At 58.0% G+C, this 57671-nt stretch carries 55 protein-coding genes, 1 tRNA gene and 1 pseudogene (1 of these 57 only partly in view); 18 read left to right on the forward strand and 39 right to left on the reverse strand.

The window, feature by feature from the left end:
- Positions 1 to 935 precede the first annotated feature (935 nt).
- On the reverse strand, positions 936 to 1463 hold the full coding sequence (locus tag IEX75_RS04860) for a hypothetical protein (RefSeq protein ID WP_188793097.1): 528 nt from the start codon (positions 1461 to 1463) through the stop codon (positions 936 to 938).
- Positions 1464 to 2372: 909 nt separating this feature from the next.
- On the opposite strand from IEX75_RS04860, the gene IEX75_RS04865 reads away from it, so the two are divergent.
- Positions 2373 to 3194, forward strand: a complete 822-nt coding sequence (locus IEX75_RS04865; protein ID WP_188793098.1) for a hypothetical protein — start codon at positions 2373 to 2375, stop codon at positions 3192 to 3194.
- A gap of 996 nt (positions 3195 to 4190) precedes the next feature.
- Here IEX75_RS04865 and IEX75_RS04870 read toward each other — a convergent pair.
- The 16 genes from IEX75_RS04870 to IEX75_RS04945 all read right to left on the reverse strand — a co-directional run bounded on the left by IEX75_RS04870 (position 4191) and on the right by IEX75_RS04945 (position 17263).
- Positions 4191 to 4631, reverse strand: coding sequence for a hypothetical protein (locus IEX75_RS04870; RefSeq protein WP_188793099.1), 441 nt, complete (start codon positions 4629 to 4631; stop codon positions 4191 to 4193).
- Between the two features lie 66 nt (positions 4632 to 4697).
- Entirely contained in the window at positions 4698 to 6014 is a 1317-nt protein-coding gene (locus IEX75_RS04875) for a FliI/YscN family ATPase (protein WP_188793100.1), read from the reverse strand.
- Between the two features lie 11 nt (positions 6015 to 6025).
- A complete protein-coding gene (locus IEX75_RS04880) occupies positions 6026 to 8137 on the reverse strand; it encodes a flagellar biosynthesis protein FlhA (protein WP_188793101.1) in 2112 nt (703 codons plus the stop codon).
- Positions 8138 to 8146: 9 nt separating this feature from the next.
- A complete protein-coding gene (locus tag IEX75_RS04885) occupies positions 8147 to 8878 on the reverse strand; it encodes an EscU/YscU/HrcU family type III secretion system export apparatus switch protein (RefSeq protein WP_188793102.1) in 732 nt (243 codons plus the stop codon).
- Complete coding sequence (locus tag IEX75_RS04890; RefSeq protein WP_188793103.1) at positions 8875 to 9621, reverse strand: EscT/YscT/HrcT family type III secretion system export apparatus protein; 747 nt, start codon at positions 9619 to 9621, stop codon at positions 8875 to 8877. Before IEX75_RS04890 ends, IEX75_RS04885 begins: the two co-directional genes overlap by 4 nt.
- Positions 9618 to 9887 (reverse strand): EscS/YscS/HrcS family type III secretion system export apparatus protein, encoded by a 270-nt coding sequence (locus IEX75_RS04895; RefSeq protein ID WP_188793104.1) that lies wholly within the window; start codon positions 9885 to 9887, stop codon positions 9618 to 9620. Before IEX75_RS04895 ends, IEX75_RS04890 begins: the two co-directional genes overlap by 4 nt.
- The gene (locus IEX75_RS04900) at positions 9887 to 10582 is read right to left on the reverse strand and encodes an EscR/YscR/HrcR family type III secretion system export apparatus protein (protein WP_229720639.1); all 696 of its coding nucleotides are present in this window, start codon (positions 10580 to 10582) and stop codon (positions 9887 to 9889) included. The genes IEX75_RS04895 and IEX75_RS04900 overlap by 1 nt, the downstream gene beginning before the upstream one ends.
- Positions 10579 to 11526: a FliM/FliN family flagellar motor switch protein gene (locus IEX75_RS04905; protein ID WP_188793105.1), complete on the reverse strand. Its 948-nt coding sequence runs from the start codon at positions 11524 to 11526 to the stop codon at positions 10579 to 10581. Before IEX75_RS04905 ends, IEX75_RS04900 begins: the two co-directional genes overlap by 4 nt.
- A gap of 53 nt (positions 11527 to 11579) precedes the next feature.
- Entirely contained in the window at positions 11580 to 12269 is a 690-nt protein-coding gene (locus IEX75_RS04910; protein ID WP_188793106.1) for a FliH/SctL family protein, read from the reverse strand.
- The gene (locus IEX75_RS04915; RefSeq protein ID WP_188793107.1) at positions 12229 to 12798 is read right to left on the reverse strand and encodes a hypothetical protein; all 570 of its coding nucleotides are present in this window, start codon (positions 12796 to 12798) and stop codon (positions 12229 to 12231) included. The genes IEX75_RS04910 and IEX75_RS04915 overlap by 41 nt, the downstream gene beginning before the upstream one ends.
- Positions 12785 to 13726 (reverse strand): type III secretion system inner membrane ring lipoprotein SctJ, encoded by a 942-nt coding sequence (gene sctJ / locus IEX75_RS04920; protein ID WP_268236462.1) that lies wholly within the window; start codon positions 13724 to 13726, stop codon positions 12785 to 12787. Before sctJ ends, IEX75_RS04915 begins: the two co-directional genes overlap by 14 nt.
- Before the next feature lie 472 nt (positions 13727 to 14198).
- Positions 14199 to 14576, reverse strand: coding sequence for a hypothetical protein (locus IEX75_RS04925; RefSeq protein ID WP_188793109.1), 378 nt, complete (start codon positions 14574 to 14576; stop codon positions 14199 to 14201).
- A gap of 324 nt (positions 14577 to 14900) precedes the next feature.
- On the reverse strand, positions 14901 to 15266 hold the full coding sequence (locus tag IEX75_RS04930; protein ID WP_188793110.1) for a hypothetical protein: 366 nt from the start codon (positions 15264 to 15266) through the stop codon (positions 14901 to 14903).
- Between the two features lie 40 nt (positions 15267 to 15306).
- Positions 15307 to 15690 carry a hypothetical protein gene (locus IEX75_RS04935; RefSeq protein WP_188793111.1) on the reverse strand — a complete coding sequence of 128 codons (384 nt, stop codon included), beginning with the start codon at positions 15688 to 15690 and terminating at the stop codon, positions 15307 to 15309.
- Positions 15691 to 15747: 57 nt separating this feature from the next.
- The gene (locus IEX75_RS04940; protein ID WP_188793112.1) at positions 15748 to 16590 is read right to left on the reverse strand and encodes a hypothetical protein; all 843 of its coding nucleotides are present in this window, start codon (positions 16588 to 16590) and stop codon (positions 15748 to 15750) included.
- 244 nt (positions 16591 to 16834) lie between these two features.
- On the reverse strand, positions 16835 to 17263 hold the full coding sequence (locus tag IEX75_RS04945) for a tetratricopeptide repeat protein (protein WP_188793113.1): 429 nt from the start codon (positions 17261 to 17263) through the stop codon (positions 16835 to 16837).
- Here IEX75_RS04945 and IEX75_RS04950 point away from each other — a divergent pair.
- Positions 17262 to 17474 (forward strand): hypothetical protein, encoded by a 213-nt coding sequence (locus IEX75_RS04950; protein ID WP_188793114.1) that lies wholly within the window; start codon positions 17262 to 17264, stop codon positions 17472 to 17474. The genes IEX75_RS04945 and IEX75_RS04950 overlap by 2 nt on opposite strands.
- Before the next feature lie 190 nt (positions 17475 to 17664).
- On the opposite strand, the gene IEX75_RS04955 is transcribed toward IEX75_RS04950, so the two are convergent.
- The 3 genes from IEX75_RS04955 to IEX75_RS24410 form a co-directional block, all read right to left on the reverse strand.
- Positions 17665 to 18819, reverse strand: a complete 1155-nt coding sequence (locus tag IEX75_RS04955; protein ID WP_188793115.1) for an FHA domain-containing protein — start codon at positions 18817 to 18819, stop codon at positions 17665 to 17667.
- An 80-nt stretch (positions 18820 to 18899) separates the two neighbouring features.
- Positions 18900 to 20948 (reverse strand): type III secretion system outer membrane ring subunit SctC, encoded by a 2049-nt coding sequence (gene sctC, locus IEX75_RS04960; protein WP_188793116.1) that lies wholly within the window; start codon positions 20946 to 20948, stop codon positions 18900 to 18902.
- Positions 20945 to 21292, reverse strand: a complete 348-nt coding sequence (locus IEX75_RS24410; protein WP_425490505.1) for a ribbon-helix-helix domain-containing protein — start codon at positions 21290 to 21292, stop codon at positions 20945 to 20947. The genes sctC and IEX75_RS24410 overlap by 4 nt, the downstream gene beginning before the upstream one ends.
- 385 nt (positions 21293 to 21677) lie before the next feature.
- Here IEX75_RS24410 and IEX75_RS24415 point away from each other — a divergent pair.
- A pseudogene (locus IEX75_RS24415) lies at positions 21678 to 22260 on the forward strand (transposase); the annotation flags it as partial.
- An 870-nt stretch (positions 22261 to 23130) separates the two neighbouring features.
- Here IEX75_RS24415 and IEX75_RS04975 read toward each other — a convergent pair.
- Positions 23131 to 23204 (reverse strand) — tRNA-Gly (locus IEX75_RS04975).
- A 233-nt stretch (positions 23205 to 23437) separates the two neighbouring features.
- Here IEX75_RS04975 and IEX75_RS04980 point away from each other — a divergent pair.
- From IEX75_RS04980 to IEX75_RS05005, 6 genes are all read left to right on the forward strand, one after another.
- Entirely contained in the window at positions 23438 to 25471 is a 2034-nt protein-coding gene (locus IEX75_RS04980; RefSeq protein WP_188793118.1) for a DUF6600 domain-containing protein, read from the forward strand.
- A gap of 91 nt (positions 25472 to 25562) precedes the next feature.
- Complete coding sequence (gene thiS / locus IEX75_RS04985; protein ID WP_188793119.1) at positions 25563 to 25763, forward strand: sulfur carrier protein ThiS; 201 nt, start codon at positions 25563 to 25565, stop codon at positions 25761 to 25763.
- A gap of 22 nt (positions 25764 to 25785) precedes the next feature.
- Positions 25786 to 26586 carry a thiazole synthase gene (locus tag IEX75_RS04990; protein WP_188793120.1) on the forward strand — a complete coding sequence of 267 codons (801 nt, stop codon included), beginning with the start codon at positions 25786 to 25788 and terminating at the stop codon, positions 26584 to 26586.
- Positions 26587 to 26635: 49 nt separating this feature from the next.
- Positions 26636 to 27334, forward strand: coding sequence for a tRNA (guanosine(46)-N7)-methyltransferase TrmB (gene trmB, locus IEX75_RS04995; RefSeq protein ID WP_188793121.1), 699 nt, complete (start codon positions 26636 to 26638; stop codon positions 27332 to 27334).
- Positions 27335 to 27597: 263 nt separating this feature from the next.
- Positions 27598 to 29415 (forward strand): SLC13 family permease, encoded by a 1818-nt coding sequence (locus IEX75_RS05000; protein WP_188794327.1) that lies wholly within the window; start codon positions 27598 to 27600, stop codon positions 29413 to 29415.
- A 37-nt stretch (positions 29416 to 29452) separates the two neighbouring features.
- Positions 29453 to 30736, forward strand: coding sequence for a nucleotide sugar dehydrogenase (locus IEX75_RS05005; RefSeq protein ID WP_188793122.1), 1284 nt, complete (start codon positions 29453 to 29455; stop codon positions 30734 to 30736).
- A 66-nt stretch (positions 30737 to 30802) separates the two neighbouring features.
- Here the strand turns inward: IEX75_RS05005 and IEX75_RS05010 are convergent, their stop codons facing one another.
- Positions 30803 to 31147, reverse strand: coding sequence for a Rieske (2Fe-2S) protein (locus IEX75_RS05010; protein WP_188793123.1), 345 nt, complete (start codon positions 31145 to 31147; stop codon positions 30803 to 30805).
- 76 nt (positions 31148 to 31223) lie between these two features.
- Here IEX75_RS05010 and IEX75_RS05015 point away from each other — a divergent pair, with 76 nt between their 5' ends.
- From IEX75_RS05015 to IEX75_RS05030, 4 genes are all read left to right on the forward strand, one after another.
- Positions 31224 to 31499, forward strand: coding sequence for a hypothetical protein (locus IEX75_RS05015; RefSeq protein ID WP_188793124.1), 276 nt, complete (start codon positions 31224 to 31226; stop codon positions 31497 to 31499).
- A gap of 70 nt (positions 31500 to 31569) precedes the next feature.
- A complete protein-coding gene (locus tag IEX75_RS05020; protein WP_188793125.1) occupies positions 31570 to 32442 on the forward strand; it encodes a methylated-DNA--[protein]-cysteine S-methyltransferase in 873 nt (290 codons plus the stop codon).
- Positions 32443 to 32667: 225 nt separating this feature from the next.
- The gene (yedA, locus tag IEX75_RS05025; RefSeq protein ID WP_229720759.1) at positions 32668 to 33552 is read left to right on the forward strand and encodes a drug/metabolite exporter YedA; all 885 of its coding nucleotides are present in this window, start codon (positions 32668 to 32670) and stop codon (positions 33550 to 33552) included.
- Positions 33553 to 33662: 110 nt separating this feature from the next.
- Entirely contained in the window at positions 33663 to 35051 is a 1389-nt protein-coding gene (locus tag IEX75_RS05030) for a short-chain fatty acid transporter (protein WP_188794328.1), read from the forward strand.
- 83 nt (positions 35052 to 35134) lie between these two features.
- Here the strand turns inward: IEX75_RS05030 and IEX75_RS05035 are convergent, their stop codons facing one another.
- A complete protein-coding gene (locus tag IEX75_RS05035; protein ID WP_188793127.1) occupies positions 35135 to 36007 on the reverse strand; it encodes a LysR family transcriptional regulator in 873 nt (290 codons plus the stop codon).
- A gap of 84 nt (positions 36008 to 36091) precedes the next feature.
- Here IEX75_RS05035 and IEX75_RS05040 point away from each other — a divergent pair, with 84 nt between their 5' ends.
- A complete protein-coding gene (locus IEX75_RS05040) occupies positions 36092 to 37531 on the forward strand; it encodes an MFS transporter (RefSeq protein ID WP_188793128.1) in 1440 nt (479 codons plus the stop codon).
- Positions 37532 to 37571: 40 nt separating this feature from the next.
- Here the strand turns inward: IEX75_RS05040 and IEX75_RS05045 are convergent, their stop codons facing one another.
- From IEX75_RS05045 to IEX75_RS05060, 4 genes are all read right to left on the reverse strand, one after another.
- Positions 37572 to 38888, reverse strand: coding sequence for an ABC transporter permease (locus IEX75_RS05045; protein WP_188793129.1), 1317 nt, complete (start codon positions 38886 to 38888; stop codon positions 37572 to 37574).
- Between the two features lie 14 nt (positions 38889 to 38902).
- A complete protein-coding gene (locus IEX75_RS05050) occupies positions 38903 to 40072 on the reverse strand; it encodes an ABC transporter permease (RefSeq protein WP_188793130.1) in 1170 nt (389 codons plus the stop codon).
- A 10-nt stretch (positions 40073 to 40082) separates the two neighbouring features.
- The gene (locus IEX75_RS05055) at positions 40083 to 40769 is read right to left on the reverse strand and encodes an ABC transporter ATP-binding protein (protein ID WP_188793131.1); all 687 of its coding nucleotides are present in this window, start codon (positions 40767 to 40769) and stop codon (positions 40083 to 40085) included.
- A gap of 70 nt (positions 40770 to 40839) precedes the next feature.
- Positions 40840 to 42078 (reverse strand): efflux RND transporter periplasmic adaptor subunit, encoded by a 1239-nt coding sequence (locus IEX75_RS05060; protein ID WP_188793132.1) that lies wholly within the window; start codon positions 42076 to 42078, stop codon positions 40840 to 40842.
- Positions 42079 to 42356: 278 nt separating this feature from the next.
- Between IEX75_RS05060 and IEX75_RS05065 the strand changes: the two genes are divergently transcribed.
- The 3 genes from IEX75_RS05065 (at position 42357) to IEX75_RS05075 (ending at position 45055) form a co-directional block, all read left to right on the forward strand.
- Entirely contained in the window at positions 42357 to 43043 is a 687-nt protein-coding gene (locus IEX75_RS05065; RefSeq protein WP_188793133.1) for a fumarylacetoacetate hydrolase family protein, read from the forward strand.
- 79 nt (positions 43044 to 43122) lie between these two features.
- The gene (gene mscL, locus IEX75_RS05070; protein WP_188793134.1) at positions 43123 to 43524 is read left to right on the forward strand and encodes a large-conductance mechanosensitive channel protein MscL; all 402 of its coding nucleotides are present in this window, start codon (positions 43123 to 43125) and stop codon (positions 43522 to 43524) included.
- 85 nt (positions 43525 to 43609) lie between these two features.
- Positions 43610 to 45055, forward strand: a complete 1446-nt coding sequence (locus tag IEX75_RS05075; protein WP_188793135.1) for a M20/M25/M40 family metallo-hydrolase — start codon at positions 43610 to 43612, stop codon at positions 45053 to 45055.
- Between the two features lie 46 nt (positions 45056 to 45101).
- Here IEX75_RS05075 and IEX75_RS05080 read toward each other — a convergent pair whose 3' ends face one another.
- Positions 45102 to 45605 carry a MarR family winged helix-turn-helix transcriptional regulator gene (locus IEX75_RS05080; protein ID WP_188793136.1) on the reverse strand — a complete coding sequence of 168 codons (504 nt, stop codon included), beginning with the start codon at positions 45603 to 45605 and terminating at the stop codon, positions 45102 to 45104.
- 44 nt (positions 45606 to 45649) lie between these two features.
- Between IEX75_RS05080 and IEX75_RS05085 the strand changes: the two genes are divergently transcribed.
- Complete coding sequence (locus tag IEX75_RS05085) at positions 45650 to 46162, forward strand: O-acetyl-ADP-ribose deacetylase (protein WP_188793137.1); 513 nt, start codon at positions 45650 to 45652, stop codon at positions 46160 to 46162.
- A gap of 2 nt (positions 46163 to 46164) precedes the next feature.
- Here IEX75_RS05085 and IEX75_RS05090 read toward each other — a convergent pair whose 3' ends face one another.
- The 11 genes from IEX75_RS05090 to IEX75_RS05140 form a co-directional block, all read right to left on the reverse strand.
- A complete protein-coding gene (locus IEX75_RS05090) occupies positions 46165 to 47901 on the reverse strand; it encodes a BatD family protein (RefSeq protein WP_229720640.1) in 1737 nt (578 codons plus the stop codon).
- On the reverse strand, positions 47898 to 49865 hold the full coding sequence (locus IEX75_RS05095; protein ID WP_188793138.1) for a VWA domain-containing protein: 1968 nt from the start codon (positions 49863 to 49865) through the stop codon (positions 47898 to 47900). Before IEX75_RS05095 ends, IEX75_RS05090 begins: the two co-directional genes overlap by 4 nt.
- Positions 49862 to 50839 (reverse strand): VWA domain-containing protein, encoded by a 978-nt coding sequence (locus IEX75_RS05100; protein WP_188793139.1) that lies wholly within the window; start codon positions 50837 to 50839, stop codon positions 49862 to 49864. The genes IEX75_RS05095 and IEX75_RS05100 overlap by 4 nt, the downstream gene beginning before the upstream one ends.
- Positions 50832 to 51329: a DUF4381 domain-containing protein gene (locus tag IEX75_RS05105; protein WP_188793140.1), complete on the reverse strand. Its 498-nt coding sequence runs from the start codon at positions 51327 to 51329 to the stop codon at positions 50832 to 50834. The genes IEX75_RS05100 and IEX75_RS05105 overlap by 8 nt, the downstream gene beginning before the upstream one ends.
- The gene (locus tag IEX75_RS05110) at positions 51326 to 52258 is read right to left on the reverse strand and encodes a DUF58 domain-containing protein (RefSeq protein ID WP_188793141.1); all 933 of its coding nucleotides are present in this window, start codon (positions 52256 to 52258) and stop codon (positions 51326 to 51328) included. Before IEX75_RS05110 ends, IEX75_RS05105 begins: the two co-directional genes overlap by 4 nt.
- Positions 52255 to 53250: an AAA family ATPase gene (locus IEX75_RS05115; RefSeq protein ID WP_188793142.1), complete on the reverse strand. Its 996-nt coding sequence runs from the start codon at positions 53248 to 53250 to the stop codon at positions 52255 to 52257. Before IEX75_RS05115 ends, IEX75_RS05110 begins: the two co-directional genes overlap by 4 nt.
- 129 nt (positions 53251 to 53379) lie before the next feature.
- Positions 53380 to 55545, reverse strand: coding sequence for a type IV pilus secretin PilQ (locus tag IEX75_RS05120; protein WP_188793143.1), 2166 nt, complete (start codon positions 55543 to 55545; stop codon positions 53380 to 53382).
- 55 nt (positions 55546 to 55600) lie between these two features.
- Entirely contained in the window at positions 55601 to 56134 is a 534-nt protein-coding gene (locus IEX75_RS05125; protein WP_188793144.1) for a pilus assembly protein PilP, read from the reverse strand.
- Positions 56131 to 56796 (reverse strand): type IV pilus inner membrane component PilO, encoded by a 666-nt coding sequence (locus tag IEX75_RS05130; protein ID WP_423373322.1) that lies wholly within the window; start codon positions 56794 to 56796, stop codon positions 56131 to 56133. Before IEX75_RS05130 ends, IEX75_RS05125 begins: the two co-directional genes overlap by 4 nt.
- On the reverse strand, positions 56793 to 57497 hold the full coding sequence (locus IEX75_RS05135; protein WP_188793146.1) for a PilN domain-containing protein: 705 nt from the start codon (positions 57495 to 57497) through the stop codon (positions 56793 to 56795). Before IEX75_RS05135 ends, IEX75_RS05130 begins: the two co-directional genes overlap by 4 nt.
- A protein-coding gene (locus tag IEX75_RS05140) for a pilus assembly protein PilM (protein ID WP_188793147.1) crosses the window boundary here: on the reverse strand, positions 57497 to 57671 show its end. Its footprint extends 884 nt past the window's final position; only the last 175 of its 1059 coding nucleotides appear in the window; its start codon lies off the right edge, out of view — the gene reads right to left on this strand; the stop codon is at positions 57497 to 57499. The genes IEX75_RS05135 and IEX75_RS05140 overlap by 1 nt, the downstream gene beginning before the upstream one ends.

The raw sequence follows: 57671 nt of genomic DNA on the forward strand, positions 1-57671 counted from the left end.
GTCGGACCTGTGCTACCCGTAGATCCAGTCGGACCCGTGCTACCCGTAGACCCAGTCGGGCCTGAGCTACCCGTAGATCCAGTCGGACCTGTGCTACCCGTAGATCCAGTCGGACCTACGCCACCCGTAGCTCCCGGCGCACCATCCTTACCATCCTTACCCGGCGGCCCCTGCACAACGGCCGGAGCTGGAGAAGAGGTACTCGGCGTTATATTTTCCTTTATTTGCTTTATTTTATTAACTACTTTATTCGTAATTACACCCTTGCCAAAGCCAAGCCCCCAGCCCGTTAAAAACTCAGGCACCCCTCCTCTGCCTCGGTCATCCGGGTTAGTAGATGCACCGCTTGATCCTCCTGAATTGTCTCCTGGTGCATAAGTGAATTCCACTCCTGAATTACCTGATATTCCTTTATTTCCGGAGCTCGGACTGAAAACTTGTATATCAGAAACGTGCTGAATATCTATCTCTTGTTGTGCTGGATCTGGTAAATCAGTCCGTCCTTGTCCGGCTTCATTTCGTTCCTGTCCGACCACGGTGTCCGTATTGCCTGACGCCCCTGAATTGCCTGAGCTCGGGCTGTGAAATTGTATATTGTGAACGTCATTTATTTTGATTGCCATATCACAACCTCATTACGTTTACATGATTTTTTTAAATTATCAAATAGATGAAATGATTTATACCAATACTTTTTAGTGATTACAAAACTTTCTCAAAAAATTAACTGCGAGTCACTATTAGCGATAACTTAGTAAATTGCGCTTAGAGCGCGAATTTATGTTGCCATGACCGACATTCTTACTGGTGATATATAGATATAAGCACGAAAGCTTGTTGGTCGCAGTAACTTCATTAGCGGGGCTGTGCTTCTCCTTTGGCCCTCACGGATTTGCCTGAAACAACCCTACCTCCACTTTTCAATTGATTTCACCTCAGAGATCAACCTTCCAAGCCGGATTATTAGCCCCATATCCAGCTTCGGCGGAGCTCCAAGGCCCTTCTCCCATTGTCGATCGGAGCGCTACATAAGTTCGACCGTTACCCGCGACCACCCTGTCGCCGGCTTGATATTCTTTATTTTCTTTCCATATAGGAGAGCTTCCCTCGGCAGCTGATGTTGGACCTGGACGATTAATTTTCTTTATAAGGTCACGGGCATCATGGGTGAAAATATCGGACTTATCCAGAATTGCCTGTCGATATGGATAATTAATGCTGCTATAGTCATTGTTATTAGATGCCTTAGGAAAATTTTTCTCATTAGTAAAATATGCCCCTGAATTACGATGCTTATCGTCAAAGGGGGAGACTTGCTGTACTGAATTTCCTGAAGTACCTGAATTTCCCGATGATGGGCTGTAAATTTGACTATTATTAATTCTGCTAATATTGTTATTATTAATTTCATCGTTATTATAAAAATTATTATTATAATAAATATTAATATTTATTTGCTCCATGAATCAATCCTATTGCATTTTAACGACTTTAAGAAGAAAGTACATTTTTTAATCTTTTTCGAGATTCACATGTTTAGCAAGCCGGGGAAGCGCTGGCCATTTTGCCTGATAGCCACCAACCAAGCCGTTGTGACGGGAGCATTTAGCTTTTCCAGCCACTCGTTTGGAAACCAAGTCTCCATCCGGTAGGATTGAAACCGGATGCTTTTGTTGTCGATGAAATTCGCTAGATAAGCATCTGTGTAGTACTAGAAGCTGTTTTCGTTCCAATATCCTTAAGTAGATGCCCCACTACCTTTTCTCCCGCTAATTTTTCCAGTGGCAAATTCGCTCAGTGCTTGCATGATCGATCTGCCTTCATCTCCACTCTTCTGCTGCTCCTCTCTCGCAACCGGCTCTGGAGCTGGAAAGGCAGGGGATGTTGTTGGAACGATTGGCGACGTATTGCCTGACGCTCCATAATTGCCTGATGCTCCGCTATTGTCAGACGTTGGAGAATTATTGTTAGTATGATTACCACTACCCTCGATGATGGTATTGTTACTACCCGTTACATTCATGCCTTGAATTACCATAGGTCACCACTTTATATTTTTCATGTACTTTTAATAGTTGAATAAAATGACTATACAAATGGCACTTTGAGTGCAAATTGAAGTTATCAATGTCGATATGCTTACGTGGTGATATGTATATATCGGAGATCGCAGCGAGAGCAGCGTCAGCCCTATGCCATGACGAACAGAAGAACTTCAACTTGAAGCGGATGCACGTCAAATTGAGGCAGATCGATAAATATATATCACCACGTAAACATGCCGATCATGACAACATGAGTTTGTAACCAAAGAAGGGATGATATCTATACATTTCTTCACAGAATATATAGAAACATAGCAAGGACCATCCATGTCAACAATATCCATCAATGTATACGGAAATAACAATACCATTATAGAAGGCAATGCTAATAATACGGCATATAATTCTCCATCGTCGGCCAATTCAGTGATGTCAGGCAATTCGGTGTTACATCCAAAAAACCCTGATGGCGAGGATGGTAATTTCAAAGATAATCTATCCATCAAAACATATTCGGCTATCAATAAATATATTGATTCTATTATTCTAAAATCCAAGTCACCTTTTGATCAGTCATCTGCTTATAACATTAATCGCTCAACTATTTTGTCTAGTTTAAATGATGCAATTAGTGACACTAGCATCAATGGCAGCAACATCGATGCAGAGGATGGCATTGGTCGACTTAGGGAATGGGCAGCGGCACATGGTCTCTCGAACACTAATCTCTTAGTTACTGCGTTAAATAATGATAGCAATATCGATGCAATTAGCCGGCTCAGGGAACAGATGGCAGTGCGGGAGCTTTCGAATGAACGCAGAGAAATACAGCCTGGTATTTCGCCCTCTCAACCCATCCAGCCACCCGACTATGCTCCCTATAACTCCAACACTCCTCGCACAATTCGTATCGATGGGAAGGATGGAAATAATGAAGATCTTCCCAGTTATATCACTCGTAATGGTGAATCGAGCGTAGAAGTTTATCAGCCAAGCTGGCATCTTGACGACAGCGGCAACAAAATATACAGACCGCAAAACGCGTTTCAGCCTCCGGAAATCACGGGATTCAAGATTTCCTCGGGAGTAATGACGGAGGATCATATGGTCTACAAATATGAAAAAATTCCGTCTGAGGGAAATGCATAAATTAAGTAGCTATTTAGCCATGCTACGTAAAAAGGGCCAAATCTCAGCCAATGCCAGTTGCTTAGCGTTCGTGGTCCTGGCGTAGGTTGGGGTGCGAACCCTGATATATCCCCACGTTTTTCGAGCTGTTCAAGGATGGGCTTTTTCGCTGCCAATACTTAGCATTTTTACCTCGGCGTCATTCCGGCGAAGGCCGGAATCCATGGTGAATGCGAAGCATGGATTCCGGCCTTCGCCGGAATGACGCCGAGGTAATTTAATAGATATTGGCTAGCTTGCTGATTTTGTTCAGATCATCAAGCAGAAAACGTGGGGATAGCTCAGGGTTCGCACCCCAACCGACGAGTACAAGGCAAGATCAAGCGTTGCCGCAAACCGAGCCTGTCCGCCTAACCCGCTGCTTGGATAGGGGGTGAGGCTGGTTTGCCGACTTTTGCTGGTTATAAAAGTGTGATCAAGAGACAGGCGAATGCGGAGGCGATAGCGTTTCCGGTGCCACGCTAGGACAAGCAACAAGTTGGCTAGGCAAGCGTCGATTGCACCTTACGCTCGTCGCCCCGGAGCACGCGCTGTCTCTTGGTTACAAATCTGATGCTGCGACACGCTCTCTCCTGAGAGCTGGCGTGAAGGGGGCATCTCGCGCAGAGCCTGCGTAGGTTGGGTTAGCGCAGCGTAACCCAACATTTCGCCGGGATTCGTTGGGTTACGCTGCGCTAACCCAACCTACGACGACCAGGCAAGACCAAGCATTACCGTTGACCCGGCCTCTCACCTTAAACCCGTGCTATGGAGAGAGGGATAAGGCTTGTCAGGTTCAAGATATTAGAAAGCCCAGCTATCCATGCCGCCGATTTCCTCCTAATACCTTGAACGCAGACCCATGCTGCCATGGGTAAACCATGTATGCGGTGGTATATATGCGTATATCCAAAAGCTACTTCGCCGACGCCGTACACGTATCCCGCACGCCGTACCTATCGACGCACGGCGAACAGCTCAATCCTGATCATCTATCCTGTCTATTTCCTTGATTTTGACCTGACGCAGCATCTTTTTATATAAATCGACGCGAATTTCCAAATGCTCGAGCTGCTTCCTTTCCGTGCTCAAAATCGATCGCAACCCACTGCATTCCTCGGCCAGCATCTCCTTGCGCACTTCCGTTCGGCGGATTTCAAGGTCGATCACACGAAGTTGCCCTTGGTAAATAGCGATGCCATGCAGGTTGTCGGTCACTTTATCGAGGCACGCCGCCTGAATCAGCTTTGTTTCATGGCGGAGCTGGTCCAGTTGTTCATCCATTGCTTGCTCCTTGCGCTCGGCCGCACGCAGATCACGCGCCAGGCGTGCCATCTTTGCCGAGGCTACCTGATGCCTGACCTTGGCGATCTTTAGAAGGTCATTCTTTGCGGCATCTTCGGTTTTTCTTTGGCCCATGGCTCGTTACTCCAGACTGGCATGTTGGGCTACGTTGCGCTAACCCAACCTACGCAACCATCGGTCTCACGATGGCGGATCACCGGTTATGCCTCTTAGCAAGGCCATGGTTTCATCCCATGCGCTGAAATCGTCGGATGACTGGCGAAGCAATTGATTGATCGATGGCCTTTGATTCACGGCCTCGTCAAGTTCGCGGTCGATGCCTTCCTTATATTCGCCAAGCCTTATCAATAATTCGGACTTTTTATACTCCGCCATCCACTTTCGAACGAGCCCTGCCATGGCTATGTGCTGTCGATCACACACACCTTGCATGACGCGGCTTTTACTGGCGAGGATGTCGATAGCGGGATATTGGCCCGAGGCGGCTATCTCAGAGGAGAGAACGATATGTCCGTCCAGCAACGACCGCGCCTCTTCGCAAACCGGGTCTCCCCCGTCTTCGTCTTCGGCCAATACAGTATAAAAAGCGGTAATCGAACCGAATTCGTCGCATCCGGAGCGCTCCAGCAAACCAGGCAGTGCGGAAAACACGCTCGGTGGAAAGCCTCGCCGAGCAGGAGGTTCTCCCGCTGCCAAGCCCACCTCGCGAAGCGCTCGGGCGAATCGTGTCAGCGAATCCAATAACAGCAGCACGCGCTTGCCTTGTGCACGAAAACCTTCGGCAATAGCAGAAGCGGTATGCGCCGCCTTGATGCGCTCCGCGGCAGGCCGGTCGGATGTCGCTACCACGACTACCGAATGCTCGAACGCCTTGGCACCCAATCCTCTTTCGATGAATTCCTGCACTTCCCTGCCGCGCTCGCCAATCAATGCGACCACGACGGCATCGACATCGGCAAAACTGGCAAGCATGCTCAACAGCGATGTCTTACCGACACCCGCCGGCGCAAAAATGCCTACGCGTTGTCCCACGCCACTGGTAAGAAGCGCATCGATGGCCCTGACACCGGTGATAAAAGGCTGATGGATCACGGGACGGGACAGCGGCGACGGAATGGCGCCAATGACCGAGAATGTTCGGGGCACCGAGAGCGGACGCTGGTCCAGGGGCCTGCAAAATCCATCCACCACCCGACCCATCAGGGCGTCGGAAGCCGGGATGAGCAAACTCGAACCGGTCGCTTCCACGATCGTCGTTGGCGAAAGCCCGATCATCGGGCCCAGTGGCATCACGATGGCCTGGCCATTGTCCAAACCAACCACTTCGCCTAGCAATTCAAAGTTTCCCGGGGCTGAATACATGCGGCACAAATCGCCGATGCGTAAATGAACGCCTATCACTTTTATCAGGGTACCCACGATGGATACGATTTTCCCCCCTTTTTGCACGGGGGAAGTAGGCAACGCATAGCCATGGCTGTCTGGCGTGGATGTCATGCTGCTGTCGATCAGTCAACGTTGCGGCCGATGACAGCCACGCGCTCTATCTCTACCCTGCCTGCGGGAATCTCCTCGATCGCGATGACTGTTCGTTGCTCGCCCATGCTCTTGAGAAACTTGGACACATGCTTGCGCAGCGACGACGACGTCAACAGAACCGCCGAACTCGGCGCGCCCTGCAAGACCTCCTTGAGCTTGCCCTGGAGAACCTGGACATCCCGATATCCAAGCATGAGACAAGGCTCGCCCTCGTTATCCGTGCGCAGCGCGTTGGTAAGCAACGTTCCCCAGGATTCGTCCAAAACGATAACCTGAAGCTTGTTCGTATTGGCGTCCACGTAGCTAAAGATAGATAGCGGCACGATTGCAATGCGAGCGGCCTCCAACAGTCTATGGTTGGATCGGTCACCCGTCGGCATTTTTACCACCGCCTCGCATATCCCGCGAAGATTGCGTATCGATATGGATTCCTCCAGTAGAGCGGCGAGCAGCTTTCCAAAAGCAATGGGTGTTATCGCCGCCAACAACGCGTTCACCAGTTCCGGAAACACCAGCTTTAAACGGGTGAGGAGGAACTGCGCCTCTTGTGTTCCCATGAAATCCGCAGCGTGCCGGTAGCAGACAGCGTAAATTTGTGCCGATAACACCTCTGCCGGCGTGGCTATCTGAGCACCGTTGTCACGGGCAGCGTTGACATCGGCGTAATCGAGCCAGTAGGCCTCGGTACTGCCCGGGAAAAAGCCGGGGCGATCATGGGAGCTTCCCGCAAGTGCCTCCGGTTCGCCGTGCGCAAGACATGCGCCAGCGAAAAGCTGCCCCGATACGGCATTCACATCATTCACTTCGATGGTGAAACTTTCTTCTGGAAATCCCGTTTCACCGACCATGGACAAGCCGGGAAAAGGCAATCCCAAATTCTGCATCAGATAACGCCGGGCATTGCCCAATTCATTGTTGAGGTCGGCAGGAACGATGGCATAGAACGCCTGGCGGCCAATACGTACGCGCAAAGGCATCGTGGTACCGAACTCGACGGTGTCGAGCAGATTGGGTAAATACGTAGAGCCGTCGCGGGCCATGTTGGACATGGGAGCCTGTTTGGAGCGGGCCACGGTTCGCTCACGTTGACGTCTGGTCATACCTATACCGAGCAAGGCCAGTGCAATGACGATGAATTGGATATGTGGAAACCCAGGCACGGCGGCCAATATGATTGCCGCCGCAGCGGCCATCAACACCGATCTTGGATGCGTGGTCACCTGGTCGTAGATTCGGCGCCCCAAGTTGTCGCCGTTGTCACCCTCTCCACCCGCATCGCCACGTGTGATGATCAGGCCCGCGGCAATGGCCACCATCAGCGAGGGAATTTGGGATACCAGGCCATCACCTACCGTGAGTATCACGTACGTATTGACGGCTTGCCCGAAAGAGAACCCCTTTTGCAGCACACCTACCGCGATACCACCCACGATATTGATCGCCGCCACGATGAGGCCGATCATGGCATCGCCCTTCACGAACTTCATGGCGCCATCCAGCGCACCATGCAGCTGGATTTCACGCTGAAGAATGTCGCGCCGCGCTTTCGCCTGCTCGCCGTTGATCGATCCGGCACGAAGGTCCGCATCGATGCTCATCTGCTTGCCCGGAATGGCATCGAGGGTGAAACGCGCGGCAACCTCGGCAACGCGATCGCTGCCCTTGGCCACCACCACCATTTGCACGGCGCAAAGCAGCAGGAAGATAACGAGCCCCACCACGACGTTGCTGCCAACGACCAGCATGCCAAAGGCCTGCACCATGTCCCCCGCGTGGGCGTGCAAAAGAACACCCTTGGTCGTCGCCACCGACAGCCCAAGACGAAACAGCGTGGTGAGCAACAGTAACGAGGGAAACGACGACATGTCGAGGATGGATTTGATGTAGATCGCGACGGCGATCAGCAACAAAGAAAAAGCGAAATTCAGCGCAATCGCCAGATCCAGCACAAACGCCGGCATGGGCAAGACGATGAGGCAGAGGATCGCCAATAAAACAAGCGCCGCCGCAACATCCACGTACTTTTCGATAAAGGTCGTGATGTCCCATTTTTTCAAGATATCGAATTGCGCCGTGTTCACGCCCTACCCTCACCTCATGTCGCGTTGCATGCTTTTACGTATGGCTTTGACCTGCGGATCGCCTTCGCGATCCTTGTATTCGCGCTTGACCTCGTCCTTGGACATCTTGTTTCTTCGCTTCCATAACCGCAGCTGGATCGCCAAATCCAGGGCACCCAGGCAAGCGCAGCCAAGGACTGCGTAACCTACCGCCTTCCAGCCCGTCGCCAAGCCGCCCAACAGCACGTCCTGCCAGCGCACCGATGAAGGCAGCGAAGCGAGTGCGGGAAGCAGCGATCGCCCGACCAACAGAAAAATAGACAGCACTATCGCCAAGCTGGTCGTCGCCAATGCCGTTGCGGACAAACGTTGCAAGCCGAAAAGCTGCTTCAAACCCGATAGGGGATTGACACGGTTGAAGTCGAACCAGGAACGTTTGCTGGCCATTCTTCCGCGACTTTGCGCAAAGCCCAGCAACAGCGCCATGATGATTCCGATAACGGCTGGCACGGCCATGCCAGCCGTTGCCACAACGAGAAAATGCATGCGTGAGCCGAGCTCATCCTGCAAAACGCGCAGCGACAGCAGGTGATCGGTATAGGACATGAGGAAAGCTACGGCCCGCCCCGCCAACGCTGGTAAAGCCAGCCACCAGATGACCATGCTCATCGCAACGGAAAAGGGGTGGCTACGGGGCAAGTCGCCTTTTTCCGCCGCCTGCTTGAGCTTGGTTTCGGTCGGTTGCTCGGTTTTATCGCTCACGTCACCCTCAATAACAACGCAATAAGATGCCGCATGTTGTCCATTTGGTTATCTATCGTAACCACCAGCATCAGGCACACCAGAAACGCCTTGATCGCCAATGACATGCTCATCGGACTGAGTTCGGATGCATAGCGGCCCAGCAGTGCCACGCACAGGTCGGAAAACATCAGCATGGCCAGGATCGGCGTGGCGATTTGCAAGGCCATGCCGATAAGACTGTTGGCCCCGTCGGTAAGCAAATCATGGATAAAGCCATCGAGCGATGCACCTGATGGCCACAACGTTGTGATGGGCCACGCTACATAGGTCGCCATGATCGTGGAAGGGAAAAAGAGCCCGCCTCCGGCCGTCATCAAGATAAGAATGAGCAGCTGCGTATACAGCGTTTCGATCGGTCCTGCGGTATGACCAAGGCTGGGGTTGAACAGCGCGCCGATGGTGTAGCCGGCCTGTTGATCCAGCACTGCCCCGGCCGTGCTCATCACGATAAACACACGGCTGACCATGAAGCCGAGCGCGGCACCCAGCAAGGCCTCCTTCACCACCAGGGGAAAGAGCGCCGCCAAGGGCAAGCCCGCCACGCCCGATGCTTGTTCAACACATAAACCGATGGCCATTGGAAAGGGCACGAGAAACGCCTTCCCCGCGGAGGACTTGAACGTCGGTATGGCGCTCACCAGCACCGACGTTCTTACCATCGCCAGCAGCAGTCCCGTCATGAATTCGAATGGATCGCTCATGACGGGCTGGCCCCCATGTAAGGAACAATACGGTAGAGCGCATCGAAGAATCCGACGAGCGCATCCGTCAGCCACCTCGACATCATCACCAGCACCAGGCACACCACGGCGAGCTTGATCACGTATCCAATGGTCTGGTCCTGCACTTGAATCGCCGATTGGATGATTCCCACGAACACGCCCACGAGCGCCGCAGCCATCAGCGGCGGCGCTGTGCTGTACATAATGATCCGGAACGCCTGATGGATGATTTCGCTTTCCGACATCAGCGTGGGTACGAAGCAATCAAGCCGTGCATGAGTTGCGATAGCCCCATCGTCAACACGAAAATCAGCAGCTTCAGGGGAATGGACACAGTGGAAGGTGGAAACATGGTCATGCCCATCGCCATCAGGAGATTCGCCACGATCAGGTCGATGACCGCAAAACCAATGGCGATGAACATGCCGATTTTGAAAGCCGCGCCAATTTCCGAAATGGCGAAGGCCGACACCAGGACGAGCCAGGGCTCGCTGTCCTGCGATGCTGCGGGGGCATCGGTATCATTGTCGGCATCGAGATGCATGTCCGATATCAATTTGCTGAGTGAAGCCAGCTCGTCCGGCGCCACATGCTTGCGCATGAATTGCTCCAGCGGCCGCCTGCCTGCTTCGATCAGTTCGGTCATCGCCGGCCGCTGTTTGCCTTCCATCACGGCCATGAAATCCACATGCTGCGAGATCTGCTGCCAGACCGGCGCCATCACCAGCAGGGTCGCTGCGAGCGCCAGGCCGCTGATCGCCATGCCGGAAGGCGCCTGCTGTATGCCCAGGGCATTTCTGAGCAGCACCAGCACTATCGAGATCTTGGTGAATGAGGTGGTCATGACTACCAGCAACGGCAGCAGCCCGATCAACACCATCAACAGCATGAAGGCGAACAGATCGGGCAACTCGCCCATCGATGACGCGGCCGCCGTCATACCGGCGGCCCGCCACACTCGCTGATCAGAATGGCCAGCTGGCCATCGACACTCACGATTTCCCCGCGGGCGAACATGTGTCCATGGCAGCACAAGGTGACATCCTTGCCTGAAATGGGCCGCTCCACCGCAAACACGCCGCCTTCATGCAGCGCCTGAAGTTCGGCCAGCGTCAGCATGCGCCGATCGAGCACGACGTCGACGATAAACGCCACGTCGTCAAGAGGAACAGGTTCGCCGTCATGATGGTGCTCGACCGTTGCGAACGCGGATCGATCCGATGCTGGTTTGGAGTCTTCCATAAATGCCTCTTCGTTCTTCCACTTGATGTGATATCGAAAGCCCTTCGACAAAGGTCCCACGTGGAGCCTTGCACCCGACCAAGGCGCATGTAGCACCGCGCCTCGCCCTAACTTGCGAAGCTCCTGCAGGGGAAGCGCCCGGCTTTCATAAAGCGCGACGACCATAACTCTCAGCCAGTCCGGATACCTTGCCTGCCTGGGCTCCAACAACGCGATGTCGTTCCACCGGATATGCCCAAGTACGGTTCCTGTCACCGCCAGGTGTCCCGAATTTCCGTCTTCGCGTGTCACCAGGAAGGCGAGCGCGTTTCTCGGGAACGGCGCATTCAGCTGACCATCCTGCAAAGAGAGATTGACACCGAGATGCTGCTCAAGCCGCTCTATCCACGGCGAGATAAGCCAGTCGATCCAGCTACCGATCGCCTTGTCGCTCTTGGCAACCCGCATGACCACATCCGACGAATACTCGGGGAACATCGCACCCATATCGAGACCGACTTGCAGATCGCCATAACTGCACGAGTAGATGCAGACCATGCAATAGCCATCCAGGGGTTGTTCCAGATGAAAGGCGAAGCGTGATGCTTCCTCGGCAAAATTCTCAACAAGGACGATTCTTTCCGCGCCTGCGAAACGGTTCATGGCGTCCACGACGTAACGAGTTAAAGCCAACCCTGGCAACCATGTTGAATGCGTCATGGTGCACCAGTCTCGGCGGATGCCGCGTTGTCACGAAGCTCTGCAAGAATGGCTTCACCGATGGCGCGGGCCTGGCGGTCGAAATCAATGTTCAGAATGCCGGTTTCCGTCTCGACCCTGCACTCATCTTGCAACAGATGGTTATCGGCGATGACCTCGCATCCCAACCTGCCATGCTCCCGGTTGAAGCGAACGATGACGTCGTCCACCAGGGAGAAGTGCATGGGATGAACATGTATCCGCAGTACCGGACTTTCGCGCGCCGCCAGCAGGCATTGGTGGATACGCATCATCAGCAGGCCACTTGCCGGGATTTCGCCAAGCGCTTCGCGAACCGCCTTTTCGATCCCCGTGCTTAGATGCTGTTCGGCATTCCGCCACACTTTCAAATGCGCTGCCAGCGCGGCGATGACCTGTTTTCTAGCTTCTTCGAAGCCTGCGGCATATCCCTTTTGGCGTGCACTTTTCTTGGCTTTGTGCAGCGAATGCGCCAACCTTTGGCGTGTTTCTCGCTGCTCGCCCAACAGCCGCTGTTGAAGCGCAACCAGATCCTGCAGAGTGGCTGCTTCCTCGCTCGACAACACGCCGTTGCCCAGTATCGACCAATCACCTACTTTTCCAATAAGCACTACCTGTATCTCCGTTTCAAATACCGATGATGATGTTTCCGATAGGTTGGCAGGCATCTCGTTTCAACCGGCGCGCAAGACGTATCGCCTGGGCAAGATTGCGATCCGTGGATGCCATCCTGCGCAACATCTGGCGCGATGCGGCCACCGATATGCCACGTACGAACACATACATGACGGCCAAGCCAACTTCACTCAGATGCTTGGGCGCAAACACCTCATCACCTGCATAGAGGCTCTCGCCTTCGTAGAGCAGGGATCGCTTGAACCACTCAAACCCCATGCTCGCCACCAGCTGTTGTCGCAAGGCACCTGCCACGACGATGGGTCGTAATATGCCACTGCAGGCCATGACGCCTGCACATAAAAGACTATGCATAAACAGTTTTTCTTCGCACATGGACCACAGTGCGACGGCCCTGCCTGATTCCGTCGCAGGCGGGTCCAGGGGCCTCAGCAGCTGCGTACTGGCGAGGCGGCCGTAGCGGCCTTCGCGCAGGCCACCCGAAAAAGGCAGGCGATCCGTCGATATGCAGCTCGCCGGCGACAGCACAGCGCGTACTAGCGCATAACTATGGCTGCGCATTCGACCCGCCCTCGCTGTCGGTGGCACTCTTGGCTTTCCCGCGCCCCATCAAGCCGGACAATCCTTTGCTGGCGTAGCCAGGTCCGGAACTTGCACCCGTCGTGTACGCGGACTGGCCGCTTCCAAAGCGGTCTTTCAACTTCTTGAACAGTGCGCACAATGCATTCCACTGCGAACGACTGCCCCTGCCCATCGTGCGAAGCATCACCAGTAGCAATGCCAACGCCACCAACCAGGGCAGCCCCGTCAACAGGACGACGCGTATCCACTCCGACGCGCGATAGCGCAGTCCGGCATGCGTTTCCACTTCTTGCAATGTCGCGGTGGGCGGCACCGGGTACACGGGCACCATCAGCAACGAGATATCGTCCGGCGAGCCCCCTGGGATACTTCCGGCAATAAGCGCCTTGATTTGAGGCTTGAGCAAATCGATGCGCTGGTCGCTGCGATAACGAATCACTGCCGCCGCCGATGGCGGGGTAGGCGTTGCCTGCTTGGGATCCTTTTCGGGGATAGCCACGTTGACATAGGCCGACAAAACACCTTCGATCTTTTCGATCGACTGACTCAGTTCCTGGGACAGGGCATATTGGTAGCGGATTCTCGTTTCGGCCTCACTGGGCAACAAACCACCGCCGGGAAAAACATCGCCGAGGGTCGGATGTTTGTTGCGCGGCCGGTCGTAAGCCTGAATGATCTGGTCGGCGTACACACGCTCATTTCCGTTGACCTGGATATCCCAGCTGCCGTCCTTGGCGCGCATTTTTTTTGCCTTGATGCCTTGCTGCCCGAGCAGCACGATGAGGTCGTTAGCTTGGTTTTCATCCAGGCCTTCCCGAAAGGAACCCTCACAGCCCGCCAATAAAACGATAAACACGGCAACTAAAAAATGCTTTATTACGACGCGTCGGCCCGTTCCAACACTCATTATGGTTGGCACCTAAAATTAGATGGTAAGTAATTCAAGCGTCTTGATCGCTATAGCTCTTATCTATTCAAAACGCCTAACTGGTAGAGAGCAGGTCGGCATGTAACGCTGGTGACACACCACGGTCAACCAAGTCTTGCCTGCGACAGGCAGCCAACTACTCGATCAGCGCACCCATGCATCTCGGCCTGTCACAAGCCGTGTAAGCCAATACTCCAAACTTAATTTTTTGCGCGGGACTCCACACTCACCATCCAAGCGAAAGCTCGCATGATGGATACCTGGCCTCTTCGAGCGGGACATGCTTAAGTTCAGAGCATTGCCTATGGCTCTTCGCCATGAACCAGCGAAGGACTAGCTTGGCGGCTTCTCTTGTGAGCTGGATACAAACGGTCGTGGAAAAAACATCAAATCAATGCCGGCTCCTATAACAGCAACCAACCCGTTCTTGACCGTATCCAGGCCATACACATCATTGATTCATCCGTGAAATTTCATTCATGCAAGTCTCGCACTTTTTCAAAAATGCGGCGGCCATGGAGACAGCTTCCCCATGTTGATGAATCATCCACTCAAGCTTTGGCGTATCGCCGGCCTTTTCGCCAAACTTGGGATTTGATACAAGATCCATCACAGCGACGTGCCTTGCCTCTGCATGGCTCTGCAGTATGTTTAAAAAATCCAACGAGTGGCTCAAAGCATCATAGTTTATATGAAGATTATCGGTGCGGCTTCCACCATCACTATTAAATTCAATGGACGGAATGTTATTAGCCGAAATGTTGTTAAATGTTATAGACACCGTTAGATATTTCCATTCAATCTTTGAAGCATAGTTATCTATCAACATCCCCTGCCAGCAGCAATGCTCCAAACACAAGGTTTAAGCACGTATCACTTCGAATTAAATAGACCCACCCATTAAGGCACTAATTCGGCCGTTATTTCGCGTGGAGTAACAAGCTTCTGCCCTGCGCAAAAATAGCATCAGGCAGGCTTAGCGCCTTATCGGTGGCGATGGGGTTCGGAGCATGGCTGCTGGCGGGGGAACGCCTGTTTCAGTTTTGCACGGTGAATTCGCAGGCGGCGTAGCTTAGAGCCGAAGAGGCTCAACTCAATGCTATTTGATACAAACAAAGCACCGATGTCATAGTACTACGCAGCCATTACTACGTCATCGACGCATCTGCTCTATTTCATCGGTAGCACGATGACTTGCCTTCGAAAGCACCTCGCCGATCGACAGATTTTTTGCGGCTGATGCTGTTTTTTCGATCGACGCATCATGCATGCCTGAATCACCGACACTTTTTTCGCTTGCCTTTTTTTCAAGGCGAGAATTTGATACCGAATCAATTAGCTCCTCCAGATTTTCGTATTGCCTCTCTGCACCGCGACTATTCTCAAATTTAACGGCAATCTGATCAAGATTATCAGCTTTAATGTTTTCGCGATCAGCAGTGCGTGAAATAGCTACAGTCGTGTCCGAACCGACATATTCGGCGTTTTTGAAAGACATGTTCGTTGACGTAACAGACATATCATATACTCCTATTTATCATCGTAAAAAAATGGAACTATTATCGACCAATGGTTTGAATCGCGTTATCAGCGGTCGAATGCAACGACTGCTCAACGTTTTGAATGGCTTTCGAAACCTCCTCTAAAAGATGCATGACAACTTGAAGCTTTGAAGCAGCGCCGGGGTCACCGGCTGCCGCGGCATCCGCCAACGCTTCCGCTTCCTCAAGCAGTTCGGACTGCATGGCGATCAATTTTTCCAGGATCGCCCACCTATTCACTGAACTCGTATGTGAATTCAAGGCTACGTTGATGCTGTTGAGAACATTGTTCAAGCGCCCGGCAAACTGATCCAGATAAGTATCACTCCAAACATCAATGGGCTTAACCTGGTCTGCAGGATTGGTAATGGCTGGAATATCTATTCCGGTTGATAAGGTCATTGGCTATTCCTGATGATTTAAATTTAAAAATCGTGATAACTCACATCACGACATCTATTACGTTGCCTGCTTTTTTTCTGTCCCGCCGAGAGCGGAATCATTGGCCTGGAACCAGGCATTGGCGTAGGCTTGCTCAGCCTTCATGTAGGCTTCTTTTGCTTGTTGCTCGTTCTTTAAAGCACCCACCACCTTTTGACTTATGTTTCTTACGTCCGCTGTCTTGGACTTAAAATTTTTGGCTGCTTCTGACATTTGCTTTTCAACGCCTTTCAAATCCCCCTCTATTTTGCTTCTCTTCGAAGGGTCTTTTTCATTCTCAAGACTACGCTTAAGTTCATCCCTTTTCTTACTCAGATCACCAATTTCCTTGGCACCTTTTTGCATCTCATCGTTGGCAACGCCCTGTTTTTTTTCAAGATCGCGGCTTTCTTTAATGGCGCCTTCCCAAGCCTGAAATTTGTCGTTGATGTCACGGAGAGTGGGTACTTGATTCGTTGATCCAACACCCACTTGTTGCGAATCATTCCCAGTCTGTTGGGTACCGCCGTCTACCTTCAGATCGCTTTCTAGACCGTCCAGGAGATCGTTAGCGCGTTTTTGCGACGGCGTATACTCGGGCGTGCTGCCCGGTGGCTTGATATCCGTACGCGTCTGAGCGCGGACCTGAACATCATTATTTATTGGCGCCTGCAGTGAGAGCGTCCTCGACGTGAAATTCCAGTTGGAGCCAGCGCCTCCCATCGCCTTTTGGTCAGGATCATCCACAAAGGGAGATGTTCTCGACTCAACCGGCGGTTGCGAACCGTTGCCTTGAACAGGACTGCCTTCGCCCAATGGCGCTGCGGTGTCGGTACTATAGACGCCATGCATTGAATTACTATGGATAGTTGTACCGTTCATTAGATGTCTTTATTAAAGTTGATTATCAATAAAACAATTTATTTATGTCCACATGAACCATGTCTATTGATCTGATGGGTGTCGAACCTCAGCTGCCTTCGGCTCGGAAGGCGATCATCATGTGGATTGCGGCCAAGTTTGCCCGTGTGGGATGCGCTTCTTCGCAAGATTCGTCAAAATAAATGAGAGTACTGCGCCATTTTCTCAGCCATGCCTGCCGAGGTTTGACACTAATCATGTCTATCTATTGGCCTGATGCCCTTTCATCATCGAGGTATCGCTTATGTAACCCGGAGAGCTCGGGCAAGGCCAATAGCGCCTGTGCCGATTCGATGATGCTGTTATCGCTACCTTCTTTATCCATTTCCATAGCTTTGTGGAGCGCTTCGATACTTTTTTTATAATCACGGCACTTCAATTGGCAAAGCCCATAGATGAAATAGACATTTTTATCCTCCCCCCCAAGTTCCATGGCTTTCTCGAACTCACCGCACGCGTACGCATGGCGAGCCGTATTGAAAAAAATCAACCCGAGGCCGAGGTGGGGAAACGCACGCAAAGGATACGCATGACTCAAGTGCTGAAAGGCTCGCTCGGAGTGGGAAAAAAAACCGCTATTGCGCGCCACATGCGCGAGCTTTCTCAATATTGTCAGATCGTCTTCTGTTATCATGGATGCCATCGCAATGCTCTTAAATATTCATGGTGCTGTTGACGCCCGCGACACCCTGGTCGCAAGCCTTGCCGCCGCAACTGGCAATCAACTCAATGCCCATGGGATCGTCCGGAACGCGTTAGACACACAAATTGCCTTATCGCTGAAGTTCAACGCTGATTTGCCTCAAGTGGTCGGCGCCAAGGCCATTAACGAATTCGATCGTTAGAGCTATTCCACTGGCCAATTCTTCATGCCGTCCCGCAGCACTTTCCGAGCTGGCGTTTTTTGCTGCCTCTCTCTGAGATTTCTCCAGAGTCTCCAGCTTTTTGACTAGGCCGACATAGAAGCTCTCGACTTCCTCTGGTGTGGATGGGATTCGAATACCCCGCACACTTCCGCCATTTTGAGAAGCGAACCTATTTGCATTCACCTTTCATATTCTCCGATATATGCATATTGAATATCGTCCTGTCTTCACTGGAAATAAGCTTGACACGGCATAAATCTATAAAGTCCAGATGACCTTCCTTGAGCTGTGCGCCGGTAAAAAACCGATCCCCGCGCTGGTTGACCACAAATGATTGTCCCGACGAAGCCGACACGATACTGAAATCAAATCTATTCAAAGGCACAGAGATCTGGGAAGCGTCCGATCGTTTCATTTGCAGGCTTATCACTTTCACCTCAGGCAGTTCTTGCAATACCTTAGCCTCGACGGCTGCCACGTTCCATCCCGCCAGATCTTTGATGGCATCCTCGGACCAGATATCCACTTCGATTTCTCCTGGGCCTGTTACTTTCACTTGCGGATTCCTGTAGTACGTCTCCATCGTCGAGGACACATTTAATGCCAAAACATCCATCGGCAGGACATTCATAATTACCGCACCGAAATTTGCCTTCAATGCGAGTTGACGCAGCGCGCCCAACTCCTGCTGGTCTTTGACGTAGCCCTTGTAAGTCGTAACGCCGGTTACCGTATCCAATTGGTGGCTGACATCGGGATAGAGCTTGGCTATTTCCTCGGTAGCGTCCTCCAGATATTCCGTAGCCAGTTCCGGACGGCTGAGCAAGACCGCCACGATGGCTGCGCTGCTCACCGTCACGCCCAATGCCGCCGCGATATACCGTTGCTGCAGCATGGAGCGCGCAACAGCCAGGCGATAACGCCATGGGTGCGCGTGGTGGAGAAAGCGCATCCTGGCTTGGTGCTCGTCCTCTTGTGTATGGATCTTGGTGGTAACTCGGCCCCGCTCGTCCAAGCGAGCAACCGTGGCCATGTCGAAGGCCAGGCTGCCTATGGCGAAAGCGCTTCCCGGCATGAGCACCGCCGAGGCAGCTGGCTTGAGCGTGTAGTCGAACACGCTGACATTGTCCGCCAAGGCGGTCAGGTACCAAACACCTTCATCGGTTGCCCATGCCAGACGTGCATGCAGTTCTTGCATGTCCTCGTCGAGCAGCAGGATGTCGGCGTGCTCGCCTTGACCTATTGACCAGTTCTTTTCGGCAAGCAGCGACACGATCGCCCCCGCGTGCTTGCCCGATAGAATTCGCAGCGCTACGTTGTCCATCGCTCACCACCACAGCGATAGACGCACGCGTGGCTGCGGCAGCAAATGCTTGAGATGGCTGATCACTTTGTCTGCGCCGTTCATCTGCCACCCGTTTTGTCCATGATCGTCTTGATATCAGAGTTGCTCTTGGGCGCAGGTTTCTTTTTTGGAGCGTCCTTGGTCTTGGGTGTGGCAGTCTGGTTTTTTTGCGCTGTACCCGCGGCGCTCTCCGTTTTGGCATCCGTGTCGTCACGATGGGGTATGGGTGGTAGCGGCTTCACTGGCAGCACTTCCGGTGGTTGGGTATCGATACTCCGCGTCGGGGTGAACCACACATTCATGAATCCCGCCGACTGGTATGAACCGGTCTCCGCGCGCGCATTGTTGGTTGGCGGCTTATTGACGCCTTGCGTCGCGGGAGCCTTGGCTGGTGGTACGAAAGTAGCGAGCACTGGCGTGTCGTTGAGGTTTTCATTCACGACTCTCGGCGTGATCAGATAGAGCCGCTCCATTTGTACGTGGGATTTCCGCGTGCGCCGAAAGAGTGCCCCTACGCCAGGCACGTTGCTGAGGCCGGGCACACCTGACATGTCGTCGTTGTTGTTCTCGAATTGGAATCCACCGACCAACAGACTCTGGCCATCCTCGACTACGGCCTGCGTGGCCAGATATTTCCGACTTGAACCCGGGACATTGTCGACGCTTGTATTCAGGAAATTCCCGTCCACAATTTCCAGCGTGAGCTTCACTTTGGGAGGACGGCCTTCCACTGGCATAACCAGCGGCGTAGCCCGGAACGACAATCCCGTCGATACCGGCACGAGGTTCGCATAGCGATCGCCCGTGGTTCTGACATAGAGCGACTGCTCGCTGCCCATGAACGCTTCTTCGTTATCCAGCGTCATGACTTTTGGCCGCGAGAGAATGCGTGCCTTGCCCTTCGTTTGCAGCAAAGCGACCCGTGCTCTCAGCTCGCGCAGAGAATTTCCCACCAGCGCCTGATAAGTCAGCCCGTTGCCTCCCGTCACGATTTCACCGTTGTCGCCACGCAACGATAGGTCCACACCGAGGTCGCGTGCGTCGCCGCTATCGAGATCGATGATGGCAACATCGAGTTGCACCAGGCGTTGCGGCCGGTCCAATTGTTCGATGAGCTGCGCATAGATGGGCATCATGGCGGGTGTGTCGAATATCACGACCGAGTTGGTACGTACGTCGGCCTGAATATGCACGCTACGGTCGATGCTGCCCTCGGCTGGATTTCCCTGCGGCTGCTGTCTTGCCAAAAGAGCGAGCAACGCCTGGATGCGCAGGCCTGCGTCGCCATCCGGCGACGATGAATCTCCTAATGGAGCCAATGCCTGGACGATCGCCGCCGTGTCCAGCACGGAAGCGGGATCTTTTTTAGGTGTCGCGTACGCCCCCTGCAATAGATTACGTAACAGGGTGGCAACACCCGGCACTGTATAGAGGTCTGTCCTGTCGCCACGCACGCGCCTTTCCGAATCCTGCGCCTGGGCGTAGTGCAATGGAAAGACGCGTATTTCCATCACCGAATTACTGCTTCCCCCGCTCGCTGGCGGTCTTGCCAACGCTCCGATCATCGACATGTTTCGCTGGCTCAGGCCTAACGCGACACGCTCGCGTTCGCTGTCAAGCGCCTTGGCAACCAGATCCACGTAACGGCTAGGGCCTGAGACAAGCACACTGCCGCCGGAAAACTTCACCGGGAAGCGAGGTTCGATCAGTTCGAGATCTCCGAGTGCACGCATGGCTTGCGCACCGCTCATGGGTGCGATCGCGATAACTTCCGAACGATTGTCCGAACTGGATCCAACGTACATAGTCGAGCCGTCGTAGTACCACGTCAGACCATAGGCGGCTTCCAGTTCGGAAAATATCGATCTCGCCGATTTATTGAACTCGCCATACACATTCCCCCGCACGTCCGGTTGAACAACGACAGGAAACGGCTGGGTCGCGAGAATATCCTTCAAGACTTGTCCTAAAGGCTTTCCTTTCGCCGTATAGGCCACCATGCCATCTCGCCACGGGACCTGCGCCGCGCTTAAGCAGGCCGGCGTCACCAGCGCCATCCCTACGATGCAACGGGCCACCCACCGCAGCCGATGTTTAGTGCCGCTCATTCCATAAGCTCCGTGACCACAGCCATCGCATCCTCGTGGCACATCTCCAAAAGCTGAGCCGTGCACACAACCCGGATGAGCGAACTGAAGTTCTTGACCCCTCCCAAATTGAGCTGAACGTCGCGATCAAGCGAGGACAGCAAGACATTTACCGTCGTCCCGTTACTTTGCGCGATGCATTTCAAGATAGACCAGTAGATACGCTCTAGACGTACACAAGTTGACAAACCATCAAGGCGAATCGACTTTGGCCTGGGTTGCGCCAAACGCATATCCATGCCGTTTAGAAGTACGAAATTCGACTTCACAACCTTTAGTTCTCGGAACCGAAACCTTCCATCCATGTGATGCACCGTAGTACCTAACTTTGTAATTCCTGCTCTACATGAGACCACTTATCAAGACTTTCTTTGGGCGATGGTAGGTATGGAATCTGGATTGTCGGCACTACATAGTTACCGTCCGATGGACGTCTATTTCGGATACGCACTAGCAAGCCGTTAAGAAGATTCATGACTGAACATCATCGATGACTCAAACCTATGGAAGATTTCACGTTGCGTGAAGCGGCCCTTTTCCTTCTTAGAACTTGTTCACGGTCTCTTGCCAATCCACGATACTGCGCAGATGAAACGCAAACGCTACGCAAGTGACATTGTCGACGTTCCTTAAAGTGAATCCATGCATAACCAGAAGTCCTCGGGCGAACTAGTCCCAAGAAGACCTACGATGCATAAGAGCAAGCTCACTGAGCGCGAGATTGTCGCGACGTTGAGGCAAGTCGAAGGCAGTCGACAGGTCAAGCATGTGTGCCGAGAGCTGGGCATTTCAAAAACGACGTACCATGCCTGAAAATCCGAGTACGGCGGCATGAAAGCGACGAATGCACAGCGGCTGCGGGATATCGAAACGGGACATGCCAAGCTCAAGCGGATGCATGCCGAGCTGGCGATGGAAAATCACTCGCCGAAAGATCTCATGGCACGGTGGTTGGACTATCGCGATCCACAGTGCGCTACCAACGCCGGCCTGACTGCGATGAATAGGCAAATTGCGTCGCTGGCTGAATGACGGAGTGGCTTCCGGAACGTGGCCTTGGCAAGCTGTTGCAGCTGATTCGTTGCCGTAGTCTGATGTGGAACCGCAGCAGGATATGGCACCTGTACTGCTTGATGCAGCTTAATCATCGCCGACGTGGCAAGCGGCGAATCCCCAACCCGCATCCGCTGCCGCTGATCTCCCGCGGGCAGATCAACACAGTTGGTCGATATGCGCAGTGGGATGGCACCGTTTTCTTACATTCAACGTCATTGTGACAGCCTCGACGGTCTGACACCCAACGAATTTAGCCTTCAAAACGAACCGGCGACTTCTGATTTAGTTTGGCACTGAAATACGGCGAGTCAATACAGTGACTTTCAAATCAACGCCACTAGACCCCTGCCTTCCCAAACTCTTATTTTTGTCTGTCACTTAGTAAATTTTTCTTATTTACATGATCATCAATGCCAGCAGGTGCTTATTTTGCGTTATCGCGCGCTTTATACAGGTAATACACGATTATTTTATATCGCTCATGATCAGACATTGCAGGCCTTTTCTTCATAAAACTTGAGTAATTAATCACTATTTTTTTAATGGTGGTACATCTCCTAAATCCGCTGCCCGAGCTTTGCCCCGATCGTTCAGTTGGATCGACCGCTTTTGCTTGCGATGCAGGCGTAGATGGATACCCCCGCCAGAAGCGTGCGCGCTTCGCCCCGCAGACTTCGCACTTGGCGCCAGCTGTTTGCAGGAGAGGCACCGAATGACATGCGCTTTTTGTTTTTCTGCCCAGTAGTAGCGACAGTGCCAGCGTTTGCTGCCCGTCGTCATAACCACCAATGCGAGACCGTCCGCGTAGCGAGTGCATAGGGCTTGCCGATGGGTTTGGCGTGCCGGGCAGCCGCATCAAAGAGAGCCATGCTTCGGTTCCTGAAGATGAATCAGGAGCCGACGATGTGCTCTTCAATCGCGCTGCCCTAGCAACCATCCGATATCAGCATCATCCGCAAATGGCCTTAAATATGGCGGTATGCGATGGAGTTCAGTGAACACTGCCGGAATATCGCAACTTTGAAAAATCCGTTGAATCAACGGACTACGGCGACTCTTAGGGGCCGACTCCTCGGATGGGGAGTGGTGGAGCGGGTGAAGGGAATCGAACCCTCGTCAGTAGCTTGGGAAGCTACAGCTCTACCATTGAGCTACACCCGCAACTCGGGCGATGGTAACCGGCGGATGCGGCTTTGGGAATCCTGGGTACGCCCTCAACTTTTCGTCCATGCCATGTTGCGACTAAGCGGCCAGTACGGCGGCTGGTTAAACCGCAGGCAACGAACGATGAGGCCCTAAGCCAACGCTCATGATCCGTGCGCAACATGATCAGCACATACAGGGAATGGTGTCGGGGCGCGACCGGTTTCGCGTGCACCAACATGGAGTGATTTATGCGTGGACCTGATGGTGTTGTATCACTGGCGCGCGGATGGCGCGCCTTCCTGGCTGTTTGCCTGCTGCTATGCACCGGCTTGGCCCTTGCCCAAACCGACGACAGCCAAACTGATGCCACTGCCGACCCGCCGGCGCGCGTGGCCCGGCTTTCCTACGCTTCAGGCGATCTGGGCTTAATGCCGGCAGGCAGTACCGAATGGGCTGCCGCCGATGTGAACCGGCCGTTGACCAACGGCGACAAGCTATCCAGCGGCCCCGACGCCCGCGCCGAGCTGGAGCTGGGCGGTGCAGCGCTGCGCATCAGCAATCAGACCGATATCGGCGTGTTGAACCTCAGCGACCAGATCGGCCAGTTCGAACTGACGCAAGGCACACTGAGCATCACGGTGCGCAACGTCGACCAGGGCGCAGACTACGAAATCGACACGCCAACCCTCGCCCTGGTGATCAACCAGCCCGGTACATTCCGGGTCGACGTGGGCGCCAATGGCAACGGCACCACCGTCACCGTGTTTGACGGCGGCGGCATCGTCTACGGCGAGAACAACGCTCAACGCGAAGTGTTCAGTGGACGCAGCTATCAGTTCGGCGACTCCACGTTGAGCGACATGACAGTCAGTGACATCCAGGGCCGTGACGAATTCGATGCCTGGTCCAACGACCGCGACGCGCAATACGCCAGTAGCAACAGCACCCAATACGTGTCTCCCGACGTCGTCGGCTCGCAGGATTTGAATCAGTATGGCGACTGGCAACAGGACGATGACTACGGCGCCGTGTGGTATCCCACCACGGTGGCGGCCGGGTGGGCGCCGTACAGCCTTGGCCATTGGGTTTGGATCGCCCCGTGGGGTTGGACATGGGTGGATGCCATGCCCTGGGGCTTTGCGCCCTATCACTATGGCCGCTGGGTCTATCTGCACCGCCGCTGGGGATGGATCCCATGTGCTCCACGCGTAAGACCCATCTATGCGCCTGCGCTCGTTGCCTTTGTCGGCATCGGCAGGGGTGGCCCGGTCGGCTGGTTCCCGCTGGGACCGCACGAGGTCTACAACCCGTGGTATCGCGCGTCGCGCAACTACTACACCAACGTCAACCTCACCAACATCCGGATTACGCGCAACATCAATCAGGAAACGGTGATCAACAATATCCACAACCAATATGGTTTCTATCACGAGGGTCGCCCGGTTACCGGCGTGAACTACGCCAACCGCGATATGCCGCACGCCTTCACGGCCATCTCCGCGCAAGCGTTTGCCAGCGCACGCAACGTGCAAGCCAGTCAGGTACGTGTCGATCCGCAGCAATTTGCCCACGCGTCGGTGATGGCAGCAGCGCCGGTGGAGCGTCCCTCCTCGGCCAGCTTCGGCCAGCCGCGCGTGGCGAGTACCCGTCCTTTGCCGTCGGCAGCGTTCAATCGACCGGTCGTGGCAGTGCGCGCGCCCGCCGCTAACGTGGTGGCGGTCGGAGAAATTCACGCGGCTGCGCGCTCCAACGTCCGGGTACTGAACGTGCAGCCGCAAAGCTCACCGCGTGTCGTATCGGGGCAGACCTTCCCGCGCTACGGGGCGCCCGCACAGACGCAAGCGGCACCACGCCCGGTCGAGGAACCTGCACGACCGCAAGCCGCACCACGCCCTGCCGCACCTGCACTGCCACAAGTGCCTCATTTCGCACCGGCTCAGCAGGTCCAACAAACGCCTCGTTACGAGCCTCAGCCATCGGCAGTGCAGCAAGCGCCGCGCTACGCACCGCAACCGTCCATGCAGCAAGAGCAAGAACGACAGGCGATCGAGCAGGAGCGTTTCAACGCCGCGCAACGCGCCCATCAATACGTGCCGGAGCAGCAAGCGCCACGCGAGGTGCAGCCCAACCCGTCGTATATGCCCCAGCAGTATCACTATCAGCCACCGGCGCAATACGCGCGCCCGGAAATGGGGCGTCCGGCGGAGCAACAGCCTCATCCGCAAAGTGCCCCGCATCCTCAGCATGCACCGCCACCGGCCCGCAACGACCAGCAGCACTAGCACCACGCTTTCGAGCAGGGTGCGCCGCGCGATTGCGGCGCACCCCGCGTGGTCTAGGGATAAAGCACAGGCCCGGCGCTACAATGGGCGGATGCAGATCACCCTCAATGGCCACCCGCACGACTGCGGCGACAATCTCTCCGTCACCCAACTGCTGCACGAGGCCGGTTATGCCGGCCGCCGGGTAGCGGTGGAGGTGAATCACGAGATCGTGCCGCGCAGCCAGCACGACGCCTATGCCCTGCGCAGTGGCGACAAGGTGGAAATCGTCCACGCCATCGGCGGCGGCTGAGTTCGCCCCCGGCAGTCCACGCATGAACATCAAGACTCACGACACCACCGATACCTTGGTCATTGCCGGCACGAGTTATCGCTCGCGCCTGCTCACCGGCACCGGCAAATACAAGGACTTGGACGAAACCCGTCGCGCTACGTTGGCGGCCGGTGCCGAAATCGTCACGGCCGCCATCCGCCGCGTGAACCTGGGCCAAGATCCCAACGCCCCGAACCTGCTCGACGCATTGCCGCCCGGCGAGTTCACCCTGTTACCCAACACCGCCGGCTGTTACAACGCGGTGGATGCAGTGCGCACGTGCCGACTGGCGCGAGAGCTGCTGGACGGCCATAAACTGGTGAAGCTGGAAGTGCTGGGCGACGAGCGCACGCTTTTCCCCGATGTGGTGGAAACCCTCAAGGCGGCCGAGCAATTGGTCGCCGACGGTTTCGATGTCATGGTCTACACCAGCGACGATCCCATCCTGGCCAAGAAGCTGGAGCAGATTGGTTGCGTGGCGGTGATGCCGCTGGCCGCACCAATCGGCTCAGGGCTAGGCATCCAGAACAAGTACAACCTGCTGGAAATCATCGAGAACGCAAAGGTGCCGATCATTGTCGACGCCGGTGTGGGTACGGCCTCTGATGCCGCCATGGCGATGGAATTGGGTTGCGATGGGGTGCTGATGAATACCGCCATCGCCGGGGCGAAAGATCCGGTGCTGATGGCGCATGCGATGAAGCTGGCCATCGAGGCCGGACGCGCGGCGTTCCGCGCCGGGAGGATTCCGCGCAAGCGGTTTGCGTCAGCGTCGAGCCCGATCGACGGGACGATTGGTTGAGGCTTTGCTTCCTCTCTCTCCCGGCGGAGAGGGAGAGTAACCCCATCGCATGACTGAAGATCACGACACCTCCAACCACCTGCGCCGCATCCGCAGCTTCGTCCTGCGCGAAGGCCGCATGACGCCTGCCCAGCAGCGCGCGTTCGAAACACATTGGGCGCATTTCGGCATCGATTACACCGGCAAGGCGCAGGATTTCGACGCACATTTCGGCCGCCACGCGCCACGCGTGCTGGAAATCGGCTTCGGCAACGGCGAAGCTCTGGCCTGGGCAAGCGAACACGACCTGGCTCGCGATTACCTCGGCGTGGAAGTGCATGGCCCCGGCGTGGGACGGCTGATGAACGCCCTGGCTGCGCGCGGCGCCACCAACGTGCGCATCTACAAGCATGATGCGGTGGAAGTGTTGGAGCACGAGATCGCTCCCGGCACGCTGGCCGAAGTGCGACTCTGGTTTCCCGATCCCTGGCACAAGAAACGCCACAACAAGCGGCGCATCGTGCAATCCGAGTTCGTGGCCCTGCTTGCCTCGCGCATGGCGCCGAACGGGCTGCTACATCTGGCCACCGACTGGGAGCCTTATGCGCAGCACATGCTGGAGGTGATGGAGGCCGCGCCCGACTGGCGCAACAGCCTCGGACCGGACCAGTTTGCCGAGAAGCCCGCATGGCGGATCGAGACGCACTTCGAGCGGCGCGGATTGAAGCTGGGACATGGCGTGCGGGATCTGCTCTACCGCAGGCGCTAATGCCCGCGTAGGTTGGGGTGCAAACCCCAACATGGGCATATGCATGGTGATGTTGGGGTTTGCACCCCAACCTACGCCACTCGGAAGGGCAACGTCATGCCCGCAATGTGGCAACGATTCACCAGCAAATATGTAAGCAGACTTATACTCCCGCGTTAAACAGGGATGAGTCATCGCGTGAAGCTACTGTTGCCCCACCGCATCCAGCCCTTCCAGGCGCCCGTCAGGGACGATCGACAGTGGCGCTGACCCTTACCCCTGAAATGATCCTGGTGCTGGGGCTGGTGTGCTTCACCATGCTCATGCTGGTGCTGGAATGGATCCGTGCCGACATGGTGGCGCTGCTGGTGGTGGTGGTGATCGGACTGACCGGCCTCATCCCTTCCGATCGCGTCTTCAACGGCTTCGCCGGTAACGCCGTGATCGCCATCATCGCGATCATGATCATGGGCGCAGGACTGGATCGCGCCGGTGTGCTTGGCCTCACTGCGCAGTTCGTGATGCGCATGGCACGCGGCAAGGAGTCTCGGCTGGGCCTGGTGATCAACTCGGTGACCAGCCTCTTCAGCGCGGTGATTCCCAGCCAGGCGCTGGCCGCGCTGATGATTCCCGTGACCAGCCGTCTCTCCGCGCGTACCGGCGTGCCGATCTCGCGCCTGTTGTTGCCGATGGCGTTCTGCATTCTCACCGCCACCAACACCACCCTGATCGCCAACTCGCCGCTGATCGTGCTCAACGACCTGATCGCCAGCGCCAACGCCAACCTCCCGCCCGGTGCGCAGACGGTGCCGAAATTCGGGCTCTTCAGCGTGACGCCGGTGGGTCTCGCGCTGGCGGTGGCCGGCGTGCTGTTCTTCTACCTCTATACCAACAAGCTGCTGCCGGAACGCGAGGACGAACGGCAGAAGGTGACCCCCGGCCGTACCGAAAGCTACTTCGCCGAAACCTACGGCATCGTCGGCGAAACCGCCGAGCTGACGGTCACCGCCGAAAGCCCACTGGTCGGCATGAGCATCGGCGAAGTGGAACAGCTGCACGGCGCGCCGCTGATCCTGGCGATCAAGAGCGGCAATGACGCGCGCATGGCGCCACCGGCCGATCAGGTGATCTGGGTGGGTTCCGTGCTTGGCGTACTGGGGCCACGTGAGGAATTGAACCGCTTTGCCAACAACCAGCTGTGCCGCCTGTCACCACGCATGCGCCAGTTGGGCGAGTTGTTCAATCCGACCCGCGCCGGCATTTCCGAAGCGGTGATTCCGCCCAGCTCGCGCTTCCTCAAGCAATCAGTCGGCGAACTGCGCCTGCGCAAGCGCTACGGCATTTCCGTGCTGGCGGTGACGCGTGGTGATCAGGTCTACCGCGATGATCTACGCGCGGTAAGCCTGCGTACCGGCGATACGCTGGTGCTGCATTCAAGCTGGAAAGCACTGCAGGAGGTCTCTGAGGACAAGGATCTGGTGGTCGTCACTGACGTCCCGCGCGAAGAACAACGGCCCAACAAGATCTGGCAGGCCGTCGGCTTCTTCCTGTTGGCAAAGGGCCTGGCGCTATTCACCAACCTCGACCTTTCCATCGCGATGATGACGGGTGCCATCGGCATGCTGCTCTCTGGCGTGCTGAACATGGACGAGGCTTATCGCGCGGTGAACTGGAAGACCATCTTCGTCACCGCCTGCCTGATTCCCCTGGGCTGGTCGATGGATTCCACCGGCACTGCCGCGTGGGTGGCGCAGGAAGTGTTGCTGCATCTGGGCCATGCATCGCCATGGATCCTGCAGCTCTCACTGGCGCTCCTCACCTTGCTGTTCTCGCAAGTGATGTCGAACGTAGGTGCCACGGTGATGATGGTGCCGGTGGCAATCAGCGTTGCAGTGGCCACGGGCGGCAATCCTTCTGCCTATGCGTTGATTGTCGCGGTGTCTTCATCCAACACCTTCCTGCTCAGTTCCGGTCACCCTGCCCTGATGATGGTTACCGGTCCGGGTGATTACAGCGCGCGGGATTTCCTGCGTGCAGGCGTGCCGCTGACGTTTATCGTGCTGGTGATCACGCTGGTCGCCATCAATCTTATGTACCGTTGATAAGATTTATTCTGGCCAAGCTACCCGGCAAACATCTGTGACAACACCTCCTCACGACCCACGCCTTGCCGTGATCGGACTCGGCTACGTCGGCCTGCCGCTCGCTGTAGAATTCGGACGGCTATTGGACACCCTCGGTTACGACATTGATGCCGCGCGCGTGGATGCGCTGCAACGAGGCGCGGATGGCAACCAGGAAACAACAGCCGAGGAACTGGCCGCTGCGACGAAACTGCGTTTCAGTACTGACGTGGATGCGTTGAGTGATTGCAACGTGTTCATCATCACCGTGCCGACACCGGTGGATGAGCATAAGCGTCCCGACTTCACACCGCTTATTCGCGCCAGCCAGATGATTGGCAGCGTGTTGAAGCCGGACGATGTAGTGATCTACGAATCCACCGTCTATCCAGGCGCCACGGAAGAAATCTGCGTGCCGGAACTGGAGCGCACTTCCGGCTTGCGTTTCAATCATGATTTCACCGTGGGCTACAGCCCCGAGCGCATCAATCCCGGCGACAAGCTGCGGCGTCTTACCACCATCCCCAAAATCACTTCCGGCTCCACGCCTGAAGCGGCAAATTTCGTCGATGCGCTGTACGCACGCATCATCACTGCCGGTACGCACAAGGCGCCGAGTTTGAAAGTGGCGGAAGCTGCCAAGGTGATCGAGAACACACAACGCGATGCCAACATTGCCTTGATCAACGAATTCGCGTTGATCTTCCATCGCCTGGGCATCGATACGCAGGATGTGCTCGATGCGGCGCGTACCAAATGGAACTTCCTGCCGTTTCAGCCAGGCCTTGTCGGTGGCCATTGCATCGGCGTCGATCCGTATTACCTGATCCAGAAAGCGCAATCGACCGGCTATTACCCCGATATCCTGCTTGCCTGCCGCCGCATCAATGACGCAATGGGTCAGCACGTGGCCGCGGAAGTAATCAAGCTGATGGTGGGCCAAGGCCATGCGATCCGCGGCAGCCGCGTACTGGTGCTGGGTCTCACCTTCAAGGAAAACTGCCCGGATCTGCGCAACACGCGCGTGGTTGATCTGGTGCATGAACTGGAAAGCTTCGGCGCCGCCGTCGACGTGCATGATCCCTGGGCGGATACGGAAGAAGCACACAAGCACTACGGCATGCGCTTGCTACCCACGGTGGATGCGACAGGAAGCTATGCAGCCGTGGTACTTGCGGTGGCGCATCAGCAATTCAAAGCGGGTGGCGCGTATGACGTACGCGCGCTGACGATGCCCAATGGTGTGGTGTACGACATCAAGGGCGTGCTACCGAAAGAGCTGGTGGACGCACGACTGTAGGTTGGGGTGCAAACCCCAACATTGCCATCCATATGGGCACCATGAAGTTGGGGTTTGCACCCCAACCTACGCACCTAACAGGACTTCGCCCTGCTCCACTCGCACCGGCACCACCCGCAGGCTTTCTCCCTTGCAGGGGCCGCTCACGCATTCACCCGTGTCTACCCCAAAGCAAGCACCATGTGCGGCGCATACCAGCATACCCTTCGACAACAGGAACTTGCCGGGCGCCCAATCCAAACGACGGCCGGCGTGCGGACAGATGTTCAGCCAGGCATTCACGTGTTCGCCACGCCGCAACAGGATGATGCTTTCCTCGCCATCCGGCAGCACCACATCCAGCGCCATCGCCTCGCCTTCGGGCATATCGTGCAGCCGGCACAGGCGGCGGGGTGGGGTTGCTGTTTCCATCGGCACTTGCCTTATGGGCCCTATGGCCTCATCGTTACGCGCGTAAGTCCTTGATTTTACCACACGGATTTTTAACATGCGCGTCGTCCTACCGCTTCTGCACCGCCGTCGTCACCCGCTCGCCCAGGCGTTGTCCGTGGTGCTGGGCCTGATTGTGGTCGGCGTGCTGATGGTGTTCGGCCTGGTCGTGGCTGGCGTGCTGACCGTTGGCGGTGCGCTATGGCTGGTGTGGAGACAGTGGAAGCGCGCCCGCGTTGGGATGCCTGGCGCTGCCAAGCAGGCGCGTCAGCCGGAAGTGCTGGAAGGCGAATATGTCGTCATCCGCAGCTCTCGCCCGGTCACTCATCACTGAGCAAAATTCGGATAGCTGCCATCGGGTAGCGCACCTAAGCTGACGGCAACGTTCCTTTTTGGATACTGCCATGCGCAACTCCCTCGCCACCCTTGAAGCTCCGCTGGAACACGTCCGCGCGCTGATCGAGCGCGCGACGGAAGCTCCCTCGCTCACCGCATTGGCGGATGCCGCTAAGCTCAGCCCGAGCCATCTGCAACGGGCATTCCGCCGCCGCTATGGCATGAGCCCGGCCGAATACCACCGCGCCCGCCGCTTCGGCCAATTCAAGACCGCCTTGCGCAAAGGCGCCGCCGTGACTGATGCGGTTTACGACGCCGGCTTCGGCTCAGGCAGCCGCGTGTATGAACACACCAATCGCCTGCTCGGCATGACGCCAGCCAGCTATCGCGCTGGCGGCGCGGGCGCGCATATCCGCTACACCACCACCAGCACCCCGCTGGGACAATTGCTGGTGGCGGCAACGGCCAAAGGCATCTGTTCCGTCACGCTGGGCGCCAACGACAAAGAACTGGAGCAACGGCTGGCTGATGAATTTCCCAAAGCCAGCTGCGAGCGCGTCGACAATGGACGCGAAGAATGGCTGGACGCCGTGATCGCTCGCATTGCCACACAACTAGGCTGGAGCGATCGCGAAGCGCCAGACATGCCACCGCTCGACATCGCCGCTACCGCCTTCCAGTGGCGCGTGTGGGAAGCACTCACACGTATTCCTGCCGGCACCACCAAAAGCTACGGCGAACTGGCTGCAGAACTCGGCAAACCTGGTGCGGCCCGCGCCATCGGGCAAGCATGCGGCAACAATCGTCTCGCCTTGATCGTGCCTTGCCATCGCATAGTGCGCGAAGATGGATCGCTCGGTGGTTGGCGCTGGGGTGTTGAGCGCAAGCGTGCTTTGCTTGAGCAGGAAGAGCAGCGTGGCACGAACGCACGTTCGTCATGAACCACTCATCCCCTGAAAGGTGAATGAGAGGGAGCTTCGCCTAGCATGCCTTCAGGTCGATACCTCGTTTCGAAAGCGGGGACATCGATCGTTGCGCTCACCTTGATTCCCCATCAACGCCATCTTGCGAGGCTTTCGCTACTGCAATGCTCGCCATGCAGGTATCGTTGAAGTCTCCTTTCCCCACACACATCGATGAACGATTCCGCTAACAACACGCTTGCCATGGCAAGCGACCAGAGCCGTGCTGGCAAATGGGTGCCGCTGGCGATGTTTGCGTTGTACATCGTATGGGGTTCCACCTACTTAGGCATACGCATTGCGCTGGAAAGCTATCCGCCGTTTCTGCTGGCAGGCTTGCGCTTTGCTATCGCAGGCTCGCTGCTATTCGGCTATCTGCGCTTGCGTGGCGCTGCCTTGCCGACTGCACGCCAATGGCGAAACGCGGCCATCACCGGTGTGCTCTTGCTGGGTTTCGGCAACGGGCTGGTGTGCTATGCCGAAGAGAGCGTGAGTTCGGGTGTTTCGGCGGTAACCGTGGCGAGCATGCCGTTGTTCGCGGCGATCTTTGCCGGCCTGTACAAAGATTGGCCGACACGCAGCGAAACGATCGGCCTGCTCATTGGTTTCGTCGGCGTGATCGTGCTGAATCTCGGTAGTGCATTGTCGGGCTCGCATGTGGGTGCGGCGGCCTTGCTTGTAGCATCCATGGCGTGGGCCTTCGGCTCGGTGTGGAACAAACACCAGGACATGCCGCAAGGGATGATGAATACCGCTGCGCAAATGCTGTGCGGGAGCATCGCCTTGTTCGCTGTGGCATTTCTCAGTGGTGAGAAGCTGCCCACGCATCCCACGCTGCATGCCACGCTGGCAGCGGGCTATCTGGTGGTGTTCGGATCACTGGTGGCGTTCAGTGCTTATCTCTATGTGCTGAAGCATGCACGCCCTGCCTTTGCGACCAGCTATGCCTATGTCAACCCGCCGGTTGCCGTGCTGTTCGGTGTATTGCTGCTGGGAGAGACGGTCGGTCCTTACGACGTGGCTGGCATGGCGGTCATTTTGTTTGGCGTGGGGATCATCACGCTGGCCAAGCTGCGCCGCGCACGTTAGCTGTCACAAACAAACGCCACAAACCGCTTGCCGCCGCGCTAAAAGCCCCATCACCATAGCCGCATCGCTGACGGAGGCATGCGCGCATGGGCAAGGCGAATGACGGTTGGATGGCACGCGCTGCCTTGCGCAGCGCTGCGTGGGCGGAACGCTGGTTTCCCGATGCATGGGTTTTTGCGGCACTGGGTGTGATCGTGGTGGCCGTTGTAGTGTTGGCTTTCGGCGCTACGCCGGCCGTCACCGTGAATGCATTCGGCGATGGCTTCTGGAGCCTGATTCCTTTCACCATGCAGATGGCCTTCGTGGTAATCGGGGGCTATGTGGTGGCCAGTGCTCCGATCGTGGCGCGCTTTATCGACCTGCTGGCACGCGTGCCACGTACGGGGCGTGGTGCGATCTGTTTCGTGGGTTTGATCAGCATGCTGGCCTCACTGCTGTCATGGGGTTTTTCGCTCGTATTCGGCGGTTTGCTGGTGCGTGCGCTGGCACGACGCGAAACCTTGCGCATGGACTATCGCGCAGCGGGTGCTGCGGCTTATCTGGGACTGGGCGCGGTGTGGGCCATGGGCCTGTCTTCGTCCGCCGCGCAACTGCAAGCCAATCCCAAGAGCATGCCGCCGGGTCTGCTCTCCATCACCGGCGTGCTGCCTTTCAGCCAGACGATTTTTCTGTGGCAGTCGGTCGTGCTCACCGCCGTGCTGATCGCGGTGTCACTGATGATCTGCTGGTTCACGGCACCGTCTGATACGCAGGCGCGCACCGCACAGGATTTTGGCGGCATGGACACGGCCACACCGGCCTTGCCGTTGCGCAGCCGTCCTGGCGAATGGCTCGAATACAGCCCGCTGCTCTCCATCCTGATGGGTGTACTCGGCCTGGGCTGGCTCGGTTACGAGTTCACCAGCAAGCCGGTCGTCACCGCGATCGCCAACCTCAATACGTACAACTTCCTGTTCCTCACCGTCGGCTTGCTGCTGCATTGGCGGCCACGCAGTTTTCTCAATGCCGTGACACGCGCGGTACCCAGCACGGCGGGCGTGTTGATCCAGTTTCCGCTCTATGGCGGCATTGCCGCACTGCTGACGCATGCGGCTGGTGCAGACGGCCAGACACTCGCCCATCGCCTGTCCAGCCTGTTTGTGCATATCGCTTCCACCGGTACGTTTCCGCTGGTGATGGGGGCGTACTCGGCCGTGCTTGGTTTCTTCGTGCCGTCGGGCGGCGGCAAGTGGCTGGTGGAAGCGCCGTACGTGATGCAGGCGGCGAACGATTTGCACGTGCACCTTGGCTGGGCGGTACAGGTCTACAACGCCGCCGAAGCATTGCCGAATTTGATCAATCCGTTCTGGATGTTGCCGCTGCTCGGCGTACTGGGATTGAAAGCACGCGATGTGGTTGGATTCACCTTCATGCAGCTACTGGTGCACGTGCCACTGGTGCTCGGCTTGCTGTGGCTGCTGGGACTAACGCTGCAATACGTGCCGCCCGCTCAGCCTTAAACACACAGTTGAGGTGCAAACCCCAACATTGCCATGTGCATCGCTGCGTTGGGGTTTGCACCCCAACCTACGTTCAACTACCTTCAACCCGCGCTCGCCCGCAGCGCTGCAGCCAAAATGCGCACCGCGCCACGCATTCTCGGATCGGTGACACGGTGATGCAGCATCACTTCGGTCAGCGGCAGCCGCGGCAGGCCCAGGCGCTCACTGACATCAACCAATGTGGGAGCGCAGACCCGCTGCGGCAACGGCGCGACGGCGAGCCCCGCAGCAGCGGCAGCCACGACCGCGGGCAAGCCACCACCCACGAATACTTCGGCCCACGGCACGCCAGCATCGTCCAGGGTTTTCAGTGCCCGCGCGCGGATCGTGCACGGCGCGGCCAGCGAGGCGATACGCAGCGGCTCCTCGCGTGGCCATTCGAAGCCTGGCAAGGCATACCACGCATACGGTTCCACGAATAAACGCTCGCCGTCGCCACGTACGCCGTCACGGCAAACGATCGCCACGTCCACGTCGCCGCGGTCATAGGCCGCGAGCAGACCGTGTGACGCACCGACACGCACCTCCATGCTCAAGGCGCGGTCGTACGCGCCGAGCTTGGCGAGCAGCGCCGGCAAGTCCGTGCCGGCGGCCTGGTCGCTAATGCCGATGCGCAAGTTGAGCCGCGCGGCAACCCGCCGATGCAGTGCGCGTTCGTGCGCATCCAAGAGCTCACGCGCGGCACCCAGAAAAGCCTCACCTTCTGACAACAGGCGCACGCGCCGCGGGGTGCGCTCCAGCAAGCGGTGCCCAAGCCGGTCTTCCAGGCGCTTGAGCTTCAGGCTGATGGCGGATTGCGTGGTGCCAATCGCTTCGGCGGCGCGGGTAAAGCTGTTGAGGTCGGCCACCAGCACGAAAGCCTGTACGGCATCCAGGTCCAGCGGCCGGCGCAGATAAGCATTTTCATTTGTCATGACTAAATCGCTCAATCATGAGTGTTACTTATCTTAGACCCGGACTAGCATGGCCGCCAAGCTGGTTTGCCACAGGAGTTGGGCATGAATACGCAAAACGTCGCGGGCGACCCGCGGCGGTGGCTGGCTTTACCCGTGTTGCTGGCGGGTGCGTTTTTGCCACCGTTGGATTTTTTTATCGTGAACGTGGCACTGCCTTCCATCCGCGCCGCCCTGCATGCGAGTGCCGCGCAGCTGCAATTCGTGATTTCAGCCTATGCGGCGACCTATGCCGTGTTCCTGATCACGGGCGGCCGGTTGGGCGATCTGTATGGCCGCCGGCGGATGTTCCTGCTCGGCATCGCAGGATTCACGCTGGCCTCGCTGTTGTGTGGATTGGCATGGTCGTCAGAGGCGCTGCTGGCCGGACGCGTATTGCAAGGCATGACTGCAGCCGCCCTGGCGCCGCAAGTGCTGGCATCGATCCGCGTGATGTTCCCGCATGACGAACAACCGCGTGCCCTGGGTCTCTACTCCGCCACGTTCGGCGTGGCGGCAACGCTTGGGGCCTTGCTCGGCGGCGGGCTGGTATCGAGCCATCTGTGGGGTATGGGCTGGCAGTTGATCTTTCTGGTGAATTTGCCACTAGGCGTGGCTGCGCTGATCGCCGGTTTTGTACTGTTGCGCGAATCACGCGCCGAACATGCGTTGCGATTGGATCTGGGTGGCGTCGCGTTGCTGTCGATCGCCCTGGCCTTGCTGGTGTATCCGCTGGTGGAAGGTCGTGAGCAGGGCTGGCCGGCATGGACCTACGTGATGCTGATCGGCTCGCTTGCCATGTTCATCGTCTTCGTGCGTTTTGAAGCGCATGTGGCAAAGCATGGCGGTTCACCGCTGATCGACGTGCGGCTGTTTGGTGAAGGTGATTTTTCCATAGGGATATTGGCTGCCCTGGGGATCTACCTCACCTCATCCTTTTTCCTCACTTATGCGGTTTATCTGCAGAGCGGCCTGCAGCACAGCGCATTGCAGGCGGGATTGGCGACCGTGCCATTCACCATCGGCTTTTTCTGCGGCTCCATGCTGGCATCGCGTTTGATCGACGCGCTGGGTCATCGCGCTTTACCACTGGCGTGTGTCTGCGAAGCATTGGGTTTTGGCGTCCTGATCGCCACGGTATTGCATGCGTTGCCACATGGCGCGCTTGTGCCAGGACTTGCTGTGGCGGGCTTCGGTTTTGGTGTCGCGCTGCCGGCACTCATTCGCACCGTTATCAGCAGCGTGGAAACCAAGCATGCGGGCTTGGCTTCGGGCATGGTGATTACTGCTTTACAGATCAGCGCAGCGCTGGGCGTAGCGATTATTGGCGGCGTGTTCTACACGGTGCTGCATGGACAGATTAGTGCGAAAGCCTACGACCATGCGTTTGCAACGGGACTATGTTGCAACGCCGGTGCGCTGCTTTTGGTGACCTTGTTGTCGATGAGCATGGGGCGTGCCAAACAAAACAACGCGCAGACCAGAGTCGTGGTAACGATGGATTGAATATGGGTTGGGGAGTGAATCCCCAACCCACATGGTCGGCTTATAGTTCGCGCAAGGCCGTCGTGACGGGCAAACGCGCCGCACGCAAGGCCGGAAACAAACCGCCGACGAAGCCGATCGCCAACGCCCATTTCAAACCTTCCCACAACAGCACCGGCGTTACTTTGAACGTAAACGCAAGCTGCCCGGTGGTACCGCTGGCCAAGGTGGAAGCAGTCCAGCCATTGAAAATCAGCCAGGCCAGCAGGCCGCCGACCACGCCGCCAAGCAAGGCCAGCATCATCGTTTCCACCATCACTGCCACGACGACTGGCACACCGCGAAAACCGATGGCGCGCAACGTCGCGATTTCGCGTGCACGCGCAGCCACGGCAGCGAACATGGTGTTGAGCGCACCGAAGATGGCGCCGATCGCCATGATCGAGCCCACGGTAATGCCCATTACGCGCATCACCTTGCTCATGCCTTCGGATTGCTTGCTGAAGTAGTTGACGGTCGTGTCCACATCCACCTGCAAGCGCGGATCGCCAGCCAGGGCTGCCTTGAACGTATCGAGCGCCTTGGCGTCCGTGAGCTTTACGAACACCGACGTCCGACTGCTGCCACGGCGATAAGTATCCGCAACGACGTTCGCGTCGCCCCAGATCTCCGAATCGTACGCGTCACCGGAAGCGAACACACCAACGACACGCCAGGTTTGTGCGCCCAGTTTCACGTCATGCCCGGGTTGCAAGCCTGCGAATTGCCGCTGCGCGCCCTGCCCCACGACCAGCTCGCGCATGCCAGGTTGAAAGTTACGGCCCGCGATAATCTTCGCATTCGGACGCAACGCCCACGCCTGCTCGCCCACACCACGCACTTGCACGCTACCTTCTTCATCGGGGCCGCCACCCTTGACCGGCAGATTGGCAGCGACCACGATTTCGCCCGAGGTGATGGGTTTGCCCTGCTTGTCGCGCGCGATACCGGCCGCTTGCTCGATCACCACGATGCTGTCATGAGACAGCACGGAGCTGACCTCGGTGGCCGAGCCGCCACGCAGCACGATGGCAGTGTCTTCGCTGCCGGTCTTGCTCAGTGTTTCGCTATAGCCTTCGCCCATCGCCAGCAGTGCTACCAGCACGCCGACGACGCCGGCAATACCGATAACCACCACCGATGACGAACCCAACCGCTGCCTGAGCGTACTGATACCCACGCCGGTGACCGATGCCGCCTGCCGCCCACGCAGGCTAAATGCCATCCATGCGGCAAACACCACAACCAACGCAAGCACTCCGTACCATGGCAATTGCACCCAGATCAGCAAGGCCGCGATCAACAGCAACAACACGCCGAGATTGAATAGAAACTTCATGTCATGGGCTCCTGTCAGCGGCCAGCGAGGGCATCAACGATGTTCAGGCGCATAGCCCGCCATGCGGGGATGGCCCCCACTACCAGGCCGATGGCCAGCATCAGCGCGATGCCCAGCAACCAGCTATTCGCGCCGACCGTGGGTAGATTCAAAAAGCCGCCGCTGCCCGCACTGACACCGGGAATCAACGCAGCGGCCAGCGCAATGCCGATCACGCCACCAAGCAATACCAGCAGCACGGATTCGGCCAGCACCATGGCCAGCACACCGCGATCGGAAAAGCCCAGCGTTTTGAGCACCGCCAATTCCGATGTGCGTTCACGCACCGCCTGCATCATGGTGTTGCCGGTCAGCAGCAGCAGCGTGAAGAACACTGCGCCCATGATCGAGCCCACGATCAGACCAATATTGGCCAGCTGTTTCATCCACGACGCCGTTGCCGCCGCTTCGGTCTGCGTGCGCGTTTCATGATCGGAGTTGGCCGATAAGGCGTCGATGGCCTTGGCCACTTGATCGGCCTGATTCACGTCCTTCACCCGCGTGACGAACCAGCCTACCTGGCCGTTGTTGTAGCCCTTCATCACGGCATCGTCGAAGTACTTCCAATGCATCAGGATGATCTGGCCATAGAAGGCCACGCTCTGATCCGTGGGATGCAGGACACCGACGATCTGGAAGGTCCAATTCTTGCTGCCATCCTGTTGCGGGAAGATATTCGATTGCAGCGGGATCTGGTCACCCACTTTCCAGTGGTATTTTTCCAGCAGCTTCTCACCCACCAGAATGCCGATGCGTGTATTGGAGAATGCCTTGCGCGCGTCATCGCTGACCTGCACTTCCGGATACTGATCGATATAGTTGTCGCTGACGGCGAACGTGAACACTTGATTGTGCGGATCCTGATACGCACCGCCGAACCAGTTGGAATACGCGACCGACTTCACGCCAGGCACCGTGGCGATCTTCTCGCCCAGACCCTGCGGCAGCGTCTCGATGAATGAAAGCTTGGAGCCGGTCTGCAGACGCTGCGCGCCATTGGCGCTCTTGCCCGCCTGGTCGAACGAGATGCGTACCGCATCCAACATGCCGAACAGCAGGAATGCAGCCGCAATCGATACCAGCGTAAGGATGGTGCGGGTCTTGCGCCTAAACAGCGCCGCCCAGATGAGATGAAGGTATTTCATCGCCAGTTCCTCATGCCATGGCCTGCTCGACCAGCGTGCCCTTGTCGAGATGCAGGGTGTGGTCGGCGTATTCGGCCGCTTTCGGATCGTGCGTCACCATCACGATGGTCTTGCCGTGTTCGCGGTTGAGCTGGCGCAACAGGCCCAGCACTTCCTCCGCGGATTGACGATCCAGATCGCCGGTAGGCTCGTCGCACACCAGCAATGCCGGGTCGGACACGATGGCGCGAGCGATGGCCACACGTTGCTGCTGACCACCGGAGAGCTCGGTCGGTTTGTGCGATGCGCGGTCGGCCAGGCCCACCAGTTGCAAAGCGATAGCGGCGTTCTTGCGCCGTTGCCCAGCCGATAGTTTGGTGAGCAACAGCGGCAGCTCTACATTCTTCTGCGCGCTCAACATGGGCATCAGGTTGTAGAACTGAAATACGAAACCAACGTTCGATGCCCGCCAGCGCGCGAGTGCACCCGCACCTAACTGGTCGATGCGTTGTCCGGCCACGCTGATGCTGCCGCCCGTGGGCGTATCCAGACCGCCTACCAGGTTCAGCAAGGTGGTCTTGCCCGAACCGGACGGCCCCATCAACGCCAGGAAATCGCCCTCGGCAATGTTGAGGTTGATGTGGTGCAACACTTCGACCTTCTGACGGCCACGCTCGTAGACCTTGGAAAGATCGCGAATCTCGATCAACGTACCCATTGCTACATCCTCCCGAGTGGAACTGTGTTGGTCGCGCATAGGTAGAGCGCTCCGTGAGTCCTGTTACTGGTTATTGGGTTTGCACGCTTACGTCCGAGCCGTCGTGCAAGTCAGCCGGCGGCGCAATCACCACGCTATCGCCCGCATTCACCGATGCAGGAAGCAACCGCATATCGCCAAACGCTTGCGCTGCGGGCTGCACCGGTTGCTGATGTGCTTTGCCGTTGGTGACGACGAACACGCTGTCGCTGCCGTCGCGCTGCACGATCGCCTTGGCTGGCACCAGCACACCCTTCAGCGTCTGCACGGCAACGGCGGGTTTCGCTTCCAGGAAAGACACGCGTACGCCCATGTCGGGCACGATGCGTGCGTCCTTCTTTTCCATCGCAACACGCACTTTCACCGTGGCCTTGCCGCGATCGGCGGCCGGCACGATGGCGATGACGTGCGCGGGAATCCGCCAATCCGGATAGGCATCCAGCACCGCTTCCGCCGGCATGCTCGGCGTGACGCGGCCGATGTAGGCTTCGTTGACGTCTACATCGACTTCCAGTGAATCCATGTCCACGATGGTGCCGATACCGGTACGCGTGAAACCGCCGCCTGCGGAGAACGGCGACACCACTTCACCTACCTGTGCATCTTTGGTGGTGATCACACCGTTGAACGGTGCACGGATCAGGCAATAGCCGAAGTTGACCTGTGCCTCGACCACTTGCGCATCGGCGGCTGTGGCATTTCTCTGCTGCGAAATCAGCTGCGCGCGCGTGCTGTTGGCCAGCGTGCGTGCCTGCTCAGCCGCCTGCTTGGATACCAACCCCTGTTTGGCCAGTGCTTCATCGCGATCAGCATCGCGCAGGTTCTGCGTGAGCTGCGCCTGAAACTGGTTCACCAGCGCATGCGCGGCCTTGGCTTGTGCGACGGCCGTATCGAGTGCGGCCTTGTACTGGCTGTCATCAAGCTTGGCCAGGATCTGGCCATCCTTGACGTGATCGCCTTCCTCAATCAGCACCGCGGTCAAGGTGCCGGTGATCTGCGCGGACACCGTGGCCTGGCGACGCGCCGTCACATAACCCGTTGCCTGCAGCACCGCGCCCGCAGATGGATCGCTGGCCGCTGCGACGGCCTGTGCGACGTGCACGGGTATCGATCGATGACTGAACCACCACCAGCCACCGGCGCCAGCCATGAGCAACACGAGCACGACGCCGCCAACGATCCAGGGCCAAGGCCCTGCTCCGCCACTCCGATGATCATCACGCTGATGGCGCTCGATCTTCAGTTCCTTCAGTAGATCGGTATTGCTCACGCTTTTGTCCTGTTGTCCCCGATGTGTGCACGATAGTGGCTTGCGCTACATCCCTTCCACGTGCGCTCATCAACCTATGCCAATGACACCTGTCATGTCTTATGACGTGCGGGCAGCCGCCGATTCGACAATGGCGCTCTGCAAAAGCGCATAAGGTCTGCATTTTTGCTTGCGCGCCGCTGACTTCGCCCCGCATCGGACGCGATCTGCTGACGAAACGGAAATACCTGCCATGGCCATCTTCTTGCCAGGTGCATGAAGCTGCTACCCTTTTTGCCATGCGCTACGTCATCGATCCTCCTGCCATTCCCAGCCTCCCGGTCATTGGCCGCGAGGAACGCTTTCCGATCCGCCGTGTGTTCTGCATCGGCCGCAATTACGCCGAGCACGCACGAGAGATGGGCGCCACGGTCGATGCGTCGGCGCCCATGTTCTTCTGCAAACCGGCTGATGCCGTGGTCACGGATGGTGCTGACGTGCCCTATCCCACTGCCACCGCCGACCTGCATCACGAAGTGGAGATGGTGGTGGCCTTACAAGCCGGCGGCCAGAACCTGGATGCCGCGCAGGCGATACAGACAATCTTTGGCTATGCCGTAGGGCTAGACCTCACTCGCCGCGATCTTCAGGCGGTCGCCAAAGCCAAGAGCCATCCATGGGATGTGGCCAAGGCCTTCGATCATTCTGCGCCGGTTTCTGCCTTGCGTGTGGCCAATGAAGCCTCGCCGCATGCGGATACGCGCATCAGCCTTGAAGTGAATGGCAAGCTGCGCCAGGAAGGGCGGCTCAACGAGATGGTGCACGGCGTGGCAGACATCATCGTCGCGCTGTCGACGCTGTTTGAATTGAAGCCTGGCGACCTGATTTTCACCGGCACGCCTGCAGGTGTGGCGGCATTGCAACGCGGCGACAGTTTTCGCGCAGAACTGCAAGACATCGCGGTGCTGGAAGGCAAGATCGTCTGAACGATGCTTGCCTCACACGCAGCATCCCCATGCATTACAGTCCACAACGCCATCCGGCGCACAACCTAGGGAGACGACAATGAGCATGTTGCAAGAATTCAAAGAATTTGCCATGCGCGGCAACGTGCTCGACATGGCGGTGGGTGTGGTCATCGGTGCGGCGTTCGGCAAGATCGTCACCTCGCTGGTGAACGACGTGATCATGCCGCCGCTGGGCTGGGTCACCGGCGGCATCGATTTTTCCGCGATGAAAGTCGTGATAAGGCAGGCTGACAACAGCAATCCCGCGCACAAGATCCCGGAAATCGCCATCGCCTATGGCAGCTTCATCAACAGCATCCTCGCCTTCGTGATTGTGGCGTTCGCGATCTTTCTGCTGATCAAGATCGTCAACAAGTTCTACACCAAGGCCGCTGCTGCGACGCCGCCGGAAGTGGCGTTGCTGACGGAAATTCGCGATTTGCTGAAAAACAAGCAGTAGCGCATTGCGCCAGTGACATGACTTTCGGCCTAAGCGCGCCCTGAGGCGAGCCCCATAATGCGGGGCTCGTCACCAGGAGCCGCCCATGCATCGCCCCTCCCTCACCTTGCTCACTGCCAGCCTGATGCTGGCTACCGGATTTGTTTCGGCCAAGGATGCGCCCACCACGATTCCCGCCCCCGCCGTGCAGACGGCCGAGCAACTGCGCGACAAGGCCATGCACGACGACACCGCCTACAAGGTGGTGGAAGGTCTGACCACCGAAATAGGCGCGCGTCTGGCCGGCGGTGTGAACGATCAGCGTGCGCGGGACTGGATGGTGGCGAAGTTCAAGGCACTGGGCTTCGACAAGGTCTACACCGAGCCGGTGACCTTTCCGCTGTGGGTGCGCCGTAGCGAGCATGGCGCCATCGTGGCCCCCTTTCCGCAACCGCTGACACTTATCGCACTGGGCTATTCCGCGGGAACACCCAAGGGCGGACTCACCGCGGAAGTGGTGCAGTTCCCCACGCTGGATGCCTTGAAAGCCGCCGATCCGGCCAGCGTGAAAGGCAAGATCGTGTACATCGGCGAGCGCATGCAGCGGCACAAGGACGGTATGGACTACGGCCGCATCGGCTCACCGATTCGCGTGCAAGGCCCGGTGATCGCGCAGGAAAAAGGCGCTGCCGGCTATTTGCTGCGTTCGGCGGGTACCGATGCCAATAGCCGCACGCCACACACGGGTGTGACGGGTTTTATGGATCCCGCCAAGGCGATTCCTGCCGCCGCGCTGTCCAATCCGGATGCCGATCAACTTGAGCGCGTGCTGGCCTATGGCAAGCCGGTCACGGTGAAGCTCGATCTGGATTGCGGTATCGAGGGCCAATACACCGGTGCGAACGTGATCGGCGAGATCACCGGCCGCAAGTATCCTGATCAGGTGGTCGCCATTGGCGGACATCTGGATTCCTGGGATCCGGGTACCGGCGCCATTGATGACGGCGCCGGCGTCGCCATTGCGGTCGGCGCGGCCAAGTTGATCCACGATCTGCCACAACGCCCGGACCGTACCATCCGCGTGATCGCCTTCGCCAACGAGGAAATGGGCCTGTGGGGTGGACGCGCTTACGCCGACAAGCATGCCGCCGACGTAAGCAAGTTCCAGCTCGGCTCGGAGTCGGATTTCGGCTCCGGCCCCGTGTGGCGGATGAGCGCCAGCGTCAAGCCGGAGGCGCGCGGTGCGATCGAGCAGATCGCCAAGGTGCTTGCGCCGATCGGCGTGAGCTATGACGTCAAGCGCCCCGGTGGCGGTGGTTCGGATCTCTCGCAGATGCACGGCAAGGGCATGGCGGCGCTGAGCCTCACCCAGGACGGCACCTACTACTTCGACTGGCATCACACCGCCAACGACACGCTGGACAAGATCGATCCCAAGCAGCTGGCGCAGAACGTGGCGGTGTACGCCGTGTTCTCGTACATGGCAGCGGAGGCCAACGGCGATTTCGGTTCGGCGCCGGGCGCGTTTGCGCACGATGGTGCGGAGGACTGAGCTTTTGCACCCTCCTCTCGCACGGGGAGAGGAGGATGCGCGAGCGCTAACTTTCCTCGCTAAGCGGCGATGCCAGGGCGGCATCCACCTCCCGCTGCTCGGCAGGCGCCTCGGCCACATCCAGTGCCTGCAGGTTTTCCTTCAGCCGCGTCAGCACGTTCATCGCCTGCGTCATTTCTTCATAGCTGATGCCCACGGTGCATTCGCGCCGCAATTCGTGGGCGATCTGCTCCATGTCATCGATCACCCCGCTCGCCTGTGCGGTGGTATACAGGCGCCAGGCGCGACGATCCTTGGGATCCGGCCGCCGTTCCACGAAACCCGCGGCCTGCAGGCGGTCGATCACCCGACCTACCGCGATCGGCTCCATCTCCAGGAATTCGGCCAGCTCGGTCTGCCGCAGCCCCTCGCGGTGATAGAGCATCTTGGTGGCGCGCCACTGGGCGCGCGTCAAGCCGAATTTCACCGCACGGCGGTCAAAATGCTTGCGGAACAGCAAGGTGATGTCGTTCAGCAAGTAACCGAAGGAAATATCTTCCGTCTTTGGCATGATGCAATCGCCTGGTAACACGTTGCACAAGCATAAGCCCAATCATGGCTCTTAGCGTTGTCACCTGCGACCTGACCCATCTGGCTCTGGACGCTATCGTGAACGCCGCCAACCCCGCATTGCTGGGTGGCGGCGGCGTGGACGGCGCCATTCACCGCGCGGCCGGCCCTGCCTTGCTTGAAGCTTGCAGAGGCTTGCCGCAGGTAGCGCCCGGCGTTCGTTGCCCAACCGGCGAGGCACGCATCACATCGGGATTCCTGCTGCCGGCGCGCTATGTGATCCATACGGTGGGACCGGTGTGGAAAGGCGGCCACCACGGCGAAGCGGAGCTCCTGGCACAGTGCTATCGCTCGTCGATCAGCTTGGCGGCAAGGCACGAGGTTCACAGCATCGGTTTTCCGGCGATCAGCTGCGGCGTCTACGGCTATCCACCTGAGCAGGCAGCACGGGTGGCGGTTGCCAGCTTGCGCAACGTGCTGCCTGCCCATCCCGCCATGGACGTGCAGCTTTGCTGCTTCGATGAACGCATGGCGGCCATCTGGCGGGAAGCGCTATAAGATCAATCGAGCTTGAATGGATAGAGCGGTGGTAGCGGTGAGTCGTTTTCAGCTTTTTCGTCCTGCCGCCAGGCAAATCCCTTTCCGAAAATCGCGGCAAGGTCGATGCGCGCTTCCGCTGACACGCCGGCATATTGCTCGCGCTGCAGCAGTTCTATCGCCGCACGCTGTTCGTTGGACGCCAGGGCTTCGGCGACCTGCCCCAGATTGCGTACTGCCGGGCGCTCGGCGCGCGCCCAGGCAAGCAGGCGTCGCGCCTGCACGGAGCGATCATGGCCGCGTGCCGCATCCAGGAATGCCTGACGCAGTGCGCGCGTCGAATCGGCCGGTTCAGTGTGCGGCTTCGTCATCGCAACCATCGATAGGCGCTTGCGCTTGTAGAGCCACACGAAGATTGCCGTGCTCAACAACCACAGCGCGAGGCTGCCAAGAGCGATCCAGCGCCAAGGCGTGGACGACGCAACGACGGTTGCAGTTCCTGCGCCAGCTGGCGAAGCAGCTGGGCTTGCCGCGGCCACCGAAGGCGCTGCGACGGACTGCGTCGTCGAAGCTGCGGGTGCCGGCGCGCCATTGGCTGCCAGCACGGTCAAGGTGTGCGATGGAATCGTGGCGACTTTCTTCTGCCCGCTCTGCACATCGAACCATGTGAGTGTGATGGCTGGAATGGTCAGCGTGCCGGCGCGCTGCGGAATGATCGCGAAGCCACGCTCGCTATGGCCGGTGAGCCATTCACTATCGTCATGTGTCGTTGTCTTCGGTTGATCGGGATAGACCATGGCACCATCGATCGTCGGCAGACTCAACGACGGCAGCGCATCGCCTGACAAGCCTTGTGCATCCACGCTCAGACGAAGATTGAGCGGCTGCCCGGCGGTGAGCTTGTCGTCGCTTGGCAGACCTTGCAGGCTGAGCGTCAAGGAGCGCGCAGGCAGCCATGTTGTCTGGCCCCAATCGACGGGCGGCGCCTGCACGTCGATCTTTACTTCGGGCGAATCCGCCGTGACAGGCGTGGTGTTACCGAACAGACCGCCTGGATTGAAAAAGCCACCCGGATCGTTGGGATTACCGCGATCGAGCATCTCACCCTGGAATTCGATGGATGGAACGACCAGCGAGCCGGCGTGCCGCGGCGTCAACGCATAGCGGCGCTCGACAACGCTGTAGTGACGCCCGTTGCGGTCCGCGCCATAAGTGATGTCGTTGCCCAGTTGCTGCAAGTCTGCACCGGTGACATCCGGATTGGGCAAGTTGCCGCCGTTGAGATCGCCAGCGTAAAAGAGTCGTACGGTGTAGAGAATCTGCTGCCCGACGTAGATGTGATTGGCGCTTGCTTCAGCTTCGACGAATACGTCCTGGCCCGCATGCCCACCCGCCGTCGTATCGGGTGGTCCCACATGCAACGTCAGTGGATTGGTCTGACTGCCCGCTAAGTTCAACGACGGAATCTGCAAATCACCTTGATGTTTGGGACGCAGCGCAACACCGATGATCAGCTCGGCGCTCTGCTTGCCGTTGATGACGCTGAGCGAGCTGCTGGTGGACGTACCCAATACTTCGAAATCGCGATCCAGGACGCTGAGATCCGGCGTGCTTGCCGTAACAGCGTCGCCGATATGCAGGTTGAGCGTTACGGTTTCGCCCAGATGCACATCGTTACGATCCAGCGTGGCCTGTACGCTCGCCGCCATGGCCGTCCATGGCAGCAGCAGGCACAGCCACAACAGCCAGCGGTACTTCACGGCTGGTCTCCTTCCACTGGTTGTGCACCCATGCGCTGACGATATTCCAACTCGAATTTTCTTCTCAGCAATGCGCCGGGATCGTCGGGTACGCGCTGCAAATCGCGGCGTATGTCATTGGGGAGCTTCGAGAGTGGATCATCGCTGTCAACGGCACCTAATTCATGCGCAGGCGAGGTGCCCGTTTTCTTTCGCGCACTAGCCAGAGCCCGATCCATTTGCGCTTGCAGGCCTTGTTGCGCCTTTTCGGCCTGCGCCCGTTCACTGCTGGAGGCGGGAGCTGGGACTGGCTTGGATGCGTCTTGTGCCAGGGATTGGTTCATAGGGTGTTGCGCATCGGTTTCTTGCTGGCTGTTCGCTGCCGACGATTGGTTCTGCGCTCCGTTTTCCTGACTTGCATCCGTCTGTCCATGCTGGCCGTTCTGATCTTGATCATTTTGGCGTTGATCACCTCCCTGTTGCTGCTGACCGGATTGACCGTTCTGCTGCCCCTGACTCTGCTGTTGCTGGCCAGGCGATTGTCCGCTCTGACCATTCTGGTTGTTCTGGCCGCCGTGCCCGCCCGAGTGCTGCTGTTGCGGCGAGGATGACGAAGCCTGCTGCTTGCGCATGGCCTCTTGCACAAGTTTGCGATTGGCTTGCGCATCTTCGTTGCGCGGATCAAGTCGCAGTGCGCGATCGTAAGCGTTGATCGCATCCTGGTAATGCCCAAGCCTGGCAAGCGCGTTACCCAGGTTGTAGGGCGCATCCACACCGTTGGCCTGTTCTAGCGCATGCGCCGCCGCTGCGTAATCCCCGGCGCGATAGGCTGCCGCACCTCGCCATGCAGGGTCCTGCGCAAGTCGCTGCGCCTTGGCGGCATCCCCCTGACGTAGCGCGCTGGCTGCTTGCTGATCCGGACGCTGCCACCAATCACGCCAACCGGATGCCTTGGCGGTGGTGGGCAACATCGGCAGCAGGATCAAAGGGAGCATCAATACCCAGCCACGGCGGAAGGCCATGGCGGCAACCAGCAGCAGCGGCAACAGCAACCACGGTCCCCGGTCTTGCCACGCATCGGCTTCCTGCCCCTCCGCCATGGATGCATGCTGTGCCGGACGCAATACGCCATGCAAGGCAGCTATGTCGTCAGCGTTGTCACTCATCGCCACATAACGGCCGCCACCTGCAGCGGCTAGCGCGCGCAGGTTTTCATCGTTGCGGCGAGCCATGGCGATGTTGCCCTGGTCATCGTGCACAAAGCCGCCATCGGCACTGGCGATGGGAGCACCTTGCGCCGTGCCAACGCCCAGCACGGAAACGTGCACGCCTGAAGATAGCGCTGCGCGCGCGGCGGCTTGCGCTGCAGCGTCGACATCATCCGTCACCAGCACAATCGAGCCGCTGGCGAGCTTGGCATCGTGAATCAGTTGCACGCCTTGTTGGATAGCTTGCGCAGCATTGTCGCCGTCGACCGGCATGACGTCCGGCGACATGGCTTCCAGCAATGCCTCCAGGCTGTGCGCATCGCTGCTCAGTGGCGCCACGACGAAAGACTGGCCGGCATAGCCAATCAGCGCATTTAAGCCATCCTGATTGGCCATCAGCAGATCGCGCACCTTGTAGCGTGCGCGTTCAATGCGGCTGGGTTGCACATCGTGCGCCAGCATGTGCTGCGACAGTGAAAGCGCTACGACCTGCGCAGCACGATCGTTGAACATCGGCTCCGTCACACGACTCCATGTGGGACCGGCCAAGGCCAGTACACCCAGCGTCCAACCCAGTGCGAGCAATCCCGAAGGAGCGCGGGTATGACGCATCTCGCCGCCCATCAGATGTGGCAAGAGTTCCGGATCAGCCAGTCGACTGAGTGCACGTTGTGAAGCATCGCCGCGCGCGCCGAACCAGATCAGCAGCGGAAGTGCCAGCAACCCAAATAACCACAACGGCTGCAAGAAATGGAATGAGTGCAGGGCTTCGATCATGCGCCGACTCCTTTCCAGCGCGGCCACAGCAAGCCCAGCAGCAGGCAGACACCAGCCACAGCGAGCGGCACGCGGAACAGCTCATGATGCAAACGAAATTCGCGTCCCTGCTGCGGCATGGGCTCCAAGGCATCGATAGCGCGATAGGCGTCAGCAAGCTGATTGCCATCCGTAGCGCGATAAAATTGGCCGCCGGTTTCATGCGCCATGTAGGTGAGCATGTCCGCATCCAGATCGGCCGACGGATTGACCACGCTGTTACCGAACAAGCCTGGCACGACCATGCGCGTAGCACCGATACCGATGGTATAGATGCGCACACCGGCAGCCTTGGCCGCACGCGCTGCGTCTTGGGGCGAAATGCTGCCGGAATTATTCACGCCATCCGTCAGCAGAATCAGCACGCGCGCCTGTTCCGGCAATGCGGCCAAGCGTTTCACGGCGACGGCGATCGCGTCGCCGATAGCGGTCTCCGTGCCAGGCAATCCAACCGTGGCGGTTTGCAATTGCGCACGGACGGCTTTGAGATCATACGTAAGCGGCGTCACCAGAAACGCGTGCGTGCCGAACAAAACCAGACCAAGTTCGTCACCACTGCGGCGTGAAATAAAGTCACCCGCGATGGCCTCCACTGCACCGAAGCGGCTCAACTGTTGACCGCCCAACACCATATCGGGTGTTTCCATGCTGCCGGAAAGATCGACCGCCAGCATCATGGCGCGACCACTATGTGTTTGCGCTTGCGGCGGCCCGATCACTTGCGGCCTTGCGGCGGCGGCGAGCAGAGCAAGCCAACCGAGCACCAGCAACCAAGATGCCGCACTGCGCGTCGATGGATGGCCGCTCACAGCCCAGGACAGTGAGGCATGCGGCAAGCGTAGAGCCAGTCCTGGCGATGCAGGTTTCAGGATGCGCCAGATCAGCCACGGTAACGGCAGCAGCCCAAAAACCCACGGCCATGCGAATTCAGGCATGGCTCTTCTCCAGGGGTTTCACATGCCGCCACGCGGCTTGAAGCCAACGGTGGACAGCCCCTTCGATGGCGGTTCGGTCGAAGGTCGCGTATGGCTGGTACATGCGCGCTTCGAGCGTCATCAATGTGTCGAGGGTGGCATCGTCGACCGGTACTTGTGCCAAGGTTTGTCGCCATGGGTCGCCTTGCAGATGGTGCGCATCGGCGGCGTAACGCCATGCGGCTCTACGCAACAGCTGGTGCAAGGAGGTGGCATAAGCAACATCATCATGAGCATGGCGATCCGCCAATTGCCGGATTTCCGTCAAAACCCGCGCTCGCCAGAGACGTGCACGCCGCGCTCGACGATAAAGCAGATATCCAGCCATTAGCGCGCCACAAACAACGGCCAGCAATACCCACCATCCTGGCGCAGGCGGCCACCACGATGGATTGGGCGGTAGATGGATATCGCGCAACGGCAGGGGCTCTTGCGGAAGTTGCATGCTCATCGCCGCCCCCCGGCATTGCGCAGCAGTGCGCTGACCGCATCCAGCGGATCGGCAGCAGTGTCGACGACGCGATAGGGAATGCCGAGCGACATGGCTATCGCTGCGAGTCTTGCTTGCCCTTCACCCAGGCTTTGCTGGAAAGCTTCACGCTGATGCACCGATTGCAGCATCAACCGTCGTCGTTCGCCGTGATGTTCAACCGGATAATTGCCCGCTGGCGCTGGCTGCAGCTCCAGCGCATCGGCAACGATCAACGTACGTACCGCGGTATGGCGCATCATTTCGATGAGACGATCACGCGCAGCCTGATCGCTGCTTTGCCCATCGCTGATCAGCAACACACGATTGGCACCTTGCTGGAGTTTGATCACATGCTGGAGTGCTTGTGACAGCAGCTGGTTTTGTCCGGAAGCCACGGCGTCGTATTTTGCCAGCATCCCACACACATCCAGTGCACCACGCAAACCGCCACGCGGACGTTGCAGATGGCTGTTTTCACCGAACACCATCAATCCCACGCGCTCACCGGCCTTCACTGCATGCCATGCAGCCAAGGCTGCGGCACGTGCCGCCTGCACGGACTTGAAGCGCACGCGCGTGCCAAAGCGCATGCTCGGATGCTGGTCGACCAGAATCAGCAGTTGGCCTTCACGTTCCTCCTGAAACAGCTTGGTATGCAGGCGACCGCTGCGCGCGGTCAAACGCCAATCCATGCGGCGTACATCGTCGCCGGGCTGATAGGCGCGGGATTCAGCGTAATCCATGCCGCGGCCATAGAGACGGCTGGTTTGCGTTCCCACTCGCGTGGCGCGGCTATCCTGCGGCGGCATGCGCAGCCTTGCCACGCGGCCGCGCAAGGCGATCAACTCCGCCAACGAAACGCTGACGCGTCCATCGCCATCCATTTGATTCGACACGATGGCGTTCACGGCAATGGAACGAGATCCAGCAACCGGTTGATGACCTTCTCACTGCGGATGCCTTCGGCTTCCGCTTCATAGCTGAGCAGCACGCGATGACGTAGCACTTCGTACGCGATGGCATGCACGTCTTCCGGCAACGCAAAATCGCGTCCACTCAGCCATGCATGCGCCCGTGCGCAACGGTCCAGCGCAATGGTGGCACGCGGGCTTGCGCCCCAGGCAATCCAGCGTTTGAGTTCGGGGCCGTATTGGCCCGCATCGCGTGTAGCGAGCACCAGTTGCGCCAGGTATTGCTCCAAGGCGGGCGCTACATGCACGCTGAGCACGGCTCTACGTGCAGCAAAGACATCTTCCTGCGTCACTAGCGCTGAGGTAGGAACGGATGCATGTACCGGCCTGCTCGCCTGCTCCCGGGCGAGGCGCAGAATGGCCAACTCAGCCGCTGCGTCGGGATAACTGATGGTCACGTGCATGACGAAGCGGTCGAGCTGGGCCTCGGGCAGTGCAAACGTGCCTTCCTGCTCGATCGGATTTTGCGTCGCCATCACCATGAACAAATCGGGTAGCGGCCAGGTATTGCGACCCACGGTGATCTGCCGCTCCGCCATCGCTTCCAGCAACGCCGACTGTACCTTTGCCGGTGCGCGATTGATCTCATCGGCCAGCACGATGTTGTGGAACAGCGGACCACGCTCGAATTCGAACGTACCGGACTGAGGCCGGAATACGTCGGTGCCAGTGAGGTCGGCGGGGAGCAAATCCGGCGTGAATTGCACACGATGAAAGTCGGCGGCAATGCGGTTGGCCAAGGCCTTTACGGCCGTCGTCTTGGCCAGACCCGGTGCACCTTCGACCAGAAGATGGCCATCCGCCAGCAAGGCGATCAGCAGACAGTCGATGAGCCGCGGTTGGCCGATGATCTGTTGCCTCAGATCGTCGCGAAGGCGGGAAAACGCTTGTTGCAGATGCCCGGGTGTGGGAATTTGGGGCATGTCCATCCGAAAATCCTGTACTTCTTGGTGAGGGCTGAGACCACAAGGCTGTAGGAAAGTTTGGCCGCTTGTCCGCCACAAAGCAAAAGGGGCGGCACACTGGCCGCCCCTTTGGTTTGTCATACAAGTCCGCGCTTATTGCAGGCTGTCGCTGAGGATGCGCGGCGTCACGAAGATCAGCAGTTCGTCCTTGTCGTTGACGCGCTGGGTGCTGCGGAACAGGAAGCCGACACCGGGGATGTCGCCCAGCCACGGCACCTTGTTGATGTTGTCGGTCTTGCTGATTTCATAGATGCCACCCAGCACCACCGTCTGGCCGTTATCCACCAGCACCGAGGTGTTGAGCGAGCGCGTATCGATCACCGGCACCTGGCCGCTGCCCGGCACGGTGATGTAGTTGTGCAGCGAGTCCTTGTTCACGTTGATCGCCAGATAAACGCGATTGTCGGCAGTAATGGTTGGTGTGACCTTGAGTTCCAGCACGGCATCCTTGAAGGCCACCGTCGCTGTACCGCTGGCACCGCCGCCGCCCACGCTGTTCTGGTAGGTGACGTAGCCGATTTCCTGACCTTGCCGGATGTCCGCTTCCTGTTGATTGGCGGTGATCACGCGTGGGCTGGATACCAGCTGGCTGCGCCCTTCCGCCTGTGACGCGGACAGTTCCAGGTCCAACGCGTAATTCTTGCCAAGGATCGCGGCAGCAATGGTCGAGGCAGTACCCGTGGTCGGCGTGGCAGGCAGGTTGACCTGCTGGTAGTTCTGCAGACCGTTGTAAGTGGTCGTGGTGGTGCCACTCGACGAGGCGGGCAGAAGGCCGCTGCCCAACGACAGCTGCTGGCCGCTCGGATTGATGTGCGTAGCATTGATGCCCCATTGAACACCCAAATCACGCTCGAAATCATCGGTCGCGATCACAATGCGCGATTCGATCAGCACCTGCTGCACAGGACGATCCAATTCAGCAACGATCGCACGTATCTCAGCGGTCTTTTCGGCCGTGTCGTTGAGCAGCAACGTGTTGGTGCGCTGGTCGAAGGTAACGCTGCCGCGCGGCGAGAGGAAGCCGCGATGCTCGCTGGCACCACTTGTTCCACCGCCACCACCACCCGTGCTCTGTTGAGCACCCGTCGTCAGCAACTTAGCAATATCCTGCGCCTTGCCATAGCTGATCGGAATATACGTGGTGACCAGCGGTGCGGTGTCCTGCGCCTTGAAGCGCGCGTCGGCCAGACTTTGTTCGTAATCGGCCAACTCCTTCTGCGGAGCAATCCAGATCACGTTGCCGTCGCGACGCTTATCCAGATCCTTGGCGCGCAGGATCACATCCAGCGCCTGGTCCCATGGCACGTTCACCAAACGCAGCGTAACGCTGCCACCCACTGTGTCGGAAGCCACCAAGTTCAGGCCCGACACATCAGCCAACAGCTGCAAGGCCGAACGCACCGGAATGTCCTGGAAGTTGAAAGTCACTCGACTTCCCGTGTAGACCGGTTGCGCCATGGAAGCAGGATTGGTGTTCTTCGAGTCCTGCTTCTTCGGCGTCACCTCGACCACGTACTGATTGCCGGTCTGGTAGGAAGACACGTCCACATCGCCGCTGTAGGCGATATCGACCCGTGCGCCGTTCGGCGTGGACTTCGGTGAAACCGACTGCACCGGCGTGGCGAAGTCGAGCACATTCAAGCGCTGCGCTTGGCTGGCCGGGAGTTGTGCGTTGGTGACATCCACGGAGATGTCGCCATTTTCGCGATGCATGTTCGCATTGGCGCCGGCACCGCTGAAGTTGATCAGCACGCGACCGGAGCCGTTGGGGCCACGCTGGAAGTCGATGTTGCTGACCGCCGGGCCGTTAAGCGCTGATGGCAGTGCCTTCGATGGATCGATGGTCGCTGCCGTCGTCACCGGCTGTGATTGCGTACCGTTGTTAACCACCAGGACCAGGCTATTGCCTTCCACACGCGACTTGTAAGTCGATGCTTGCATCAGCTCGACCACGACACGGGTGCGGCCGCCAGCAGCTATCGCCGATACACCCGTCGTGGTGCCTACGCCGATGTCCTGATGGCGAGCCGCATCATTCGTGGTGTCCGGAAAATCGATCGCGATGCGCGGTGGCGTTTCGGTCGTGAAGATATTGGGCTGCGGCACCTGATTGCTGTCGAAGCTCATACGCAGCTCGATGCGTCCGCCCGACAGGGTCTTGTAGGTGATGTTCTGCAGCGTGCTAGCCGTGGCGGCGGTCGCCCAGACGGCAGCACCCAGCGCCACGATGGTCATCAGGCAACGGCTGGCCAGGTGCATGGCGCGACTCCGGACTGGTTGATTGAGATTAGTCATTGCATCAGCCCCTGTATTCCTATTTCGCCTCAAGCGCGATGCTGGCCGGACGTTCCATCCAGCCGCCATTGCCGTTGGAAACCAATTCGACCAGGTCGACGTGGTCACCGGTGATAGCGGTGACGCGCCCGTAGTTCTGGCCCATGTATTCGTTGCTGTGCACGCGGTGGATCACTCCGCCGGGGTCTTTGATAAGAGCTTCCATGGTGGAACCAGCACCGATCGTGCCAACCATCCTCAGGCTATCCAGCGAGTAGGCTTCCAGCGGTTGTCGCGGACGACCTTCATCCGGACGCGGACCGTTGCCCTGATTCAATTCGTCCTGGCTGGGGCTGAACGGGTCGCGCTTGTCCTGGTCGTTGTAGGTGAAGGTTTCGAAGGTCTTGATCACCGGCAGCGCAGGAATCGGCGCACCACGTTTGGCTTTCTCCTGCGCAACCCATTCACGCAAGTCGGACATGCCGCGCGTACAACCCGTCAGCGTGAGCGCGGTGGCGATCATCAGCGACAGCTTCACCAGGTGAGCTGGCTTCATGGCAGTCATGACTCTCATTTCTGCCCCCCGACCTTCTTCGCTTTGCTCCCCTCATTCGTTTCGGAGTCTTCGAGGTAACGATAGGTTTTTACCGTACCTTGCAAGACCAGCAACTGGTTGGAGGCTGGCTCCGCACCTTTGGCCGGCGGATTGAGGGGCGTAAGCGAGACATCGTGCATGGTAAGGATCACCACGCGCGGCAGCGAAGCCACACCGCTGATGAAAGCGCCGAACTGATGATACGTACCGATCATCTTCAGCTGGATCGGCTTTTCCGCGTAGAAGTCTTTCGGAATTTCCGTACCCGGCTGGAACAGTTCCTGCTGCAGGCCGGCCGACAGGGCCGTCTGTGACACATCCACCAGCAGCTCGGGCATTTCGGTCTTGCTGGGCAGCTGACGCAACAGCTGGCGCAGCATGTCCTTCATTTCATCCAACTGCTGCTGCAAGGCTTCGAGATTGACCGACTTGGCCTGTTTCTCGGAGAACTCCTGTTTGAGTTTCTCTTCCTTGCCGACAAGGTTCTGCAGCGTGTCCTGCTGATCGTTGACAACGAAGTACCAGCCGGCAAGCATGATCACCAAGAACAACAACACGGTGAAAAACGTCTTGACCGATTTCGGCCAGCCACCGACGTTGTTGTAGTCGAGACTGCGCAGATCATCGAAGAGTTTCATTATTTGGCCCCTCCCTTGGCTGGCGTCATGCCCGGCGGCTTGGCCGGCAAGGACGCAGTTGCAGGGGGTGTCGTAACGGGAGGCTTGCCGACCGGTGTGGTTGAAGCGCCAGCGCTCGTGCTCGACGAAGCCGGGACACCGCCCTGCCCAGCGCTATCATCCTTGGGCTTGGAGAGCGCCACCGTCAGACCAAAGCTGTACGGCATCCGCGTGGCATCGTGGCTGTTCTCGGTCTTGCTGAGGTCGGCCTGGCCCATCCACGGCGACGTTTCGATGTTGCGCATGTACTCGGCCACGCTGGCGTTGGATTGCGCCACGCCGCCCAGCACCATCTGATCGCCAGCCTGCTTGATCGAGGTCAGACGCACGTTGCTTGGAATGGTTTTCACCATCTCGTCAAACAAGTGCACCATCTGCGAACGATTGGCCTGCAATTGTTCAATGATCTGCTTGCGTGCAAGCAGCTGCGCACGAACTTTTTCCAGATCCTTGATCTTTTCCAGCCGTGCATCGACCTGCTTGATCTGGTCCTGCATGTAGGCATTGCGATCGTTCTGGTTGTCGATGCGCATGTCCATCCAGAACCACCACAGGAACAACACGCCGATGGCTACCAGGCCCGCTGCGCCCAGCTGCATGAAGAACTCGCGCTGCCGGATCTTGCGGCGCTCGGCGCGCCACGGAAGTAGGTTGATGTGTGCCATCAGTCGAAACTCCTCATGGCGAGTCCGACCGCGATCATCAGTGCTGGTGCGTCCTGGGTCAGCGACTGCGCTTGCACCCGGCTGGAGAGCGACATCCGCGCCAGCGGATTGGCGACCACACACGGCAGGCCAAGCTGCTCCTCAAGCATCGCGCTGATGCCTTCGATCGACGCG

The organism is Dyella nitratireducens, from assembly GCF_014642835.1.
Taxonomy (GTDB): Bacteria; Pseudomonadota; Gammaproteobacteria; order Xanthomonadales; family Rhodanobacteraceae; genus Dyella_B; species Dyella_B nitratireducens.

Excerpts from the sequence above, each read along its gene's own strand:
- IEX75_RS05030 (WP_188794328.1), top strand. The coding sequence starts at position 33,663 with ATGGCACGCGCTGCCTTGCGCAGCGCTGCGTGGGCGGAACGCTGGTTT.
- IEX75_RS04900 (WP_229720639.1), bottom strand. The coding sequence starts at position 10,582 with ATGACGGCGGCCGCGTCATCGATGGGCGAGTTGCCCGATCTGTTCGCC.
- IEX75_RS04895 (WP_188793104.1), bottom strand. The coding sequence starts at position 9,887 with ATGTCGGAAAGCGAAATCATCCATCAGGCGTTCCGGATCATTATGTAC.
- IEX75_RS05075 (WP_188793135.1), top strand. The coding sequence starts at position 43,610 with ATGCATCGCCCCTCCCTCACCTTGCTCACTGCCAGCCTGATGCTGGCT.
- IEX75_RS04940 (WP_188793112.1), bottom strand. The coding sequence starts at position 16,590 with ATGAACGGTACAACTATCCATAGTAATTCAATGCATGGCGTCTATAGT.
- sctC (WP_188793116.1), bottom strand. The coding sequence starts at position 20,948 with ATGAGCGGCACTAAACATCGGCTGCGGTGGGTGGCCCGTTGCATCGTA.
- yedA (WP_229720759.1), top strand. The coding sequence starts at position 32,668 with ATGGCAAGCGACCAGAGCCGTGCTGGCAAATGGGTGCCGCTGGCGATG.
- IEX75_RS04945 (WP_188793113.1), bottom strand. The coding sequence starts at position 17,263 with ATGATAACAGAAGACGATCTGACAATATTGAGAAAGCTCGCGCATGTG.
- IEX75_RS05000 (WP_188794327.1), top strand. The coding sequence starts at position 27,598 with ATGATCCTGGTGCTGGGGCTGGTGTGCTTCACCATGCTCATGCTGGTG.
- IEX75_RS05055 (WP_188793131.1), bottom strand. The coding sequence starts at position 40,769 with ATGGGTACGTTGATCGAGATTCGCGATCTTTCCAAGGTCTACGAGCGT.
- trmB (WP_188793121.1), top strand. The coding sequence starts at position 26,636 with ATGACTGAAGATCACGACACCTCCAACCACCTGCGCCGCATCCGCAGC.
- IEX75_RS04870 (WP_188793099.1), bottom strand. The coding sequence starts at position 4,631 with ATGGGCCAAAGAAAAACCGAAGATGCCGCAAAGAATGACCTTCTAAAG.
- IEX75_RS04950 (WP_188793114.1), top strand. The coding sequence starts at position 17,262 with ATGGATGCCATCGCAATGCTCTTAAATATTCATGGTGCTGTTGACGCC.
- IEX75_RS04990 (WP_188793120.1), top strand. The coding sequence starts at position 25,786 with ATGAACATCAAGACTCACGACACCACCGATACCTTGGTCATTGCCGGC.
- IEX75_RS04875 (WP_188793100.1), bottom strand. The coding sequence starts at position 6,014 with ATGACATCCACGCCAGACAGCCATGGCTATGCGTTGCCTACTTCCCCC.
- IEX75_RS05105 (WP_188793140.1), bottom strand. The coding sequence starts at position 51,329 with ATGAGCATGCAACTTCCGCAAGAGCCCCTGCCGTTGCGCGATATCCAT.
- thiS (WP_188793119.1), top strand. The coding sequence starts at position 25,563 with ATGCAGATCACCCTCAATGGCCACCCGCACGACTGCGGCGACAATCTC.
- IEX75_RS24410 (WP_425490505.1), bottom strand. The coding sequence starts at position 21,292 with ATGGATGGAAGGTTTCGGTTCCGAGAACTAAAGGTTGTGAAGTCGAAT.
- IEX75_RS04980 (WP_188793118.1), top strand. The coding sequence starts at position 23,438 with ATGCGTGGACCTGATGGTGTTGTATCACTGGCGCGCGGATGGCGCGCC.
- IEX75_RS04890 (WP_188793103.1), bottom strand. The coding sequence starts at position 9,621 with ATGAGCGATCCATTCGAATTCATGACGGGACTGCTGCTGGCGATGGTA.
- IEX75_RS05125 (WP_188793144.1), bottom strand. The coding sequence starts at position 56,134 with ATGAGAGTCATGACTGCCATGAAGCCAGCTCACCTGGTGAAGCTGTCG.
- IEX75_RS05035 (WP_188793127.1), bottom strand. The coding sequence starts at position 36,007 with ATGACAAATGAAAATGCTTATCTGCGCCGGCCGCTGGACCTGGATGCC.
- IEX75_RS04910 (WP_188793106.1), bottom strand. The coding sequence starts at position 12,269 with ATGCCTGCCAACCTATCGGAAACATCATCATCGGTATTTGAAACGGAG.
- IEX75_RS05135 (WP_188793146.1), bottom strand. The coding sequence starts at position 57,497 with ATGGCACACATCAACCTACTTCCGTGGCGCGCCGAGCGCCGCAAGATC.
- IEX75_RS05120 (WP_188793143.1), bottom strand. The coding sequence starts at position 55,545 with ATGCACCTGGCCAGCCGTTGCCTGATGACCATCGTGGCGCTGGGTGCT.
- IEX75_RS05040 (WP_188793128.1), top strand. The coding sequence starts at position 36,092 with ATGAATACGCAAAACGTCGCGGGCGACCCGCGGCGGTGGCTGGCTTTA.
- IEX75_RS05050 (WP_188793130.1), bottom strand. The coding sequence starts at position 40,072 with ATGAAATACCTTCATCTCATCTGGGCGGCGCTGTTTAGGCGCAAGACC.
- IEX75_RS05080 (WP_188793136.1), bottom strand. The coding sequence starts at position 45,605 with ATGCCAAAGACGGAAGATATTTCCTTCGGTTACTTGCTGAACGACATC.
- IEX75_RS04905 (WP_188793105.1), bottom strand. The coding sequence starts at position 11,526 with ATGAACCGTTTCGCAGGCGCGGAAAGAATCGTCCTTGTTGAGAATTTT.
- IEX75_RS04865 (WP_188793098.1), top strand. The coding sequence starts at position 2,373 with ATGTCAACAATATCCATCAATGTATACGGAAATAACAATACCATTATA.
- IEX75_RS05095 (WP_188793138.1), bottom strand. The coding sequence starts at position 49,865 with ATGATCGAAGCCCTGCACTCATTCCATTTCTTGCAGCCGTTGTGGTTA.
- IEX75_RS04925 (WP_188793109.1), bottom strand. The coding sequence starts at position 14,576 with ATGTTGATAGATAACTATGCTTCAAAGATTGAATGGAAATATCTAACG.
- IEX75_RS05010 (WP_188793123.1), bottom strand. The coding sequence starts at position 31,147 with ATGGAAACAGCAACCCCACCCCGCCGCCTGTGCCGGCTGCACGATATG.
- IEX75_RS05015 (WP_188793124.1), top strand. The coding sequence starts at position 31,224 with ATGCGCGTCGTCCTACCGCTTCTGCACCGCCGTCGTCACCCGCTCGCC.
- IEX75_RS05020 (WP_188793125.1), top strand. The coding sequence starts at position 31,570 with ATGCGCAACTCCCTCGCCACCCTTGAAGCTCCGCTGGAACACGTCCGC.
- IEX75_RS04955 (WP_188793115.1), bottom strand. The coding sequence starts at position 18,819 with ATGGACAACGTAGCGCTGCGAATTCTATCGGGCAAGCACGCGGGGGCG.
- IEX75_RS04915 (WP_188793107.1), bottom strand. The coding sequence starts at position 12,798 with ATGCGCAGCCATAGTTATGCGCTAGTACGCGCTGTGCTGTCGCCGGCG.
- mscL (WP_188793134.1), top strand. The coding sequence starts at position 43,123 with ATGAGCATGTTGCAAGAATTCAAAGAATTTGCCATGCGCGGCAACGTG.
- sctJ (WP_268236462.1), bottom strand. The coding sequence starts at position 13,726 with ATGAGTGTTGGAACGGGCCGACGCGTCGTAATAAAGCATTTTTTAGTT.
- IEX75_RS05045 (WP_188793129.1), bottom strand. The coding sequence starts at position 38,888 with ATGAAGTTTCTATTCAATCTCGGCGTGTTGTTGCTGTTGATCGCGGCC.
- IEX75_RS05085 (WP_188793137.1), top strand. The coding sequence starts at position 45,650 with ATGGCTCTTAGCGTTGTCACCTGCGACCTGACCCATCTGGCTCTGGAC.
- IEX75_RS05100 (WP_188793139.1), bottom strand. The coding sequence starts at position 50,839 with ATGCCTGAATTCGCATGGCCGTGGGTTTTTGGGCTGCTGCCGTTACCG.
- IEX75_RS05065 (WP_188793133.1), top strand. The coding sequence starts at position 42,357 with ATGCGCTACGTCATCGATCCTCCTGCCATTCCCAGCCTCCCGGTCATT.
- IEX75_RS04860 (WP_188793097.1), bottom strand. The coding sequence starts at position 1,463 with ATGGAGCAAATAAATATTAATATTTATTATAATAATAATTTTTATAAT.
- IEX75_RS05115 (WP_188793142.1), bottom strand. The coding sequence starts at position 53,250 with ATGGACATGCCCCAAATTCCCACACCCGGGCATCTGCAACAAGCGTTT.
- IEX75_RS04930 (WP_188793110.1), bottom strand. The coding sequence starts at position 15,266 with ATGTCTGTTACGTCAACGAACATGTCTTTCAAAAACGCCGAATATGTC.
- IEX75_RS04935 (WP_188793111.1), bottom strand. The coding sequence starts at position 15,690 with ATGACCTTATCAACCGGAATAGATATTCCAGCCATTACCAATCCTGCA.